Annotated in this window: 31 protein-coding genes, 1 other RNA gene, 4 pseudogenes and 1 CRISPR repeat array; of the genes and pseudogenes, 17 read left to right on the top strand and 19 right to left on the bottom strand. The window is 46.4% G+C overall.

The genetic code is table 11. The features are described 5' to 3' along the window. Positions 1–1,050: 1,050 nt before the first annotated feature. The 6 genes from QUA47_RS22200 to rpmI all read right to left on the bottom strand — a co-directional run bounded on the left by QUA47_RS22200 (position 1,051) and on the right by rpmI (position 5,836). A complete protein-coding gene (locus tag QUA47_RS22200; RefSeq protein WP_333432347.1) occupies positions 1,051–3,243 on the bottom strand; it encodes a diguanylate cyclase domain-containing protein in 2,193 nt (730 codons plus the stop codon). After that, the gene (locus QUA47_RS22195) at positions 3,240–3,848 is read right to left on the bottom strand and encodes a hypothetical protein (RefSeq protein ID WP_006634168.1); all 609 of its coding nucleotides are present in this window, start codon (positions 3,846–3,848) and stop codon (positions 3,240–3,242) included. The genes QUA47_RS22200 and QUA47_RS22195 overlap by 4 nt, the downstream gene beginning before the upstream one ends. Continuing rightward, positions 3,845–4,222, bottom strand: coding sequence for a response regulator (locus QUA47_RS22190; protein WP_190658171.1), 378 nt, complete (start codon positions 4,220–4,222; stop codon positions 3,845–3,847). Before QUA47_RS22190 ends, QUA47_RS22195 begins: the two co-directional genes overlap by 4 nt. 237 nt (positions 4,223–4,459) lie before the next feature. Further along, positions 4,460–4,990 (bottom strand): tetratricopeptide repeat protein, encoded by a 531-nt coding sequence (locus QUA47_RS22185; protein WP_190658173.1) that lies wholly within the window; start codon positions 4,988–4,990, stop codon positions 4,460–4,462. A gap of 272 nt (positions 4,991–5,262) precedes the next feature. Further along, entirely contained in the window at positions 5,263–5,619 is a 357-nt protein-coding gene (gene rplT, locus QUA47_RS22180) for a 50S ribosomal protein L20 (RefSeq protein ID WP_190658174.1), read from the bottom strand. 19 nt (positions 5,620–5,638) lie between these two features. Further along, positions 5,639–5,836, bottom strand: coding sequence for a 50S ribosomal protein L35 (gene rpmI / locus QUA47_RS22175; RefSeq protein ID WP_006634164.1), 198 nt, complete (start codon positions 5,834–5,836; stop codon positions 5,639–5,641). A 285-nt stretch (positions 5,837–6,121) separates the two neighbouring features. Between rpmI and QUA47_RS22170 the strand changes: the two genes are divergently transcribed. Then, entirely contained in the window at positions 6,122–7,120 is a 999-nt protein-coding gene (locus QUA47_RS22170; protein ID WP_333432346.1) for an MrcB family domain-containing protein, read from the top strand. 677 nt (positions 7,121–7,797) lie between these two features. Here the strand turns inward: QUA47_RS22170 and QUA47_RS22165 are convergent. The 3 genes from QUA47_RS22165 to pdhA all read right to left on the bottom strand — a co-directional run bounded on the left by QUA47_RS22165 (position 7,798) and on the right by pdhA (position 9,520). Then, positions 7,798–7,986, bottom strand: a complete 189-nt coding sequence (locus QUA47_RS22165) for a hypothetical protein (protein ID WP_333432345.1) — start codon at positions 7,984–7,986, stop codon at positions 7,798–7,800. A gap of 72 nt (positions 7,987–8,058) precedes the next feature. Further along, positions 8,059–8,250, bottom strand: a complete 192-nt coding sequence (locus tag QUA47_RS22160; RefSeq protein WP_333432344.1) for a hypothetical protein — start codon at positions 8,248–8,250, stop codon at positions 8,059–8,061. A 232-nt stretch (positions 8,251–8,482) separates the two neighbouring features. Further along, a complete protein-coding gene (gene pdhA / locus QUA47_RS22155) occupies positions 8,483–9,520 on the bottom strand; it encodes a pyruvate dehydrogenase (acetyl-transferring) E1 component subunit alpha (protein ID WP_333281956.1) in 1,038 nt (345 codons plus the stop codon). Positions 9,521–9,967: 447 nt separating this feature from the next. Between pdhA and QUA47_RS22150 the strand changes: the two genes are divergently transcribed. The 4 genes from QUA47_RS22150 to QUA47_RS22135 all read left to right on the top strand — a co-directional run bounded on the left by QUA47_RS22150 (position 9,968) and on the right by QUA47_RS22135 (position 18,750). After that, on the top strand, positions 9,968–12,289 hold the full coding sequence (locus QUA47_RS22150; protein WP_333432343.1) for an IMS domain-containing protein: 2,322 nt from the start codon (positions 9,968–9,970) through the stop codon (positions 12,287–12,289). Positions 12,290–12,397: 108 nt separating this feature from the next. Further along, positions 12,398–13,600, top strand: coding sequence for a glycosyltransferase family 4 protein (locus QUA47_RS22145; protein WP_333432342.1), 1,203 nt, complete (start codon positions 12,398–12,400; stop codon positions 13,598–13,600). An 80-nt stretch (positions 13,601–13,680) separates the two neighbouring features. Next, positions 13,681–15,923: a CRISPR direct-repeat array (repeat unit 37 nt; unit sequence GTTTCAATCCCTGATAGGGTTTTAGGTTTTTTCCGGC). A 1,081-nt stretch (positions 15,924–17,004) separates the two neighbouring features. Then, positions 17,005–17,751: a dienelactone hydrolase family protein gene (locus tag QUA47_RS22140; RefSeq protein WP_333432341.1), complete on the top strand. Its 747-nt coding sequence runs from the start codon at positions 17,005–17,007 to the stop codon at positions 17,749–17,751. A 99-nt stretch (positions 17,752–17,850) separates the two neighbouring features. Then, positions 17,851–18,750, top strand: a complete 900-nt coding sequence (locus QUA47_RS22135; RefSeq protein WP_333432340.1) for a S1 RNA-binding domain-containing protein — start codon at positions 17,851–17,853, stop codon at positions 18,748–18,750. 207 nt (positions 18,751–18,957) lie between these two features. Here QUA47_RS22135 and QUA47_RS22130 read toward each other — a convergent pair whose 3' ends face one another. Together QUA47_RS22130 and purD are read right to left on the bottom strand one after the other, a co-directional pair. Then, a complete protein-coding gene (locus QUA47_RS22130) occupies positions 18,958–21,144 on the bottom strand; it encodes an ATP-binding protein (protein WP_333432339.1) in 2,187 nt (728 codons plus the stop codon). Between the two features lie 170 nt (positions 21,145–21,314). Next, complete coding sequence (gene purD / locus QUA47_RS22125) at positions 21,315–22,595, bottom strand: phosphoribosylamine--glycine ligase (protein ID WP_333432338.1); 1,281 nt, start codon at positions 22,593–22,595, stop codon at positions 21,315–21,317. A gap of 338 nt (positions 22,596–22,933) precedes the next feature. Here purD and QUA47_RS22120 point away from each other — a divergent pair, with 338 nt between their 5' ends. Beyond that, the gene (locus QUA47_RS22120; RefSeq protein ID WP_333432337.1) at positions 22,934–24,196 is read left to right on the top strand and encodes a 5-(carboxyamino)imidazole ribonucleotide synthase; all 1,263 of its coding nucleotides are present in this window, start codon (positions 22,934–22,936) and stop codon (positions 24,194–24,196) included. Positions 24,197–24,246: 50 nt separating this feature from the next. Beyond that, positions 24,247–24,506, top strand: a non-coding RNA gene (gene ssrS / locus QUA47_RS22115) — 6S RNA. 313 nt (positions 24,507–24,819) lie between these two features. On the opposite strand, the gene QUA47_RS22110 is transcribed toward ssrS, so the two are convergent. The 5 genes from QUA47_RS22110 to QUA47_RS22090 all read right to left on the bottom strand — a co-directional run bounded on the left by QUA47_RS22110 (position 24,820) and on the right by QUA47_RS22090 (position 33,772). After that, positions 24,820–25,944 (bottom strand): M24 family metallopeptidase, encoded by a 1,125-nt coding sequence (locus tag QUA47_RS22110; protein ID WP_333432336.1) that lies wholly within the window; start codon positions 25,942–25,944, stop codon positions 24,820–24,822. A 29-nt stretch (positions 25,945–25,973) separates the two neighbouring features. Continuing rightward, complete coding sequence (gene galT, locus QUA47_RS22105; protein ID WP_333432335.1) at positions 25,974–27,059, bottom strand: galactose-1-phosphate uridylyltransferase; 1,086 nt, start codon at positions 27,057–27,059, stop codon at positions 25,974–25,976. 954 nt (positions 27,060–28,013) lie between these two features. Next, positions 28,014–29,693 (bottom strand): AarF/ABC1/UbiB kinase family protein, encoded by a 1,680-nt coding sequence (locus tag QUA47_RS22100; RefSeq protein ID WP_333432334.1) that lies wholly within the window; start codon positions 29,691–29,693, stop codon positions 28,014–28,016. Positions 29,694–30,138: 445 nt separating this feature from the next. Further along, positions 30,139–32,364: a GAF domain-containing sensor histidine kinase gene (locus QUA47_RS22095; RefSeq protein ID WP_333432348.1), complete on the bottom strand. Its 2,226-nt coding sequence runs from the start codon at positions 32,362–32,364 to the stop codon at positions 30,139–30,141. A 532-nt stretch (positions 32,365–32,896) separates the two neighbouring features. Continuing rightward, positions 32,897–33,772, bottom strand: coding sequence for a hypothetical protein (locus QUA47_RS22090; protein WP_333432333.1), 876 nt, complete (start codon positions 33,770–33,772; stop codon positions 32,897–32,899). Positions 33,773–33,950: 178 nt separating this feature from the next. Between QUA47_RS22090 and QUA47_RS22085 the strand changes: the two genes are divergently transcribed. Further along, positions 33,951–34,499: a LeuD/DmdB family oxidoreductase small subunit gene (locus tag QUA47_RS22085; RefSeq protein ID WP_190732517.1), complete on the top strand. Its 549-nt coding sequence runs from the start codon at positions 33,951–33,953 to the stop codon at positions 34,497–34,499. 96 nt (positions 34,500–34,595) lie between these two features. Here the strand turns inward: QUA47_RS22085 and QUA47_RS22080 are convergent, their stop codons facing one another. Together QUA47_RS22080 and QUA47_RS22075 are read right to left on the bottom strand one after the other, a co-directional pair. Further along, on the bottom strand, positions 34,596–35,018 hold the full coding sequence (locus tag QUA47_RS22080; protein WP_333213581.1) for an NUDIX hydrolase: 423 nt from the start codon (positions 35,016–35,018) through the stop codon (positions 34,596–34,598). Positions 35,019–35,239: 221 nt separating this feature from the next. Further along, positions 35,240–35,665 (bottom strand): DNA-binding protein, encoded by a 426-nt coding sequence (locus QUA47_RS22075; protein WP_242722186.1) that lies wholly within the window; start codon positions 35,663–35,665, stop codon positions 35,240–35,242. Between the two features lie 151 nt (positions 35,666–35,816). Between QUA47_RS22075 and folD the strand changes: the two genes are divergently transcribed. From folD to QUA47_RS22030, 9 genes and pseudogenes are all read left to right on the top strand, one after another. Further along, positions 35,817–36,695, top strand: a complete 879-nt coding sequence (gene folD, locus QUA47_RS22070; protein WP_333405710.1) for a bifunctional methylenetetrahydrofolate dehydrogenase/methenyltetrahydrofolate cyclohydrolase FolD — start codon at positions 35,817–35,819, stop codon at positions 36,693–36,695. Between the two features lie 73 nt (positions 36,696–36,768). Continuing rightward, positions 36,769–37,530 carry a calcium-binding protein gene (locus QUA47_RS22065; protein WP_333405709.1) on the top strand — a complete coding sequence of 254 codons (762 nt, stop codon included), beginning with the start codon at positions 36,769–36,771 and terminating at the stop codon, positions 37,528–37,530. Positions 37,531–37,829: 299 nt separating this feature from the next. Then, positions 37,830–37,952: pseudogene (locus QUA47_RS22060) on the top strand (bifunctional 5,10-methylene-tetrahydrofolate dehydrogenase/5,10-methylene-tetrahydrofolate cyclohydrolase); the annotation flags it as partial. Positions 37,953–38,064: 112 nt separating this feature from the next. Further along, positions 38,065–38,826: a calcium-binding protein gene (locus QUA47_RS22055; RefSeq protein WP_333432332.1), complete on the top strand. Its 762-nt coding sequence runs from the start codon at positions 38,065–38,067 to the stop codon at positions 38,824–38,826. A gap of 148 nt (positions 38,827–38,974) precedes the next feature. Then, a pseudogene (locus QUA47_RS22050) lies at positions 38,975–39,163 on the top strand (bifunctional 5,10-methylene-tetrahydrofolate dehydrogenase/5,10-methylene-tetrahydrofolate cyclohydrolase); the annotation flags it as partial. A gap of 73 nt (positions 39,164–39,236) precedes the next feature. Next, positions 39,237–39,998 (top strand): calcium-binding protein, encoded by a 762-nt coding sequence (locus QUA47_RS22045; RefSeq protein ID WP_333432331.1) that lies wholly within the window; start codon positions 39,237–39,239, stop codon positions 39,996–39,998. 124 nt (positions 39,999–40,122) lie between these two features. Continuing rightward, positions 40,123–40,233: pseudogene (locus QUA47_RS31060) on the top strand (hypothetical protein); the annotation flags it as partial. A gap of 17 nt (positions 40,234–40,250) precedes the next feature. Further along, a pseudogene (locus QUA47_RS22035) lies at positions 40,251–40,451 on the top strand (hypothetical protein); the annotation flags it as partial. 76 nt (positions 40,452–40,527) lie between these two features. Further along, complete coding sequence (locus QUA47_RS22030) at positions 40,528–41,325, top strand: calcium-binding protein (RefSeq protein WP_333432329.1); 798 nt, start codon at positions 40,528–40,530, stop codon at positions 41,323–41,325. A 42-nt stretch (positions 41,326–41,367) separates the two neighbouring features. Here QUA47_RS22030 and QUA47_RS22025 read toward each other — a convergent pair. After that, the coding region (locus tag QUA47_RS22025; RefSeq protein ID WP_333432328.1) for a hypothetical protein at positions 41,368–41,573 on the bottom strand (206 nt) is incomplete at its 5' end.

The following is a 41,573-nucleotide window of genomic DNA, read 5'->3' as shown; positions in this document are numbered from 1 at the left end:
TCTGATTTTTCGCTCATCTGACTACATTACCATATTTCTCGGCTCTCACTCTCACTATTTTTTACCTGAATCCTTACTTTTTTACGATTGAGTCCTAATTTTTGTCGCCTACCGACACACTGCCGTCCGACTCACCCAATTTCCCGTTCGCTGTAGCAATAATTCAGATAATTCAACCTGCATTAGCATCGGGATACTCGGCTAAAGCATACTCTGACTTCTGCTTCTGCATTAGTCAGTCAAATGGCTGAATCTGGATTTTCCCCTCTTTTTTGGAAGTAAGTTTCCCTCAGTTTGTTGTTGCTTGACCAGTTTTTGAACCCGACTTTTAGTAACACCAAACCGACTGGCTACTTTTCTCGCTTGACATCTTTTCTACTAAGTGTGCTGTCACTATTTTTAATCCCAGGTCGAGGGAATAGGATTTCCTACGCTTTGGCTATCAAATATTCCAATTATCAATTGTACCTCATAACATCGTCAAGTGCTGTATCGTCATTGAAGGTCTGTTTTCATAAGAAAGAAGAGTACCTCAAAAAAATTGACACAGAAATGCCTAATATTCATTGATAATTCCTTCCGTAATCTAGTCGCGACTATAACTTAATTGAATTGGTGCGACCTTCAACAAAAGAATACCTTGCTAATCGACTGTTTACATCAAGTGAAAAACGAGAGTATTTATTACATCGCCTCTTAAATGAAGGAGAGTTGATTATTAAATGGGGACGAAAAATCCCAAACAAGGGTAATTATTGTAGCACGGTTTAAATGCACAACAGCTTATCCAACCCATCCTTCTATTTGGGTGGATTTATCCTTGGTTACCAATATTTGCTTATCCTAATTTATTGCTTGGGTTCAACGATTTAATTGATACAATAAATCAATTCCCACCCTTTTATTCTTCTGTTTGATCGGGCTTATTTCTTACTTCTTTAATCCGGAAAGTGACAGAAGAGGGAGATCGGGGTTTGGATCGCGGGCTTACAGTGGCATTTTTTTGGCGGAGTGGTATAACTACTCGGAATCAACAAATATTGCAATTCGTCAAGCGCTAGTGGGAGAGGGTAAATTAGTGTTGGATATAGAAAAATCTACAGGAAGTATCGAAGTGCCTGTCCCATTCGCCTTGCCAGCAGGATCGGGCTGGTAAAGTTGGATACGAGCGCGCCCAAGTCGTTTAGCTTGATAAAGCGCTTGGTCGGCTGCGGCAATCAGAATTTCGGCTCCCGATTCAGATGCAGGAACAATACTCGCTACGCCCAGACTCATAGTGACGTACGGGCTCACTTGAGAACCAGCGTGAGGAAGCTGCAAAGCTGCGATTTTAAGCTGTATGTGTTCGGCTACCATCACGGCGCCTTGAATCGCGGTATTTGGCAAAATAACGGCAAATTCTTCGCCTCCGTACCGAGCTACTAAATCGGCGGGGCGACCGACTGCATTGCCGATCGCCGCGGCGACTTGCCGCAAACATTCGTCTCCCCCTGGGTGCCCGTAGGTATCGTTGTAACTTTTAAAAGAATCAATATCGCAGAGAATCAGGGACAGAGGCGTTTGTTCCCGGGCTTGTCTGCGCCACTCCATTTCTAAATACTGATCGAATCGGCGGCGGTTTGCTAGCTGCGTGAGTTCGTCTAAAGTTGCCAAGCGCTCTAACTTGAGGTTGGCCGCTTGCAACTGCTGGTAGAGTTCTGCTTGCTTGATGGCGATCGCCAACTGCGTGGCCAGAGAAGACAGCAACTCTACTTCCAACTGCATCCACTGCCGGGGACTGCACTGGTGGGCCATCAGCAGCCCCCACAACTCGTCTCCTTGCACTAAAGGCACTACCAAATAAGCTCTCACCGCGAATTGTGCGAGCAAGTCAATTTGATATTGCGGCATATCGGCGGCCAAAACATCAGCGATCGGTCGGATAGCTCGATGTTGGTACGCTTCGATATAGAACTGGTCAAAACAGAAATTTTCCAGGGTTTCCCCCAACATCGGCGGGCAGTTGGGAGCTACAGATTCCACTGTCACCGCCCCCGTCGCCGGGCCGGCGCAGAGACTGGCGGTACAGGGGTTGAAGCGGACGATCATCACTCGATCGGCCTGAAGGAAGTGACGCACTTCTGTCACTGTCGTGCTGAGCACTTCGCCCAAATCCAAAGACTGGCGGATGTGCTGAGTAATCGTCGCCATCAGCAGTTCTCGTTCGTTCTGCTGTCGCAGCGCCTCTTCTGCCCGCTTGTACTCGGTGATATCTTGAGCGGTGCCGAAAATTTGTTTGGGGCAGCCGTCGGCTGTGCGGGCGAAAACTTGGTCGCGGCAGCGAAACCAGCGCCATTCGCCCGATCGATGTTTGAGCCGATACTCCAATTCCAAAATATGCCCGTCTTGGGTCGAGGGAAATTTTTGCTGGTGGGCTTTGAGCTTGGGCAAATCTTCTGGGTACACCAAACTGGAATACAAAGCAGTTTGCATCTGTAAAATTTCTTGGGGAGTGTAACCCAGCAATTTAGAAGCTTGACCGTTGACGTAGACGTTTCGCTGTTCGGTCAAATCGTAGATGTACAGCAAATAAGGCGCCGCGTCAGCAATCTGCTGGATGAAATGCTGACTCGATCGCAATTCTTCCTCCACCCGCTGGCGCACTTGCACTTCTTCCAAAGCTTGATCCCGCATTGTGCGGTAAGCTTGGATGCGGTGGGTGAGGTCGGTCACGTCTTGAATCACCAGCAGCGCGTAAAACGATGGGGAATTGACCCCCGGCCATATTGATGACGAAGCTGAGGGTGCAGATTCCCTAGACAAAAAAGCACTTCTTGGCGATCCGACTCCGACAGTACCGTCTGATTCCAACTCAATACTACGGAGAATCCAGTCTCTGATTTCCTGTTCTTCTATGCCAGCCTCTTGGGCCGGCACAGCAGTCACAGTAGTTTGCTGAATTCGCTGCTGGCCGTCTTGCCAAGTTGCCGGAATCAGGTGTTTGTGAATTTGAGAAGAAAAAATTGTTGGCGGGCCTCCTGCAAAGATTTGCTTGAAGCGAGTGGCATACTTTAACTGACTCAGGTGAGGAAAATGGGTTGTGATCTTTGTTCCCAATATTTGGCTGCGGGGAATTTTAGTCCACTCTTCCAGACAAGTGTTCCAAAACAGCACCACAAAATCATCTTGCAGCAAGCAGGCGCCGACTGGTACGCTGTCGAGAACCCCAAACTTTTCCTTAATACTTTTGCTCTCCTCAATCATAGACCCCCGGCAAGTTGATTGATAGCAGTCAACAAGGTGTCAAAGGAATTAACATTGAAAATAAGAATGATATCTCCTTCAATGTGAAGCCTTTCAATCATGAAACTGGTCTGGGCTAATAAAACAACTGTATCAGTAGCTAAACCGCCAGATATCAGCAAATTAGCAATCGTCCCTTCGCTATAAGTGGGAATTGAGTAGTTCAGGCGCTGCTGAAGTACGTTGCTGATTGCACCCATGACCCCATTAATTACAATATTTCCCACTTCACTCAGCGTACCAATTTTGACTGAATCGAGATCGTGAGTTCCCACTTCTTCCCCTGTAAGCATTGTCACCAGCAGGGCAGCGCTGTTGGTGGGAAAGACTAGCTGGGCAATGCCTCCAAAGGAGCCTGTGAATTTGAGCTGGACAGCGGCGATTTGCTCGCCGTTGAGGTGTTGCTCTAACTCTTCTTCCACGTCGATGGGAGTCAGGATTTGAAGGTAGGGGATTTGCAAGCGAATCGGGGAGTCGATCATGTCGTTCAAAACCCCTGCGGCTTGACCGATACCGATGTTGACGAGTTCCTGCAAAGCATCGAGCTGTCGAGTGCTTAATTTCATTGGGTGCTCTCCTCGCTGACACTGAGAGCTTTTTTGATCCACCCGATTAGTTCGTCTGAGTTGGGCATTTTGTGAATGACTGCCATGGCTCCGAGTTCCATGCACTCGGAGCGCGTGCTTGCTTGGATGTCTGCGGTAATTACGATCACTGGAATTTTATATCCTCGATCGCGCATGGCTTGCAGGACTTCCCGACCTTCCATTTCTGGCATCAGCAGATCTAAGAGCATACAGTTTGGGGTTTTAGTGCCGAGCTGTTCTAGAGCTTCTGGGCCGCTGGATGCTTCCCAAGTCTCGTATCCTTCTGCTCGCAAGATTTTGCAGATCACCCTGCGAGTCAACCACGAATCTTCGACAACGAGAATTGATGTCACTACGTTCTCCTCCTTCTATTTTTTAGAACTGACCGGCGTTGCAGGTACTGCTTTTATCTTGACAGTAATTTAAAGTGCTGGGACGGTGTGCGATCGAGCTTCACTTGGAATTCCTGTTCTTAAAAACTAACGCATTAATGTGTGGGATAGTTTAGTATCTTGGACTATGTGAAGAAAAAACCCGGTTTCTGAATGAAACCAGGTTTGCGGGATCTCTATTGCTCCTAACATGGGCGCTCAATTATAGATTACCAAACGCTTGCGGAGCGATTCTACTCGCTGTTTGGCCGTGGTATTGTCTGGATCGCAGGCGAGAGCTTGTTCGTACATTTCCAAGGCTTGAGCTGTTAATTTCTTGCGCTCGTAGGCGTGACCCAGATTATTGAGAGATGTAACGTATCCTGGCTGTAACTTCAGGGCTTCTTTGTAGTGGCGGATTGCGATGTCGTACTGTTCTTGGCCAAAGTGTGCAAAACCGAGGGCGTTGTAAATAACAGCTTGATTTTCTTCGCCTTCTAAGTCTTTGGCTTTCAGGGCTTTTTGAAACAGTACGATCGCCTGGGAGTAAAGCTTCTTATCTAGATAGATACTTCCTAATTCGTAGTATTCCTGTGCTGTTCCTTTTTCTACTGTCAGCTTATTTTCTAAGCGTTCCAGAGACATTTCCAGCTTCCGAGTTTTAAGAATCTGGCGCACCACAAACCAGGAAGTGCTGCCGAGTATAGCCAGCAGGACTGACAGGTAAACAATGAGCAAATTACTATCCATGTTTTTCTTAAAATTAGGTAGGTCTGTGGAAGGTTTTATTTATTTTAAGGCGATAGCAATCTCTGATATCTGCCTCTGCAACTGTATAAAAAACAAGGAAATAGCGATCGAGCGGCCCGATCGCGATTTCTGAAAAAGCAAGATCCCAGAAGTAAGAACAAAGAAGGAAAGTTTGTCTCAACCTCCTAAATTTATCAGGAGTTTTCCTTCTCTGGCAGACAGTTAAATCTTTCTTACTTCTGCTTTCTGCCTTCTGAGAATCAAGCGAACTTTCAGCCTCCGGCTCGATTAGCCATTTCCACGACTTTACCGAATGTTGCGGGGTCAATGATCGCCATTTGTGCCAGCATTTTGCGGTTGATTTCGATGTTGGCTTTTTTCATGTTGCCGATCAGTCTGCTGTAGCTCGTGCCGTGCTGGCGCGATGCAGCATTGATCCGAGCAATCCACAGGCGGCGGAAATCGCGTTTGCGTTTTTTGCGATCGCGATAACCGTTACGCAGGGCCTGCATCACCCGTTGGTTAGCTGTGCGGAACTGTTTCGACTGTGCGCCTCGGAAACCCTTGGCTAATTTGAGAATTTTTTTGCGGCGCGCTCTGGCGACATTACCGCGTTTTACCCGTGTCATCTTTAATTTCCGTTAAACTTTACAAGTATGGAAGCATTAACCGCACGTTAGCATCGTTGGTCTCGTCGATGACGACCAGCTTAGATAGACGGCTTTTGCGAGCTGAACTTTTGTGCTGTAGCAAGTGGCTTTTGTAAGCTTTACGGCGCACAATTTTACCGCTGCCGGTCGCTCTAAAGCGCTTTGCGGCTGCTTTGCGAGTTTTGAGTTTTGGCATGAACTGGTGTTATTTGGACACAAGCTTATACCGTATCACGTTTGTGGTACTTTCTGCAAGGGAGATTTGCGGGTTGGGGGTGGCGCTGTATTTGCTGCGATATACAGGATGGGCGATCTGGTAATCTTACGGTTGTTTGCTGCAGTTAACGTCTGGTATAAAATGTTATACCGCAATTCCAGTATAATTAAGGGTTATACCTCTGGTTTATCACCAGGGTTAATATTTGAAAGCTGCTAGTGAGCCACGATAATTAAATTAAAGATGCAACATTAATTATGGGTTATGGCGCTTAGAAAGTCCCTTGAAAAAATCATTTTGGAATATCCATTGGTCAGTAAGGACAACTTCAAGGGACATTCGTTTGCTAGTTATGTCAGAAATGTAGTGCCAAAATCAATAAGTGCTTCTTTAGAATTACCAGAAATCTATAGCGTAAAAGCTTCAGCAGGTAATGGTTCTTGGGCTAAAGTTCCTTGGATAGCAATATTTAACAATCTTGTAACTGAGAGTGTCCAGTCGGGGTTTTACTGTGTTTATTTATTTCGCGCCGACTTCTCAGGCGTTTATCTTTCTCTCAATCAAGGAATAGCAGATAAAAGAAATAAGTTCGGACTTGGGAAGTCGAGGGACATGGTAAGGGATCAAGCACAACTATTTAAAGATAAGCTTGGTTCTGACCAGCTCAGGGAATTTTCAGAACCTCTCGATCTTCAGCTTGATTCGATCCCCAAGAAAACTACTTCTAGAAGGCTTGGACTTGCTTATGAAGCAGGAAACATAGCATCGAAGTTTTATTCAAGGGAATCACTTCCTGATGACAAGGAGTTGGTAGACGATGTTAGGAAAGTGCTTGAAATTTACTTCTCCCTGTTTGAAGAGGTTTCTTTGAAGGAGGATGCTGATTCTGATTTGTTCAAAAAGGTTTCTTTGAAGAAGGAGGCTAAGAACAATGAAGCAGAAAGAGAATGGTTTGAAGATCCGACAAAGTATAGACTTCATCGAGTAACAGAACGAAATCAGACGTTATCTAGAAAAGTTAAGGAGTTGCAAGGATATGAGTGCAAAGCTTGCGGTTTTGATTTTGAGTCTCGATACGGAGAAATAGGCAAAGGATACATCGAAGCTCATCATAATGTTCCAATTTCCAACTTGAGCGGGGCAAAGATTCAAGTAGATCCGCTTAATGATTTTACTGTGCTATGCTCAAATTGCCATAGTATGATTCATCGCATTAAACCAACGCCAACCGTAGAGGAGTTTAGGCAAAAGTTGAAGATATAGTATGAGTATTTGAAGGTTGATTGCGGGATATAACAAGGGCTGGCAATAGTTATATCAAAATAAACCCATGCAAGTTATAGCAGCTAAATCCTATATAGAGTATCGGAAGAATGTTTTCCTTTCAAAGCCGGGAGATACTGTTGGCGTATACATTAGACCTCTTGCAAAAGTCTGGGCGCAATTGCTTCTGTGCGCCTATGATTCTATTGATATTTAGGAATTTTTATGAAAAACTAAAAATTATGAAAGAGGGATACATAACTTACATTTTCCAAAATTTTGTGCGAGGTAAGTGGAAAATTTATGTACAATTATTAGAGACTTCTTGGCGATTTTTTAAGCTGAGCTACATCAAATTTTGGCGTTGCTGATTTACGGTATGAAAGGCTAAATATGCCAGTCATAGAAACCAGTATCCACAAAGCTTGGGAATTTTCAACTTATTTTTTTCATACCCTGATTAAGCAACGCCTAATTTTATTGTAAGTCTTGCGTTGGTTTTGGGAACCTTTTACCTGTTTTGATGCTTGGCGCTGTAAAGATGAGTATGAAGAATGGCTCTACGACTAAAAGCCTTCGTAAACCGTTGAATTTGTGCTGATTAAAAATGCTGCCATCATGCCGATCGCGGCACTCGAACAGAATAAATCAAGGAGGTATTTAAGCTGGATTGAGTATTAAACTCTCAATACAGGTCTTTCGGGATTTTCGGGATTGGAAACTAGACGCTGATTTTTGCAATCTACTAGCAAATCTAAAGTTTCTAACACAGTTTGACCGATTAGCACCATATCGCCTAAAACCATTGCCGCCTCAATCGTTTCGCGCCCTTCTATTTCAATGATAACAGGCCCTTTTAATCCCACTGTTTCTTGTCTGCCATCAGCATATTTTGCTATTTCCTGACTCCTAATTCTTAAACCCAGGTGTTCGCAGACTTATACAGGAATAGCTGTGCGTACTGCACCAGTATCTAGGAGTGCTTCTGCTTCGTACACGCGCAACAGATTTGGATTGAGCAATCCTCTCTTGACTAACTCTTCATCAATCGCATTCGTTAGCTTGACTTTGACTCGAACTGCACCAATATTTTTGCTGGCTTGAGTTAGAGCGCGATCGAGATTTATCATATCGCCTCTTGTCGTCTATAAAGTCTACCTTTGATTCTAGCCACAATTTATGGTAGTAAGGTTCGCAGTGCCAACCATACAAGTAGAGTTTGTACGTAAGTCTTACAGCGTATTCCAGGTTTAGGAAGTGCAGTAGGGACAAAGGCTTTCGCCATGTCCCTACACGGATCTATCACTCTTGTGGGGCGGGCATCCTGACCGCCCTAAACATACAAGTTAAATGCACAACAGCTTACTCATCTTCTGCATAGATAAACCGATACAATTCGCTAGGATCTGGCTCAGCGCTTTTCTCAGCAAAATCGACTGCATCATCAATTACTGCTTGAATTTTATTATCGATCTCTTTCAATTCTTCAGCAGTTGCCAAAGTTCGATCGATCAAATCAGCAGCCAACTTCTTAATTGGATCGCGGGGGAACCAAAATTCTTTCTCTTCCTTAGAACGCAACTCATCAGGATCGGCCAAAGAATGACCGCGAAAGCGATAAGTCAAAGCCTCGATTAAAGTCGGCCCCTCGCCGGCTCGCGCCCGCGCTACAGCTTCTTTCGCCACTTCCCGCACCGCCAAAACATCCATCCCGTCAACCTCAAAACCAGCCATGCCAAAAGCATGAGCTTTCTTGTAAATCAGCGGGTCAGATGTAGCTCGCTCGTGGGCCATCCCGATCGCCCATTTGTTGTTTTCCACAACATAAATAATCGGCAACTTCCACAAAGCCGCCATATTCAAGCACTCAAAAAACTGCCCGTTATTTGCAGCACCGTCGCCAAAAAAACAAGCAGTTACGCCATCGGAACTCTCATCCCCCAAAGCTTCGCGGCGGTACTTCGATTGAAAAGCCGCCCCCGTAGCTACAGGAATCCCCTCAGCCACAAAAGCATAACCTCCCAACAGTCGGTGTTCGGCCGAAAACATGTGCATCGAACCGCCGCGGCCCTTCGAGCAACCAGTTTCCTTCCCGAACAACTCCGCCATTACCTCCCGCGCCGGGACGCCCGCGCTCAAAGCGTGAACGTGATCGCGGTAGGTGCTGCTGACGTAATCAGTGTCATCCCGGCGCATCGATCGAATCACGCCAGTAGAGACAGCTTCCTGACCGTTGTACAAGTGGACAAAACCAAACATTTTGCCCCGGTAGTACATCTCAGCACACTTGTCCTCAAAATAGCGCCCCAAGACCATATCCTCGTAGAGCATCAAGCCCTCATCCCGAGAAATGTTTACGCTTTGCGCGTCAAAAACTGGTAAAGTCCGTTCCTGAACCATAAATAATTAATACCCGACGATCGGCTTCCTAGACATCTAAATTTAAACCCAGATGGGACACAACCGCAGCAGAAAACGATCGATCGTTTTCTGTGCAGCAGTTCACCAATTGTTAAAATGAGTTTGGCAGGCGGGGCGGATGGCCAGGAGTCCGAGAACCAAGTCCCATCTAAACCCGATGCCAACGAATGATATAATTCCATTACTCTCAAACCCGAAAATGCTCAAGAGTCAAACAACTCATTTAGCTGACGGGCAGTGGGGCAAGGCATTTTCCTCACTGTAAAACGCTGTAGAGGGAAAAAAGTCAGAGTATCTCTACGACAAGTCCAAGATACCGTGAATTGGGCGGTTGGAAGCCAACACCAGAATTTTTGATTTGGTTTGCGGGAGTATCTCACTTAAGATAGGCTAATTCAGTTGCTAGCGCTTTGGGGAAGTGGACGAGTGTTAATTCCACTAGATTACTACCGGATTTTGGGTCTACCGATTCAAGCTACTGCCGAACAGTTGCAGCAGGCTCACCGCGATCGAACTTTACAGCTTCCGCGCAGGGAGTATTCTGAAGTTGCGATCGTCGCCCGCAAACAACTGCTCGATGAAGCCTGCGCCGTTCTGTCAGACTCAGAGGGGCGCAAAGCTTACGATGCCAGTTTTTTAGCCAAAACTTACGATCGAGAGTCGGAAGCCGCACAGGAAGCCAAGCACCAGAGGTCAAAAACCTCAGCAGGCACGGCCACCTTCCTGCAAGACGCAGGAGAAAGTGATCCGCCAGAGTCCAAGGCTTTAGAGGCTGCTCCCGACCCCCACACTCCAAGTATTGAAATCGATGACAACCAATTCGTAGGAGCCCTGCTCATACTGCAAGAACTGGGGGAATACGAACTCGTACAGAAGCTGGGTCGCCCGTATCTTAACAATGGCAGCATCGCGATCGCAGAAGGTCGTTTCGGCGACCCCCAGCTCGTGAGGCCAGATATAGTTTTAACTGTCAGCCTTGCCTGTCTAGAACTCGGCCGCGAACAGTGGCAGCAAGGTCAGTACGAAAATGCCGCAAAATCATTAGAAGCAGGTCAAGAATTGCTGCTGCGCGAAAGCCTATTTGCAAGCGTGAGGGGTGAAATGCAAGCCGACATATACAAACTCCGTCCGTACAACATTTTAGAGCTATTATCACTCCCGGAAGAAAAAGTTGACGAGCGTCGCAAGGGACTGCAAATCCTGCGAGAAATGCTTCAAGAACGAGGCGGTATCGACGGTTCGGGAGACGATCGATCGGGTTTAGGAATAGAAGACTTCCTCCGGTTCGTGCAGCAAATGCGTAAACACCTAACCAGCAGCGAGCAGCAGGCGCTATTTGAAGCCGAAGCCGGCCGCCCCTCCGCAGTCGCCACTTACCTCTCGGTCTACACCCTGTTAGCCCAAGGATTTGCCGCCAGACAGCCATCGATGATCCGTCGCGCCAAGCTGATGCTGATGCAGCTAGGTCGCCGCCAAGACGTTCACCTGGAAAAAGCCGTCTGTTCCCTGCTGCTGGGCCAGACAGAAGAAGCCAGCAGAGCCCTCGAACTCAGTTCGGAAAAAGAACCCCTGGCCTTCATTCGCGAACATTCCCAAGATTCACCCGACCTGTTGCCCGGACTGTGCTTGTACGCCGAACACTGGCTACAAGAAGAAGTGTTTCCCCACTTCCGCGACTTGGCCAACGAGTCAGTGTCCTTGAAAGACTACTTTGCCGACCCGAAAGTACAAGCTTACCTAGAAGCTTTGCCGCAGGATGCAGAAACCGCCAACGAATGGGTCGTCGTGCAGCCCCGATCCGGCAAAGTCCCAGGGCGACTGCAACCGGCAGCAGGCCGATCGCCCGCTGCCATACCCGCACAGCCACCGGCAGCCAAGCAGGGAGCCAGTACCGTCACCTTGACCGCCGTACCGGGCGAGGCTTCCACCGCAGCCTCGGGCGCTAAATCCCAAGCAACGGTGGCCGCGCCGAGCCCCGCTGCTGCGGCCGTCTCTATCCCGATAGCTACAGTGCCACACCCTGCAGACTCGACTTCCAAACAACGCAGACGCCAACATTCAGGGCGCAGCGGAGCAAGCGGCAATGGGCTAAAGGGCGATTTGGTCGATCGGGCGCGCACCAAGGCAGCAGAACTTACCGCCCAAGTCAAGTCCATGCCTCCAAAAAGGCTGGCTTTGTTTCTAGCCGCAGGTCTCCTGAGTCTGTTACTCCTGTGGTTAATACTCAGTCTGTTGGCTAGCGCCATGCAAGCCCTATCGGGCCCCCTGCGAGGAGAGCAAGCCCTTGTCCGCCTGGAAGAACCGCCCCTAGAAATCCCTGCCTTGGCCGCGGCCCCAGAGCCGAGCGCTGCAGGCGCAGTGTCGGGAGAAATCACTGAGGAATCAGCCGGACAAATAGTTCAAAGCTGGCTGTCGGCGAAAGCAGCGGCTTTGGGCCCCAATCACGCTGTCGAAGAATTAAAGCAAGTTCTGACAGAACCGGCTTTGTCTCGCTGGCAATTGATGGCAGAAGCTCAACAGCGAAACAACGCGCACCAGCGTTACGTACACAAGCTGCAAGTTAATGGAGTTAAGACGAATCCGACTAATCCCGATCGCGCTCAAGTAGAAGCCCAAGTAGGGGAAAAAGCCGAGGTGTTCGATCGATCTCAGCTCGTTTCTTCCCGCAATGAAAACCTGCGGGTGCGCTACGACTTGATCCGTCAAGAGGGACAGTGGCGGATTATGGATTGGCAAGTGATTAAGTAAGGAATTGGTAATTAGTAATTGGTAATTGGTGATTTCTGCTGGCTAATTATTAATTACCAATTTCTGATTATTAGGTGAATTTTTAATTCCAAAAGCGGGAGTTTTGAATTGCAGATTATTGTTGAAGGCTGGCGTTTTATTTATCATTCCTATTGCGTAGCCAATCAATTTCAACTGCTGGAAATGCTCGCTCGCCCGCGAAGCCAAATTGAGCTTTTCCACCGCGATATGCCTTACATTGACGCAGCTTGGGAGACGAAAATTAGTTTGTTCGATCGCCCAAATGAAACTTTACTTCGCAGCATTAAGACCCCTGCGGTAAATCAGTCAGCCGATGTTACCCTGCGAATGTACTGCCCGTGGGACTTCTCGGCATCCAGCAGCGCTCAAACTTGGGTATTTGCAGCGACAGAATGGGGGATTGTTACCAGTACAGTATTACAGGCGATGGGTGTTAAGTCGATCGCCCAAACCCCCGTTAACTCAGAAACGAAAATTATTACACCTTCAGCTTGGTCAAAAGCCGGCTTAATTCGCAGCGGTGTGGAGGCCGATCGCATTGCGGTTGTACCTTTGGGAGTCGATCCTCAGATTTATTATCCTGCTGCGGGCGATCGGCGTCAATCGCTGCGCCAAAGTTTAGGCTGGTCAAACTATTTTATATTTTTAAACATCGGAGGGCAAACGGATCGCAAAGGTATTCGCCCTTTATTAAAAGCCTTCGCTGCGGTAGTTGACAAATATCCAGATGCGAGATTAGTTTTAAAAGGTTCAGAACTGCTTTATCCGTCGAGAGACGAGATTGCGGAAGCCTGCCGAGTTGTGCTCAACGATGCGGAAAGAGCGAGGGTTTTACCGAGATTAATTTATACGGGTAGCCAGCTATCTTTTGCTCAAATAGCAGAGTTTTACCAAGCAGCAGATGTTTATGTTTCTCCTTATTTGGCAGAAGGTTTTAATCTGCCGGTGTTGGAAGCTGCAGCTTGCGGTTTGCCGGTTATTTGCACGGAGGGCGGCCCTACGGATGATTTTACGCGATCGAACTTTGCACTGCGGATTGAGAGTAAATTTACGGCTGTGGCGAGTGACGGGGAAACCTTGTTTATCTTAGCTCCTGAGTGGGAACATTTGACTGATTTGATGCAAGGGGCGATCGAACAGCCTGGAATCGCTGCGAAAGCGAGGGTTGCGGGCCCGGCTTTTGTGGCTGAAAATTTTACTTGGAGGCGTGTAGTCGATCGATTGCTTGAGGTTATGGGAGGAGATAAAAAGAGAGAGGAGAGGTCTATTTTTGAGCCCATAATTTTGTAGTTTGGACGTTTCAAGCCGTAGATCGGGTTTTAGGTTTTTTCCGGCCGATAGCGCCGTTTTCATCAACAAAGTGGCTCCAAGTTTCAATCCCTGATAGGGTTTTAGGTTTTTTCCGGCGGGAGTTCCCATACTGGAAGGAGGTAAATGCTGTCGATGTTTCAATCCCTGATAGGGTTTTAGGTTTTTTCCGGCAGCTTTTGCTCCCCGTTTTGCGTTTAAAGGGTTTGTTTCAATCCCTGATAGGGTTTTAGGTTTTTTCCGGCCTACAGATTTTCTTTTCACTTTATTTCCTTTTTGAATGTTTCAATCCCTGATAGGGTTTTAGGTTTTTTCCGGCGGCCCTCGGTAATCAGTTGACCAATCCCGCGTCTCATGTTTCAATCCCTGATAGGGTTTTAGGTTTTTTCCGGCTTTTTTCCGGCGTTTGTGCGAGCGCACTCAGAGGAGCTAATACGTTTCAATCCCTGATAGGGTTTTAGGTTTTTTCCGGCGATTCCGGTAAATATCGCAGTAATTGAAGTGCCGTTTCAATCCCTGATAGGGTTTTAGGTTTTTTCCGGCGTTCTAGTCCGTTGACCTTTTGACATTGCTGGTGCGTTTCAATCCCTGATAGGGTTTTAGGTTTTTTCCGGCTTGACGCTCTCGCAATTTCTTTCGGTAGTATCTCCGTTTCAATCCCTGATAGGGTTTTAGGTTTTTTCCGGCGCTTTAGTATACTGTCGCACATATTCAGCGCGATCGTTTCAATCCCTGATAGGGTTTTAGGTTTTTTCCGGCTCGCCCATAAATTGAGTTCGCACTTTCCATTCCCAAGTTTCAATCCCTGATAGGGTTTTAGGTTTTTTTCGGCGCTCATCATCCAAGCGGCCAAAATCTAGGGAATAGTTTCAATCCCTGATAGGGTTTTAGGTTTTTTTCGGCAAGGTGATGAATCTGAACGGGAAAAAATGAGCCTTTTGTTTCAATCCCTGATAGGGTTTTAGGTTTTTTTCGGCTCGCTCAGGTCGCGAAGATCTGCATGATATATTGATGGGTTTCAATCCCTGATAGGGTTTTAGGTTTTTTTCGGCTTTTAACCCAATTGAGGGAAGCTGTTGCCAAACTTGTTTCAATCCCTGATAGGGTTTTAGGTTTTTTTCGGCAACTGGGATTTATCAAACTTACTCAGCGCCCATACCGTTTCAATCCCTGATAGGGTTTTAGGTTTTTTTGGGCATTTACGATCGCTCTGGTTCGTGCCTTGAGAAGCGGCGTTTCAATCCCTGATAGGGTTTTAGGTTTTTTTCGGCTATCCTCTCAGTACAGGAGGGCTGTAAGTGAGGGTGTCAGTTTCAATCCCTGATAGGGTTTTAGGTTTTTTTCGGCGTTCTAAGCAATGGTTTCTGATTAAATCTTTGGGTGCGTTTCAATCCCTGATAGGGTTTTAGGTTTTTTTTGGCAAATTTCTTTACACTAATGATTCACGAATTGTTCGATGTGTTTCAATCCCTGATAGGGTTTTAGGTTTTTTTCGGCGCTAGGCGACAACGTAGCAATCAAGAAAAAATTAATGTTTCAATCCCTGATAGGGTTTTAGGTTTTTTTCGGCTGGCAAGACTACCCAAGTCGGCATCCAATTTATCAGCGTTTCAATCCCTGATAGGGTTTTAGGTTTTTTCCGGCCAGCAAGCGGCAAGTCGCGGCCGGGGGGCGGGCCATAGTTTCAATCCCTGATAGGGTTTTAGGTTTTTTCCGGCGTTCCATACACTTTGCTTACAAACCGACTAGAATTAGTTTCAATCCCTGATAGGGTTTTAGGTTTTTTCCGGCCGCGGATTTTGATTTGAGATTTGGTGGCTTTCTTGGTTTCAATCCCTGATAGGGTTTTAGGTTTTTTCCGGCTTAGGGCTGACGCCGCAGCGGCTTTACACTGTCGGGGATTTTGTTTCAATCCCTGATAGGGTTTTAGGTTTTTTCCGGCGCGACCATCAAAAACAAAAGAGTGATGATGTGGGTTTCAATCCCTGATAGGGTTTTAGGTTTTTTCCGGCGATTAGAAAAGAAAGCCCTGGAGCGGTACAAACAAATCGTTTCAATCCCTGATAGGGTTTTAGGTTTTTTCCGGCCTCAAATTGCCCTGCAAGCTTCGCTGCTGCGGGCGTTTCAATCCCTGATAGGGTTTTAGGTTTTTTCCGGCGGCAGTACGCAAAGAAGAATTTCGGCTGGAATATTGAGTTTCAATCCCTGATAGGATTTTAGGTTTTTTCCGGCGGGGACAAAGAAGCCGTTATCAAGCATTGCTTGAATGTTTCAATCCCTGATAGGGTTTTAGGTTTTTTCCGGCCGCCCGTTCCAGAAGCCAGGGTGTATTTGGTTTTCAAGGTGCAGTTGCGTTCATCTAAAAGAAAAGTACCATTCCAGCCTTCGGCTTGTCAATACCCGAGTTTCCATACTCACTCCAAAACCTTATCCTGTAAAGCTTTCAGACTTTCCTTCAATTTTTTTTCACACGAGGGGCATCAAACTCTTGCTGCAGATGAGTTTGAGCCGACAAATTTGATACTCCGATTTTAACAGCTACCCATTGACGCAAACTAAGCAAAAAATATTCTGCGCTCAACGGGCTCTACGCCACCAATACGTTCGATCTTAGTCTGACAGCAAGCGCACAGCGGAAAAAACAAAATACAGTCTTCCTTGGGTTCGATGACTTTGTTCGGCAGGGCGATCGTAACTTAGACTTGAATCCTAGCCTGCATCCATCTCCTCAACTGGTTCGATGACTTGGTTCGGCGTGGCGATCGTAACTTAGATTTGAGTCCTAGCCGGAATCAATCTCCTCAAGTGGTTGGATAACTTTGTTCGGCGTGGCCATCGTAAATTACCATACTCAGTCTCACTCAATTCAGCACACTCAAACACACTGTACTACATCCACTGCCCATAAAGGGAAGCTCAAGGAAAAACCAACAACCTACCGCAATATAGCCCTAAAAGACTACTTAAAATTAGCCAAAAAAACACAACGATTCCGCCCACAAAAAAGCAAAGGGATTTAAAAACTACTCCGATAGAGTAAAAAAATAGCTCATATTTAACAGCTAATCGAGTTAGACACTTATCTGAAAAATCTCACGAACAAGCCAGATAAAATCTTCTCAACCCTAAGCTTATCAAAATCTATGTTAGAGCCAATCACAGACCAAAACTTATATTTTACCGATATTTTACCCCAATTAATTGCTGGGAGCGATCGAACCCGACCTATTCAGCAAAACCTAAACCTTCAATAAATAGCGAATTTTTACCTGCCATATTTGCGGTATTTGCGCTTTGCGGTTCCGAAAAATATTATTGGTGAATTGCCTAAAAATTCCCCAAATTAACTTAAAATCAGTAGAGTGGCATTTACCTTAAAACTACCTATGACAAAAGCCGAAATTAGCACCGAAAACATCACAGTTCCTAACGGGGATTTACAAATAGCTGCATACCTAGCCCAGCCAACCTCCCCAGGGCAATTTCCCGCAGTTATCGTAATTCAAGAAATCTTTGGCGTCAACTCGCACATCCGCGAAGTTACTGAAAGAATAGCAAAAGAAGGATACGTGGCGATCGCCCCAGCCATTTACCAGCGTCAAGCCCCCGGCTTTGAAACCGGCTACACACCCGAAGCCATTCAAATCGGCAGAGAATACAAAGAAAAAACCACAGCATCCGAACTTCTCAGCGATATCCAAGCCACCATCGATTACCTCAAAACTCTACCCTCTGTCAAACCAGAAGGTTTTGGCTGCATTGGTTTCTGCTTTGGAGGACACGTCGCCTACCTCGCCGCTACTTTGCCAGAAATCAAGGCTACAGCGTCGTTCTACGGCGCCGGTATCGCCACCCAAACCCCCGGGGGCGGAACCCCGACGATCGCCCGCACAGCAGACATTAAAGGCACTCTCTACGCCTTTTTTGGCACTCAAGACCCCAGCATTCCCTTAGAACAAGTTGACCAAATCGCCGCAGAATTGCAAAAACACAGTATTTCTCACCAAATTTTCCGCTACAATGCCGATCACGGCTTCTTCTGCGACCACCGCGGCAGTTACGACGCTACGGCAGCAGCCGACTCGTGGGTGCAGGTGAAGCAGCTATTTCATCAGCAACTTCAACCAGCTTAGAGAGTGGGAGATGGGGAGATAGGGAGATGGGGAGAGTGGGAAAATTTTTTCTACTGACGACTGGCAACTAAATTACTGACAACTGACAACTAAACTGACATGAATTCCAAATCTACAGGTTCTCAAAGCGCAAAAGCATCCTTTTCAATGGATGATTTTGCTAAAGCCCTCGAACAGCACAATTACGAGTTCCAGAAGGGACAAGTAGTGCGCGGCAAAGTGTTCGAGTACGACTCAAACGGCGCGTATGTTGATATCGGCGGCAAGTCTTCGGCTTTTTTGCCGATCGAAGAGGCTGCTTTGAGAACAGTAACGGATTTGTCGGAAGTGGTTCCGCTGGACGAGGAACGGGACTTTTTGATTATCCGCGAACAAGATGCAGATGGCCAAGTTACCTTGTCCCTGCGGCAGTTACAAATTCAGCAAGCTTGGGAAGATCTAATTGAATTGCAGGAAACCGGTAAAGTTCTTCAGGTGCGGGTTTCTGGGGCGAATAAAGGCGGCGTGACAGTAGATGTTCAGGGAATGCGCGGTTTTATTCCCCGATCGCACTTAGTGGAACGCGATAACCTAGAATCGCTGATCGGTCAATCTTTGAGCGTTAATTTTTTGGAGGTCGATCGCGAACGAGAAAAACTCGTACTTTCCCAGCGGATGGCCACTCAATCGAATGCCTTCAAGGATTTGCAAATTGGTCAGTTGGTGGAAGGAAAAGTCAGCAGCATCAAGCCTTTTGGCGTGTTTGTGGACTTGGAAGGAGTTAGCGGTTTGCTGCACATCAAGCAAGTTAGCCAAAAATATATTGATAACCTTGGAAAGGTGTTTGCTCCCGGTCAACCCCTGAAAGCGATCGTGCTTGACCTCGATGAAAGTCGTGGCCGGATTTCACTTTCTACTCGGGTACTGGAAAATTACCCAGGGGAAATGGTGGATAAAATGGCGGATGTTATGGATACCGCAGAAGAGCGCTCGGAACGCGCTCGAAAGACTATTTCTTAAGTCTTGAGGTAATTAGAACCCCATCTACCGGAAACAATAGGAATCTAGGTTTAACCGCAGATAAACGCCGATAAACACAGATAAAATCATCGGTCTTCATCTGTGTCCCTCGGCTAATATCTGCGGTTAAAAAATCCCAATCTAACTAATCTGCTTTCTTCTTGATTCCTAATCAACAGTCAACAGTCAACAGTCAACAGTCAACAATCATTCCGGTGCAACCGGAATCGATATAAGATGACTCGAACTTGTTTCACTCTCCACAGTTGCTTCCACGGGCCAAGAATTTTCCATCTCTAGTGTTTGTTTCGGCTGATAAACTGCCAAGTCGAACCAGAAAGTCGTACCAACATTAACTTCGCTAACTAAATTAATTTTAGTGTGGTGCTTGTCAATAATGTTTCTGACAATAGAAAGACCTAATCCGGTTCCTTCTAAAGTGTGTACTCGGTTTTCTACCCGGAAAAAGCGATCGAATATTGCTTGTTGGTCTTCAGGATCTATGCCAATTCCAGTATCAGAAATTTCGATCCGCACTACCGGAAAATGTTTGGCATCCGGTGACAAGTTGTGGTTGACGGATTGACCGTCTTTGTGGGTGGGCGCCTCCGGCTCTAGCAAATACGCTCGAATGGCCACCTTGCCGCCGGACTGAGTAAATTTTAAGGCATTTCCTACTAAATTTGCAAATACTTGCAGTAACAAATCGTAATGACCTAAAGCAGGCGGCAAATACGGGTCAACTTCTTGCTCTAATTCAATGCCTTTATCCTTAGCATTTAACTGATAAGTCCGCAGGGTTTGTTCCACAGCTTGCGGGAGGTCAACAGCCTCCAAGTGATAAACTCGGCAGGATTCCAGTCGCGACAAGTCTAACACGTCGTTAACTAAACGAGTTAGTCGATCGGTTTCTCGATTGGCAATTTCTAGGAATTCCCTGCGCTCGCTTTCTAGAAGGTCTTCTCCGTACTCGTGGAGAGTCTCGATAAAAGATTTGATATTAAATAAAGGCGTTCTCAATTCGTGAGAAACATTGCTGATAAAATTGCTTTTAGCCTCATTGAGTTCTACTTCCCGAGTGATGTCCTGCACGGTCATTGCAATGCCTTTGAGACTTTCTCGGTAATTTCCAGAACCTTGATGCTTGGAGGTTTGCTCGTAGAAAGTACACTCTACAGCTACCGGGCGTTGTGGCTCGGTACAGGTATCTTCCTCATGGCGGATGCAGCTTTTGCACAGCGGTTCGGCACCGGGCGCTTTGTGCAGAATGACTGTAGTTAAAACAATCCGAATTGTACGGTTAACGGGTTCGCTCATAGAGATGCGAAATTCGCCGCCTTCGCGATCGCCCGCAGCTATTTCCTGCAACGGTCTCGCCAACTCCTGCTGCACTTCCGAAGGCAAAATGTTCAGAACATTTACTCCGATCGCTTTTTTGCCTTGCCATCCAAAAATCCGCATCCCCGTCGGATTAACTAAAATAACCTGCAAATTTGCGTTTAATAAAAGCGCGCCATCAGCAATCGTTGAAACCAAAGTTTCTAACTTAGCTTTTTCCGCTGTCAGCTCTTCAATATTTTGTTCTTCATAACTTTCGAGTTTCTGGGCCATTTCATTAAAACTGCCGATCAACTCGCCCAATTCTCCCCCTAAAGGCAGGTCAACTCGCTGCTTAAAATTACCGCTGGCAATGTTTTTGACCCCGAAGACTAATTGTTTGATCGGCTGAGTAATTGTCAGGGCATTAAATACAGCCCCCAAAATTACCATCACCCAAATAGTGACAAATACTGCTAAAGTGACATCCCTAGTCAGATTTGAAGAGATCACTGCTGCGGGATTTGGGTTAATGCCGATCGCCAAAACTCCCAAATATTTGTCTTCATGAATTAACGGCACAAATACATCGGTAACTTCTCCATCTGGCGTCAAATGCTGGCGCACCAAAGGCAAAGAAGTTAAATTTCTCGCCTCAATATCGGCGATAAAATTATCGGGAAGTTTGATCTGGCGGCGCAGCGTCAGGGAAGTTTCCACCTCGGATTCCGAAAAGGGTATCCCCAGGAAAATATCCCCCGCTTCGTCTGCGTAAAGCATATAGCGGACACTGAAGGTGCTGCTGTAAAATTGGCGGGAAAAGCGGGCTACTTCGGAGCGATCGTTTTTGGCAATCAGCGGCGCCACATTTGCCGCCAACAGCAGGCCGAGGTCGCGGCCGTAGCGAGTATCGTTAAGTCGCGCGTCTTGCTGGATAGTATTCACGGCCCAGAAGGTGAGGCCACTCATAATTAACGACACTACGAGGGTAGCAGCGGCCATCAGGCGGGTCTGGAGGGTAAAATCCGACCACCAGCGGGCAATAATTTCTCCGATTTTGTTTAGTATGGCCAGCATTTCACCAGTTCACCCGTTCAATATTAAAAGCAAGATCAATTCCGTTGGCTCCCGATCGAATTTTCTGCAGCGACTTGTCCGCTACCGCCACCGCAGAGATACCAAACTTCATTGTTACATTTCTACATTGAGATTGCTTGGCTGTGGGATGGCGGCCGATGTCGCAGTTCCTAATTTTTATCGCCCAGAGCTCGGCGGCCGATGTCCCGGCGGCAGTAGACCCCTTCAAATTGGATGCAATCAACTGCTGCATAAGCTTTGGAAATAGCTTGTTCCAAAGTTTCTCCCGTCGCAGTGACGCCCAAAACCCGGCCGCCGTCGCTCACCAACTGCTGCTGCTTCAACTGAGTGCCGGCGTGAAACACTTCTGCTCCTTTGGCTTCAGCTTCCTCGATACCTGTAATAACTTTGCCTTTTTGATAAGTTCCAGGATAGCCCCCAGAAGCCAAAACTACGCAAACAGAGGCCCCCGACTTCCAGCGAATAGAATATTCACCGAGACGCTGCTGACAGCAGGCCAGTACCAAATCTTCTAAAGGGGTTTCCAGCAGTGACAAAACCGCTTGAGTTTCGGGATCTCCGAAACGGCAGTTGAATTCTAAGACTTTGGGTTCTCCCTCGGGGGTAATCATTAAACCTGCGTAGAGTACACCCCGGTAGTCGATTTTGCGTTTTTGCAGTGCTGCGAGGGTGGGTTCGAGAATTTCTTCTTGAATCCTTTCCATGAGTTCCGGGGTGACAATGGGCGCTGGGGCGTAGGCTCCCATACCGCCGGTGTTGGCTCCCTGGTCGCCTTCGCCGATAGCTTTGTGGTCTTGGGCCGGCAGCAACGGTTCCACTGTGATGCCGTCGGTGAGGGCGAGAATCGAGACTTCTTGACCTGTTAAGAATTCTTCGACGACGACTCGGAGGTTGTCGGTGCCGAATTCGCCTCGGAAAATGGTGTTGATGGCGCTGTGAGCCATTTTGACGGTGGTGGCAACGGTGACTCCTTTGCCTGATGCGAGTCCGTCTGCTTTGATGACTATTGGGGTTCCTTGTTCCAGAACGTATGCTTTTGCTGCTTCTGCGTCTGTAAATACGGCAGCTTTGGGTGTGGGGATGCCTGCTTGGAGCATCAATTCTTTGGCCCAGGATTTGCTGGATTCAATTTGGGCGCCGGCTTTGGTGGGCCCGAAAATCATGAGTTTTTTCTGTTGGAAATAGTCGGCGATGCCTAGCGATAGGGGCAATTCGGGGCCGACGATGACTAATCCGATGTTGTTGACCATCACAAAGCGTTCGATGCCTTGGAAGTCGTCGATGTTGAGCGACAGATTTTGACAGCCTGGGGTCGTAGCTGTGCCGCCGTTGCCCGGTACGCAGAATACTTGTTTAATCCGCGTAGATTCTAGCAGTTTTTTTGCGATGGCGTGTTCGCGCCCTCCGTTTCCCACAACTAAAACTTTCACAGTATCCTCACCTATAAATTTTGTTTCCTGAATGTCTGATTTTCAGTGTTGGCATCTGTCTATCTGCTTTTTGCAGTGCTGTCAATTATGCCATGCTTGGCGCTAGGGAATTGCTAGATGTGGCACTTTTCTGGAGGAGTGGGCTTCGACCGCTGTTTCTCAATGGCTGGGAGCGTGCAATAATTAAAGACTTTAGCTGCCCAATTTTTAGGGGTTCTGCCTCGATTTAATCCTGCAATTAAAACTCTTTTCTGGCTTTTAACTCTTCAATTACTGTAATAGAGCCAGGGCCAAATAGCGATAAGATAGGCAGGTTGACTTTGCGAAATTTTACTCACATGAAATCAAATCAAACCGCTGCGAGTTCGTCTGCCAAATTTAAGCGGGTGGGCGTTGTCGGCGGCGGCCAGCTAGCTTCGATGATGGGGGATGCTGCTAGGGCGCTAGGTATTGAATTGGTAGTACAAACTCCCCATGCTACTGACCCGGCAGTTTCTGTTGCTGCTGGTGTTGTTTTGGCTGCTGTTGATGATGTTTTGGCTACGGCTCAATTGGCGGCTGGCTGCGATGTTATTACTTTTGAAAATGAGTTTGTGGATTTGGATGGTTTGCGGCCGCTAGAACAGCAAGGTGTGTTATTTCAGCCGAGTTTGTCGTCGCTTTCTCCTTTGTTGGATAAGTACGTTCAGCGCTGTTATTTACAAGGTTTGGGTTTACCAACTCCGAGGTTTTGGGAATGGGATTGCAGCGCGGATTTGCCCCCAGAATTGTCTAAGGCGGTGGCGATCGACTTTCCGGCAATTTCGGTTTCCGACAGCGTGCAGATGGAAGGAGACTCGGATGCTGGATCGATCGACTTTCCCTTTGTCCTCAAAGTTCGCCGCCACGGTTATGACGGCCAAGGTACTTTTATTGTTAACGATCGGGGGAGTTTGGAGTCAATTCGTGCTAAACTCCAAGGTCAGTCTTTGCTAGTGGAAGAGTTTGTGCCGTTCGATCGCGAGTTGGCAGTGATTGCGGCTCGATCGGCAAATGGCGAAATTGCTATTTATCCGATAGTGGAAACTCAGCAGCAAAATCAGGTTTGTCATCTGGTGATTGCGCCCGCTGATATTAGTTTAGATGTGAAAACTGAAGCTTGTGCGCTCGCCCGCACTCTCCTCAACAGTTTGCAAGCTGTCGGCGTATTCGGCATTGAATTATTTTTAACCGCCGATAATAAGCTGTTAGTCAATGAAATTGCACCCCGCACTCACAACTCGGGACATTTTACCATTGATGCCTGCGAAACTTCACAATTTGAACAGCATTTGCGCGCAGTTTGTCAACTGCCTTTAGGCAATTCGGCTCTGAAATGTGCAGGCGCTGTCATGGTAAATTTGCTAGGCTACGAGTCTGCCCAGTCCGATTATTTAGCAAAAAGAAAACAACTGGCACAAATTAGCGGTGCTTTTGTACATTGGTATGGTAAGAAAGAATCGCGTCCCGGCCGCAAACTCGGTCACGTTACAGTTGTGCTCGACGCGGAATTGGTGGCTCAGGGGCGATCGTCAGCAGAGGATCTCGCTCAAACCGTAGAATCCATCTGGTATGCAAGTTAAATTGCTCGAAGGTTGCCAAAATCTGGTTAGTTGGTATATATTAAATAAAGGTTCTACTGCGACGTTGGTGACTGCCAATAATGTTTTTTTGATCTATAACTCTTAACTCTCGGGAATCAAGATGTTTGGACAGCAGTAAACTGGGCTTGTACCCATAAACTTTAAGTCCGTCTCCAGCTCTTACCAGAAGCCGGAGCAGACGAAGAAGTAAACTGGGCTTGTACCCAGAAACTTTAAGTCCGAGCCAACGGTACCCACCTGGTAAAATACCAGGTCAAAAGCTGAGGTAAGACGGCGTTGCGGGGAGCCATTAAAATTGTGATTGAGATAGGCGCTGTGAAATATGGCTAGCCTATTTTTTTTGAGATAAACGCCTTTAGTCATACTACATCTTCAAGTTGTGCCTAAACTCCTCTAGGCAGGGCTATTTCATTCTAAATCAGGCCTTAGCAAGGATATCGTTTCCGGTTGCATCGGAAGGAATAATAAAATCGAGTCAACAGTCAACACTTAACAATCATTCAGTTTTTCGACTGACAGTCACTCGTCAAGCAATCATGAGGAGTGCAACCGGAATTGATAAGACTTGTCGATCGCGCCTGAGATAAAAATAAAGCGATAAGTTAAATTGACGACGGTCGATCGTGCCATATTTCCAGCGGTACTGGCCGCAACCTTCCCGCTACTTCTACACTCGGCCAATTCGGATCAAAGGTCAAATTTTCCAACGTTCCATCGCTGTGAATTAAAAACGTATCCTCAATTTTTGCTCCCGACAAACTCGGATTCCAAGCCACAGCCACATTTTCTGCCAAAATATCTGAAGTAGCCGGATTCGCCACAATTTCCCGCGCCAAATATCCGGTAGTTCCGCCTTGATGGTGTTCCGCAATTGCTTGAGGATATCCGTGCTCTTCGTAAGCAGTTTTAAGCGTATCATAAACCGCATTCAGCGTTACTCCCGGCTGACACAAATTTAGCGCCGCTGCTTCAATTTCCCTGACTTGTCGGTGCAACTCTGAATACTTTTCCCCAAGAAAATCGAAACAGACAAATCTGGTTAAATTTGCATACAAACCCCATCCCCTCGCGCAAAATACTAACATTGCTTGTCGTCCAATTTGTTCGGCGGTAGCTGTGGCGTGGCGGTACATTGGTAAACGCCTTTCTCCAGCAACTAATGTCAGGGCTGGATGCAAACCTCTCGCCCACAAAGCCTCTGCACCGGCTCCCGCTAGCTGATATTCTGTCCATGTTGGTTTGGCTGCAGAAAGTACCTCTGTCATCGCTTCGCTAGCTAAACGCCCGACTCGCCGGTATCGCTCTAATTCGCTTGACATCATTGTCTGTTTGCGAGACTGTAAAGATGCGATTATTGGCGTTTCTTTGGGATAAATTGGCCGATCGCTCATGACGTTACCGTCACCAGTAATTTCTTTGACGAAAGCTTCGCGCTGTGCAACATCTGCCCAAGGATAGATGTGCATTTGAAAGTTGGCTGGCAATTCCTCGTCCTGCAAGCGTTGAGCTTCTATTTCATCGGTGAGAACCCAAGCGTTTTCCGCAGTAATTAATATTTCTGCAACCCCGGTTTCTGCAGTTAGCAATACTGTATGGGAACCGCCGGCTGTGGCCCAGGCAAACCAGTCAGTGCCTCGCAAGCGAAGGGCGATCGCTTTTGTTTCGGTTAAGGCTTTGCGGATGAATTCGAGTTTTATATCGACTTCTTTGTTGAATGAGTTTATCATATATTGACCCAAAATCTAAAATCTAAAATCTAAGATAGATTGACCGATACGGCTTGCAATTCTTTAGCTTTTTCTTCGGGTAAAGCGTCGTTGGCAAACATTCCGGCGGCGAGTTCGGTTCCTGCGAGGTATTTTAGCCGCTCGCTCGAGCGATAGGGCGGATAAAATTGGGCGTGCAAATGCGCTTCTGGATGGGGTTTACCGTCTGTTGGCCCTTGAAACCAAGCCATCAAATAAGGGAATGGGCGATGCCACAAACCGTCATATTTGAGGGTGACTGTTTTTAAGGCTTTAGCGAGTGATTGACGCTGTTTTTCCGTCAAATCGACAAATGTAGCAGCGGGGGCGATCGGGGCAATCCACACTTCGTAAGGGTAGCGGGCACAAGCGGGGACAAAGGCGATCGCCTCTTCGTCTAAATAAATAATTCGCTGTTTGTCGGAAATCTCTTTTTGAATCAAATCTTGCAGCAAACCGCTACTGTTTTTTTGATAATAAACCGATTGACATTCTAACATCCGTGCCGGCACCGGTGGTACGAACGGATAAGCGTAAATTTGACCGTGGGGATGGTGCAAAGTTACTCCGACTTCGACGCCGCGATTTTCAAAGGGCAAGACGTATTGAATTTCGGGATTGCTGCCAATAACTGAAGTGCGATCGGCCCATACTTCTAACAATAATTCCAAGTGAGATAACTCCAAAGAACCCAATGAAGCTAGCGGATCTTGAGTGAAAACAACGACTTCGCAAATGCCCTTGGCGGGCAAAGTTTCGACAATATTTGCAGCTGCATTTTTTGCTTGCAGAGTCAGCGAGGGAAAGCGGTTGTCAAACACTGCTACATCGTACTCTCCCGGCGGCAATTCTGTCGGAAACTTAGGGTTAATTGTAGCTGCCAGCGGGTTGTATTCCGGCGGCGGCATGAAAGTTCTTCCCTGACGGTGGCTGGCGTATGCTACCCATTCCCCCCGCAAAGGATGCCACCGAAAGTGGGGGTTTGCCTCTACTGGTTCATTGCTGGGACTTACGGCCGCGATACCTTCTGGGATTGGGTAGCGACTGTACAGTGTGAGTGGGCGGCCGTCTGGTTTTAGCAATGTTTGGGCGTACATTTTTTGTAGGGGCGGGCGATCGCGTTTAATATATTTTAGGAGTATAACTTCGTGCTTTGAGCATCCGCCCCTACCTAAAGTCGCAAATTATTTTAACAAGTTTACTTTGCAGTACCAACGTCAGCCGACCGTCCGCAAGTCCTCCAGGGGTGGAAACCCACGGGTTTTTTAGCTAAAGAGCTCGCTATGAGGACTAATGAGTTCTTGAGTCATATCTAAGAGGACTTTAGCTTTGACAGGACTTACGCAGGCCCACTATATATAGTGTGCCAAAAAAGGGATCTCCTTTTTCTCTCATCAAGAGTGAGCCTCACGAGATTAAAAACTTGATCACTCAAAAAATCACCAATCCTCCTGTTTAACAAGATATAGCAGTAGGAAAGGATAGTGGTCAGACTAACTAGAAAGATTTAATAATACTCTGATACAAAGAATATTTTGTAGGGGGAAATCACCACTTTAAAATACTCTCCAATATTATAGGCAGCTCTTTGGTATTTTATTGATGAGTAGAACGCCAGTTGACCTATCAAATAAAACCCTTAATTATTGACTGTGCAGGGCTACCTAATTTTTAACCTTTGATTCGCATAGGCTAAACTTAACGGATATTGCCACTTTAATTATCCGCGCTCCACACCTTCGCAATTGTATCGCTATTATTGCAGGTACTGCCACATTAGTGCAGCGAATTACAGCGTTATATAACAAGGTAATATTGCTGACTAAATAGCAGCAGAATTGGATCGTCTCTGCTTAGCGCAGGTTTATCCTGCACTGATTATCACGAAAATTGAGCAGAGATAGAAGCAGAGTTAGTGGCCCAAGAATCGGAATATGAGCGTTGGACAGCATTAAATAACCTACAAATGCAGGAGAAATGAGTCAGCATTAGTCTTTTTAATGAGGGCGAAAGTCCTGACTACGATCGCAATTCCCAATTAGCCAGTATATTTATCGATCGACCATTCGATCGAGCTTTTCCTTAACCAACAAGTCTAACAACGAACGCAACACAAACAAGCCACCGAATCCCGAAACCGCAAAAGCTGCGATCGCCCCCGTTTTGTATCCGCCTATCAACAGCACTGCACCCGACAAAAACACAAAACCAGTCAGACAAGCGAAAATTAGAGTTTTAAGGGCTAAATTAATGCGTTTCAAGGCTCTTTCGCTCTCGATATTTCGGACTCTAATTTGCAGTTCACCCTCTTCAATTCGCTGCTCCAAACGCTTGATAAAAACCTGCGATTTGCTCGGCTGCCGTAACTTATATGTAATAAAACTTCGCGCTTGCCTTGCCAATTCTCCGATCGCATTTCCCCGCCCCTTGCTCACCGCAATACTCTTGACAAAAGGCTGAGCGGATGCTATGAAATTGTAGTTAGGGTCGAGAGTTCTAGCTATGCCGTCGAGAGTCGTCACGGACTTGACAATAAACATCATTTCTGCAGGCAAGCGAAACGGTTGCTGCTCGAACATGATGTAAAGTTCGTTCTTAATTTCATTAAAAGCTTGAAGGTCGATCGGCTTATCAATAAACTTATCCAACAGAAAAGCAATCAGCCTGCGTACCGGCATCATATCCGGCATCGGCTCAACCAAGCCGATCGAAATTAAAGTATTGAGTACCTCGTCAGTATCCTTTCTCATCACAGCAAAAAAAGTCTTGACCATTTGGTCTTTAGCCAGAGACTTTATCTCAGCCATCATCCCAAAATCGTAAAAAATCAAGCTACCATCTTCTGTCACCGCCAAATTTCCCGGATGCGGGTCAGCTTGAAAAAAACCGTCTATTAACAACTGTTTTAAATAACAGCAAATTCCGAGTTGATTGAGCTTCACAATATCCACTCCAATCGCCTCTAAACTAATGCGGTCGTCCACCTTAATGCCGGGTGCGTATTCTAGAGTCAGCACTTTTTTAGTCGTGTATTGCCAGTAGACTTTCGGGACAATAACCTGAGGATATTCTCGAAAATTATGGCTAAACCGATCGGAATTTTTACCTTCTTGCACGTAGTCAATTTCTTGATATAAAATCTTAAAAAACTCGTGATAAATAGATTCCAGGTCATATTTGCGCGTTCCAGGCAAATAGCGATCGCAAAAACGCATCACTTGGCGCACCGCCTTCACATCCAAATCAAATAAACTTTCCAAACCCGGACGCTGCACCTTCACAATCACATCTTCCCCGGTGTGCAGCCTCGCTTTGTGTACCTGTCCCAGACTCGCAGCAGCGATCGGCGACGGGTCAAAATCGCGGTACAAAGCATAAATATCCTTGCCTAACTCTGATTCTACAAGAGCGATCGCCTCTTCGGAACTAAACTGAGGAACCCGATCCTGCAACTGTTCGAGTTCCTTCACATACTCAAGCGGCAGCAAATCCGCCCGAGTCGAGAGAGACTGCCCGATTTTAATAAAAGTCGGGCCTAAATTCAGCAAAGTATTGACCAACCAATGAGCCCGAATTCTTCTAGTTTGAGGCGAATTATTTTGCAGCAGTCCGTCCCACCACAAAAAAAACATAAACTTTCCCGCCGCTGCAAAAATGTCTATTTGCCGTGCCAGTGGCGAATATTTAGAACGTTGCCAACGCAGGGTTTTAGGTGCAGCTTTTGTGAGCATAATATTGGCTATCGAATTCCATGCACCGTGACAATTTTTAGGGGACAATCCAGGACGCAGAAACCGGCTTGTACGAAAAGACGGATGGCAGGCCTTTGAAACAGTTAAAAAACTCAGTTTCTTTGGTCTATACTGCGTAATGTCATCTCCGACTATACAATTATAATTAAGTTCCTAGTAAGTAATGCAAGTCCTCATTAATTATTCATAAATAGAGGACAGTCGTACTCACGACAAACACGCGCTAATTACAGCCCAATAACTAGACATAATATAAGTCTTGGGGAAAATCAGCAATTGAGAACCGGCAATTTAGACTGCAACCAGACCAATAATTCAAAACAGAGGACTTGGTAGGGTTTACGACATTTCCAAATCTCCCTCTTCTGGCAAGTTTTCTAGTTTCGCCTGTTCGCTGCCAATTCCCAGCAGCTTCTCAACCGAACTATTCTTCTACATTACAGAGTTCCGCTGCAAATTGCGGCAGAGTCAGAGTAAAAGATGTGCGCCACAAATTGTCAGATTCTGAACTTTCTGCCGGACAGCTAGATACATCAATAGTACCATTCAAGTGCTGCACTAAAGACTTTACCAGAGCCAGACCCAAACCCGTACCGGCGATAGCTTGGTCAGTAATGCCAGTGCCGCGGCGGAACTTGTCAAAGATGTGGGGTAAATCAGCAGCAGAAATGCCGCGCCCGAAATTAGAAATGCTCAGGACAATATAGCCGGCTGCCTCAGACGCCTCCAAAACTACCGCCGTTCCAGAAGCAGAGTATTTTCCAGCATTCGTCAGCAGTTCCAGCAGTACCCGATTGAGAATGTCCGGGTCGGTTTCCCAGCAAGGGGTTAACTTGGGCAAATCCACCTTCAGAGTCAATTGCTTATCCGCCCACTGTTTTTCAAAATCCTTAACTAAATCTTGCAATAAACGGTTGAGATCGATTTTGATTAGAGAAATCGGGACTTGCTGAGGCTCAAACTGTTTGAGGGCCAGCAAATCGTTAACCAGAGCAGTTTCCTTAGAACACTGCTGTTCGAGAATGTCGAGATACTTAGTCCGACTCGCGGACGGCAGTTCAGCTTGTTTGAGCATCAGAATCGCTAGCTTCATGATTGTTAAAGGGGTACGCAACTCGTGACTCAGAGTGCTGAGAAACTCGTCTTTAATCACCTTCAATTTCCGCATTTGCTCTAGCTGATTGGCAGATTGTTCGTACAGTTTCCCCTGCAGGTCGAGGCTTTGCTGCAACTGAGCGGTTCTGTCTAAGACTGCGGTTTGCAATTCCTTAAGCGTTTGAGTTTGGATAATCATCTTGCTCGCTTGAGCGCTGACTGATTCCAGAACTTCTAATTCTTCCGGGGTCCAAGTGCGCGGCTCGGAGTGCTGCAAAACCAAGAAACCCAAAACTGTTTCCTGGCAGCAACCGCCCGTGAGGGGAACCAGCAGCAAGCCGCGAATACCTTGGAGTTTCAAAATTTCTTTGGCTGCTTCTTGTTCTTTGCCGATTAATTGGCCTGCGTCAGCGAGGGCGAGGGGTTTGGGTGCGCCGTGGAATGCTTGGCGGCACAAATTAGATTCTGACAGCCAAAAAGCGGGAGAGTTATTTGGTTTTGAGTTGGGGATTTTGGATTGGGAATTAGCAGTTTTATCCTTGTTTTTTGTTTTGGATGTTGAGCTTTTTTTCCCAGTAGCGCTTTGTGTTATTGCCTGTTTGTTTGGAGCTTTTTTTACAACGGATTCGCAGAGGAATTCGACTTTCGCTTTGGGCGTTTGATTGGGGGAGCGATCTTTAAATAGAGGGTCTGTATATTTCAATAGCAGGATTTGACCTCTATCTACTTCCAGGGTATCGACGGTATTTTCAATAACTTGCTGCAATATTCGATCGACTTCTGAATTTGTGTCGATCGATGCAGCAACTGACATGAGTAGATTTTTGTATTTAGCTTGTCGCTGTAACTGTTCGTTTAAGCTGGCAATTTCTTGAGTTTTTTGAATGTGAGAAATCGCGATGCCGATCGCCTCTGATGCTGCTTCAAGGCGCTGCCGATCGGCTACCGACCACTCGTGAGGTTGCGACTTACCAACAATCACCATGCCATTTACAGCCCCTCCAAATCGGGCAGGCCCTGCCAAAATTGCCCGAAAAGGCAGCGCAGTCACAGGAGAATTGGGCGATGAAGCTGCCGGACGATCAAGATAATCGGATATCGCCACTATCTCGCCGTCTGCTAGGACGTTTGCCCAAGCGGGATGTTCGAGTGATATGCTAGGCGGTTTTAATCTTGGGGTTTGCGGGTTTTCCGGTGTTTCGGTGGAATCCGCAACACCGGCAACATAGGGGAAATCGCTGCTATTTTGCCAGTAAGCATTCGGATTTACTACTTTTTGGTCAACCACAGCAGTAACCCAACAGAAATCTGCCCCCCATGCAACCCCCAAAGTATTGGCTATTTGCAGCAGCAGGAGTTCTCGATCAAAGCTGGTGGCGAGAATTTGGCAAATTTGTCGCCCGAGAAGGGCAGGATCGACCTGGAAGTGCATAAGACGATCCAGAAATTTTTGGACTGATACTGGTTCTGCGATTTGCGGTAAATGCAAAGTGCAAGACTCGGACGGCGATCGGTCGATCGGACTAAAGTCTTGATTTCCCTGGCAATCGATCATGGCAACCAAGCCTTTATTCTAAGATGTTTGAGCCGGCTCCCGCTGCAACAAATATAGAACCTTTCCATAACTGTCGGCTTGACTGTTATGACCCTGCTTTCTGTGTTTGTGCAGCCTGTCGGCGGGTCACTAGATATCTGAAAATATACCCCAAGCTGACAGAGTTCTATTTTCCCGTTTTCTACCCTTCGATCTGTACGGGATGAACTTTACCATCCTTTACCGGATGATTATCAATCCATTCCCGCTAATTTTGACTGTTATTGTATAGTATGAAGCTTTTCTAGAGGCCGCTTAGTGACACCCTTCTCCTCACTCTGTGATGTTTCCTATTTAAGTTTGCGATCTTAACAAATTTTTATTTTGATACAAATCCGCCGATCGAGTGACAGCGAGCGCAAAAATTCCCATTCAAAAAATTATCACTCATAACATAGTTGAGAGTTTTCGAGTTTTTGCTCAAAAACTCATTTTTCACAACACCTAGAGCCGTGCAGCCAAGTCTCGGATTAAATTTCTCCCACTTACCTGCTTACTTATTTTGTGCTTCCTGTTGGGCTTTATCGCCATTTTGGCGGTAAAGTGCAGTCCGGTTCAGAGCCGTTGTGTAGCGGGGGTGCTTGGAAGGCACGGCGGCCATCAAATCGGAAGCTTGCTGCCACTTAGCAGCTACGACTAACCAATCCTCGCGAGATTGAGCGGTTTTGCCCTCGGTGGCTGCTTGTTCGGCTACTCGCACTGCTTGGGCAAAAGAGTCAACAGCAGAATTAACAGTCTCCTTAGAAATTTTCAAAGCAGGTTTTGCCTCAGAGGAAGGGGCAGTGGCAACTGCTTGGGTGGTGGCTTGTGTGCTGTTTGGCACTTGGGAATTGAGTCCTTTGTAGATGGCTGCCACTGCTGCAAGTAACAGCACGGTCAAGCTGATGCCGCCGACGATACCGCGCTGAAATTGCCGCGGTTGCTGCATCGATCGAGGTATAGCCATTCTCGGCAAAGCCCGCTTGCTGGAGAGAGCTTGGCGTTCGTGATGGGCGGTGGCTAAACGCTTGAACAAATTCGGCTTTCGGAGTTTAATTTCTTGAGACCACAACAGTTGATTATCGGGATCGCGGCTAATTTCTTCGAGCCACAGCAGTTGGTGTTCTCGGACAAGCCGACTGTTGATGTTGACTCGGCGAATATTGTGGGGCGAAATGCGTTCCAAAATTTCTCGGACTCGATCGACCAAACTAGACTCTTCGAGCATTTGGGGCGTTGCAGCTTCGCACAGCAGTTGCAGCACCCCCTCTGCAAACACAGCTCGGGCCCTGACCCCTACCTGTGCCAGTTCGTCATTAAGGATTTGAATAATCGATGCAACCGAGCCCTCGCGAGCTTGTCGAGCAATGTCATCTATTGGATTGGCCATAAAACTATCTTGACGCTTAGCAATCTGTTAATTGTTAACCCAAAGTCTCGGATCTAATTTTTACTCATACAGGTTATCACTGACACTGCCAGGTTAAAATGAACAGATGCAAATCTTGCATACCGATCCACTTAAAATTATCACCACAGCATCGAGCGAGGCTAACAGGAAATAAACTATGGGTAAAGTAATTAGCGGTCAAATTTTTGTTGTAGACGACAACATCGATACAGATCAAATTATCCCGGCCGAATACCTGACCCTGGTTCCCTCGAAGCCGGATGAGTACGAGAAACTAGGCAGTTACGCTATGATTGGGTTGCCCGATCGCTACGGTAAGTTTATCGAATCCGGTGAACAGAAAACCCGGTATCCGATTATCATAGCGGGCGAAAATTTTGGCTGCGGTTCTTCGCGGGAGCACGCTCCGATAGCTCTCGGGGCCGCCGGCGTCACAGCAGTGGTGGCTTTGTCTTACGCCCGCATTTTCTTTCGCAATTGCTCGGCTACTGGGGAATTGTACCCGATGGAATCAGTCGAGCGGCTCTGCGACTTGTTTGTAACCGGTCAAGAAGTGACGATCGACTTTACAGCAGAGGTAATTGTCAACCACACTCTCGATCGAACTTTCTCGCTCAAACCTTTAGGAGAAGTAGGGCCTGTAATAGATGCCGGAGGGCTGTTTGAGTACGCGCGCCAAACGGGAATGATTGCGGCTCGCTCTTAACTTTTAAAACCCTGCAATGTAGGGTGTACCACCGGGCGCACCTTACGAAGATCTCCCCGCTCAAACCGCTCCCATCTAGGGTGCGGGGAAATTTTCTCACATCGACTCAATAAAATTCAATAAAATGCGCTGGTGAGCAATGCCAAAAGGTCGCACATCTCCTGACTGCTCAGAATAGCATTTGCCAGCCCGAATCTGCTCCGGTGTCAACAACTTCATATCCCACCCCTCAAGCAAAACTAAATCCTTGACATCCGCACTAAGTTGTGCATGAAAAACGTGGCGAACGACATCTTTTTCGACATCACAACAGAAAAAAGAAACACTTGCAGGAGCATAGCCAATTTCCTCTGATAATTCCCGCACTACAGCAACTTCCGGCGTTTCCCCGGGTTCCAAGTGTCCGCCAAACAAAGCCCAATGTCCGGGATACCTGATATGAGGAATATCGTCCCGCAACTGACAGAGAAACTTGCCCTCTCGGTACAAAATCGCGATCGCAACGTGAATTTTAGTCATGTGTTAGAAAGAAAAAAGAAGGAAAAAAGTGCTGTAGGAGCGGGTTCACCAACATCTGTAAAATTAACCAAAAATATAGGTAAACCCGCCCAGACCATAATATTATGGTTGATGAACTTTGAAGATAAATAAACAGCTCCAAATCGCCCAAGCACAACTATAAACCTTTGATTTGTAGGAAATAGACTTACTTTTTGAAATAAATTAGCAGCTTCGTATTTTTATTTATTAGCCGCTGGAGTGCGCTTTAATTGCTCCATTTCCTCAACATAAACTTCACCTAAATCCTTTCCTGCCAATTCCTTCAGAGTAATACTCTTGTAGCGGACTTCTCCCTTCAGCAACACTTCATCGCCAAGCTGGGGCAAATCTTGCGTGGTTAAAATCCAAATACTGCCAGTACCATCCTCAAGTTGATAGGCCGCATTCCCCACAAACGGAGCGCGATTTTCCACCTTTCCCCGGAGATAAACTTCAGCATCCACTTGCCGCTTTTGTTGAACGTCGCCAATGCTAGCCACATTAAAACCAAGATTAAGTTGAGACAGAGGTAAATTGCCACAACTGAAAAAACCGCTGGCGAGGATTAGCGATAAAGAGCCGGTGCAGAATCTTTGAACCCAAACTTGCTTAATTGCAGTAGTCATTGGTCAACTGATTTGAGATTTGAGATGTGAGATACGACTTACTTTAACAGAATCCCAAGAATCGATCGCAAGTAATAAATTTCTCTAGTGTAGTCCTTGGCGGGGATTAAGCTAAAATCTAAAATCGTCCGCCCCTAACCCAGAGTCTACAATGGATGCCAAAACTGCTCAAATACTAGATGGCAAAGCTTTAGCGACAAAGATTCAAACCGAGCTGAGCGATCGAGTTCGCGCCCTACAACCCCAAAAGGGGCGTCCTCCCGGACTTGCGGTGCTGATGGTGGGCGACAACCCAGCTAGCGCAGCCTATGTTCGCAACAAAGAGCGAGCCTGCGCTAAGGTTGGCATAGCTTCCTTCGGCCAGCATTATCCCGCAAACGCTACTCAAGCCGAACTAGAACTTGCAATTCGTGCGCTCAACGAGGACGATCGAGTAGATGGCATTTTAGTTCAATTACCGCTACCAGAACACTTAGATGCAATTGGGCTGCTGTACCAAATTGCTCCCGACAAAGATGCTGACGGACTTCACCCTGTAAATTTAGGCCGTCTCGTGCGTGGGGAGCAAGGTTTGCGGAGTTGTACTCCCGCCGGAGTGATGCGGTTATTGCAGGAATACCAGATTGATTTAAAAGGAAAAAATGCCGTTGTTTTGGGACGGAGTATTTTGGTAGGTAAACCGATGGCGCTGATGCTGTTAGAAGCCGATTGTACTGTTACGGTAGCTCATTCGCGATCGCAAAACTTAGAATCGATTACCAATCAAGCCGATATTTTAATAGCCGCAGTCGGCCGCACAGAAATGATTACAGCTAATATGGTCAAACCGGGAGCAGTAGTAATTGATGTCGGTATTAACCGCGTCGTCAATCCAGATGGTACGAGTCGTTTGGCCGGAGATGTTGATTTTAATGCTGTTAAAACAGTAGCCGAATTTATCACGCCGGTGCCGGGAGGAATCGGGCCGATGACTGTTGCTATGCTTTTGGAAAATACCGTATCGAGTTATATTGAATACGGTTCTAATTGAATAGGGGCAAACTTGTGAGCCAGTATTGGCTCAATTAGGGTTAGTAATCTACCAACAGACAAAGATTTTAGCTATGGCTTTAAAACCGGATGCGTCAGGGACATTGCGCTTAATTGGCGACAACACCTCGGAATTCATTCTACTTTCTCCTGAAGCTCTAACCAATTTCCCTTTAGGAGCTTGGTTACTCGATGGGGACGATACAGTATATGGCTTAGGGGGTAGCGAGTTAATCCTGGGAAATGAAGGGGAAGATATTCTCGCAGGTTTTGACGGCAATGATTCTTTATTTGGGGGAAAAGGAAGAGATGGCCTGTATGGAACTTTTGGAAATGACTGCCTCAGTGGTGGTCTAGATGCTGATTACCTTGGTGGACAAGCTGGCGATGATATTTTATTTGGGGGTAGAGGCAATGATCTTTTAAGCGGCGCAGGGGGGGATAACACTCTGGTTGGCGGCTTGGGCAGAGACTTCTTAATTTGTGGGTTTGGCAATAATTTATGCGTTCTGGGAATAGATCCTGCCACTACAGATATCAATTCTAGTGATCTGATCGGAGGTTTTGATCTTGATTTAGATCGCATTGGATTAGCGAGTGACTTAACGGTCAATGATATAGTGTTGGAGCAGGTACAGGATGTGACACTAACCTTGAGGCGAGAGTTGCCACAAGTTATACTACAATCCCTCCCTCCAAATGAGGTCAGCGAATTCAGCGGCTCTGCTTCAGGAACTCTAATCAGAGTCAGGAATTCTAACGCGATTTTAGGTTTTGTAGAGGCTGTAACGCCTAATGAACTACAAAGCAGGATAGTTTCCGTTCAGGGTTTCTAATCTCAGGACAATCACTGGTGGCATGAAAAAATTATCATTTTGTTAGCCACAAATTAACTCCTGATATTTACAGGACTTACGCAGAAACGCTAGTAGGGTGCGTATTTCGCACCTTACTACTATGGGTCGTGTAAAATTTGACTGTGCAGCGTAAGTCCTGTAAAATTATTTACTCTTTGATCCCGCATCGGCGGACGAAAGTTGGTGGAGTAGCGATTTCAAGCTGCGAGCGAAATCACTAATCACTAAGATTTAGCGTGAGAAATTATTGATAGCAACAACGCGAAGTCGGCGTTGTCAATACAGACGGTGCGAGTCGTTTGGCCCCAGATGTTGATTTTAATTCTGTTAAAACAGTAGCCGAATTTATAACGCCGGTGCCGGGAGGAATCGGGCCGATGACTGTTGCCATGCTTTTGTAAAATACCGTTTCGAGTTATATTGCATAGGGTTCTAATTGAATTAGTGCCAACTTGTGAGCCAGTATTGGTTCAATGAGGGTTAGTAATCTACCAACACACAGAGATTTTAGCTATGGCTTTAAAACCGGATGCGTCAGGAACATGGCGCTTAATTGGCGACAACACCTCGGAATTGATTCAACTTTTTCCTGGAGCTCTAAACAACTTCCCTTTAGGAGCTTGGGCGCTCGATGGCAACGATACAGTAGAGGGCTCAGGGGCTAGCGAGTTAATTCTGGGAAATGAAGGGGAAGATATTCTCCGAGGTTTGGCAGGCAACGATTCTTTATTTGGGGGAAAAGGAAGAGATGCCCTGTATGGAAATGAGGGAAATGACTGCCTCAGTGGTGGTCTAGATGCTGATTTCCTTACTGGAGACGCTGGCGATGATATTTTATTTGGGGGGAGAGGCAATGATCTTTTAGGCGGCGGAGATGGGAATAACACTCTGGTTGGCGGCTTGGGCAGAGACTTATTAAATTGTGAGTTGGGCAATAATTTATGCGTTATAGGAATAGATCCTGCCACTACAGATATCAATTCTAGTGATAGAATCGCACGTTTTGATCCTGATTTTGATCGCATTGGATTAGCGAGTGACTTAACGGTCAATGATATAGTGTTGGAGCCGCTACAGAATGTGACACTAACAGTTAGGTTCGATTTCCCGCAAGCTTTACAAGCATTCTTCCCTCCAGCTTTTCTCAGCGAATTTAGCGGACCTGTTTCAGGGACTCTAATCAGAGTCAGGAATTCTAACGCGATTTTAGGTTTTGTAGACGATGTAACGCCTAATGAACTACAAAGCAGCATTGTTTCTGTTCAGGGTTTCTAATTTCAGGACAATCACTGGTAAGCTGACAAACTTATCATATTGTTAGCCACAAATTAACTCCTGATATTTACAGGACTTACGCAGAAACGCTAGTAGTAGGGTCCGTATTTCGCACCTTACTACTATGGGTCGTGTAAAAAGTGACTATATTGATGTCGGTATCAACCGCATTGTCAATCCAGACGGTACGAGTCGTTTAGCCGGAGATGTTGATTTTAATGCTGTTAAAACAGTAGCCGAATTTATCACGCCGGTGCCGGGAGGAATTGGGCCGATGACTGTTGCTATGCTTTTGGAAAATACCGTTTCGAGTTATATTGAATACGGTTCTAATTGAATTATGACCCACTTGTGAGCCAGTATTGGCTCAAGTAGGGTTAGTAATCTACCAACAGACAAAGATTTTAGCTATGGCTTTAAAACCCGATCCATCAGGGACATTGCGCTTAATTGGCGACAACACCTCGGAATTCATTGAACTTTCTCCGGGAGCTCTAACCAACTTCCCTTTAGGAGCTTGGGCCCTCGATGGCGACGATACGGTAAATGGCTCAGGGGCTAGCGAGTTAATCCTGGGAAATGAAGGGGAAGATATTCTCAGAGGTTTTGCAGGCAACGATTCTGTATTTGGGGGAAAAGGAAGAGATGGCCTGTCTGGATCTGATGGAAATGACTGCCTCAGTGGTGGTCTAGATGCTGATTACCTTATTGGAGAAGCTGGCGATGATATTTTATTTGGCGGTAGAGGCAATGATTTTTTAGACGGCCAAGAGGGGAATAACACTCTGGTTGGCGGCTTGGGCAGAGACTTCTTAGAGTGTCGGTTGGGCAATAATTTATGCGTTCTGGGAATAGATCCTGCCACTACAGATATCAATTCTAGTGATCTGATCGTAAATTTTGATCCTGATTTTGATCGCATTGGATTAGCGAGTGGCTTAACGGTGAATGATATAGTGTTGGAGCCGATACAGAATGTGACAGTAACACTTAGGTTCGATGGGCCGCAAGCTTTACAACCATTGCTCGATCCAGATCTGGTCAGTGGAATTAGCGAACTTTCTTCAGGAACTCTAATCAGAGTCAGGAATTCTAACGCGATTTTAGGTTATGTAGAGAATGTAACCCCTAATGAACTACAAAGCAGCATTGTTTCCGTTCAGGGTTTCTAAATTCAGGACAATCACTGGTGGCATGACAAACTTATCATATTGTTAGCCACAAATTAACTCCTGATGTTTACAGGTCTTACGCAGAAATGCTAGTAGTAAGGTGCGAATTTCGCACCTTACTACTATGGATTGTTTAAAAACTGACTATTATATTGATGTCGGTATCAACCGTGTCGTCAATCCAGACGGTACGAGTCGTTTGGCCCCAGATGTGGATTTTAATGCTGTTAAAACAGTAGCCGAATTTATCACGTCGGTGCCGGGAGGAATCGGGCAGAGGACTGTTGCTATAATCCAGACGGTACGAGTCGTTTGGCCCCAGATGTGGACTTTGATGCTGTTAAAACAGTAGCCGAATTTATCACGCCAGTGCCGGGAGGAATCGGGCCGATGACTGTTGCTATGCTTTTGGAAAATACCGTTCCGAGTTATATTGAATACGGTTCTAATTGAATTATGACCCACTTGTGAGCCAGTATTGGCTCAATTAGTAGGGTTAGTAATCTACCAACACACAAAGATTTTAGCTATGGCTTTAAAACCGGATGCGTCAGGGGCATTGCGCTTAATTGGCGACAACACCTCGGAATTGATTCAACTTTCTCCTGGAGATCTAACCAACTTCCCTTTAGGAGCTTGGGCGCTCGATGGCGACGATACAGTAAATGGCTCCGGGGCTAGCGAGTTAATCCTGGGAAATGAAGGGGAAGATATTCTCACAGGTTTTGCAGGCAACGATTCTTTATTTGGGGGAAAAGGAAGAGATGCCTTGTTTGGACAGGAGGGGAATAACTCCTTCAGTGGTGGTCTAGATGCTGATTTTCTTCTTGGAGAGGCTGGCGATGATATTTTATTTGGGGGTAGAGGCAATGATGCTTTAGACGGCGGAGAGGGGAATAACACTCTGGTTGGCGGCTTGGGCAGAGACTTATTAAGTTGTGGGTTTGGCAATAATTTATGCGTTCTAGGAATAGACCCTGCCACTACAGATATCAATTCTAGTGATATAATCGAAAGTTTTGATCCTGATTTAGCTCGCATTGGATTAGCGAGTGACTTAACGGTCAATGATATAGTGTTGGAGCCGGTACAGAATGTGGCATTAACATATACGATCGATTTCCCACAAGCTTTACAACCATTACTCCCTCCAGATCCGGCCGGCGCAAGTGGATCTGCTTCAGCAACTCAACCCAGAAGCGGAATTACCGGAGTTTATTCAGGAACTCTAATCAGAGTCAGGAATTCTAACGCGATTTTAGGTTTTGTAGATGCTGTAACGCCTAATGAACTAGAAAGCAGGATTGTTTCCGTTCAGGGTTTCTAAGTTCAGGACAATCACTGGTGGCTTGAAAAACTTATCATATTGTTAGCCACAAATTAACTCCTGATGTTTACAGGACTTACGCAGAAACGCTAGTAGTAGGGTGCGAATTTCGCACCTTACTACTATCGTTGTGTAAAAATTGACTATTGTATTGATGTCGGTATCAACCGCGTCGTCAATCCAGACGGTACGAGTCGTTTGGCCCCAGATGTGGATTTTAATGCTGTTAAAACAGTAGCCGAATTTAT

This window comes from Microcoleus sp. MON2_D5, from assembly GCF_036701905.1.
Taxonomy (GTDB): Bacteria; Cyanobacteriota; Cyanobacteriia; order Cyanobacteriales; family Microcoleaceae; genus Microcoleus.
This window is presented reverse-complemented; position numbering and strand designations above follow the sequence as displayed.

Bases quoted from the DNA above. Each gene is read 5' to 3' on its own strand.
- QUA47_RS22200 (WP_333432347.1), bottom strand. From the start codon at position 3,243: ATGATTGAGGAGAGCAAAAGTATTAAGGAAAAGTTTGGGGTTCTCGAC.
- QUA47_RS22195 (WP_006634168.1), bottom strand. From the start codon at position 3,848: ATGAAATTAAGCACTCGACAGCTCGATGCTTTGCAGGAACTCGTCAAC.
- QUA47_RS22185 (WP_190658173.1), bottom strand. From the start codon at position 4,990: ATGGATAGTAATTTGCTCATTGTTTACCTGTCAGTCCTGCTGGCTATA.
- rplT (WP_190658174.1), bottom strand. From the start codon at position 5,619: ATGACACGGGTAAAACGCGGTAATGTCGCCAGAGCGCGCCGCAAAAAA.
- rpmI (WP_006634164.1), bottom strand. From the start codon at position 5,836: ATGCCAAAACTCAAAACTCGCAAAGCAGCCGCAAAGCGCTTTAGAGCG.
- QUA47_RS22170 (WP_333432346.1), top strand. From the start codon at position 6,122: ATGGCGCTTAGAAAGTCCCTTGAAAAAATCATTTTGGAATATCCATTG.
- QUA47_RS22160 (WP_333432344.1), bottom strand. From the start codon at position 8,250: ATGATAAATCTCGATCGCGCTCTAACTCAAGCCAGCAAAAATATTGGT.
- pdhA (WP_333281956.1), bottom strand. From the start codon at position 9,520: ATGGTTCAGGAACGGACTTTACCAGTTTTTGACGCGCAAAGCGTAAAC.
- QUA47_RS22140 (WP_333432341.1), top strand. From the start codon at position 17,005: ATGACAAAAGCCGAAATTAGCACCGAAAACATCACAGTTCCTAACGGG.
- QUA47_RS22135 (WP_333432340.1), top strand. From the start codon at position 17,851: ATGAATTCCAAATCTACAGGTTCTCAAAGCGCAAAAGCATCCTTTTCA.
- QUA47_RS22130 (WP_333432339.1), bottom strand. From the start codon at position 21,144: ATGCTGGCCATACTAAACAAAATCGGAGAAATTATTGCCCGCTGGTGG.
- QUA47_RS22120 (WP_333432337.1), top strand. From the start codon at position 22,934: ATGAAATCAAATCAAACCGCTGCGAGTTCGTCTGCCAAATTTAAGCGG.
- QUA47_RS22110 (WP_333432336.1), bottom strand. From the start codon at position 25,944: ATGATAAACTCATTCAACAAAGAAGTCGATATAAAACTCGAATTCATC.
- galT (WP_333432335.1), bottom strand. From the start codon at position 27,059: ATGTACGCCCAAACATTGCTAAAACCAGACGGCCGCCCACTCACACTG.
- QUA47_RS22100 (WP_333432334.1), bottom strand. From the start codon at position 29,693: ATGCTCACAAAAGCTGCACCTAAAACCCTGCGTTGGCAACGTTCTAAA.
- QUA47_RS22095 (WP_333432348.1), bottom strand. From the start codon at position 32,364: ATGATCGATTGCCAGGGAAATCAAGACTTTAGTCCGATCGACCGATCG.
- QUA47_RS22090 (WP_333432333.1), bottom strand. From the start codon at position 33,772: ATGGCCAATCCAATAGATGACATTGCTCGACAAGCTCGCGAGGGCTCG.
- QUA47_RS22085 (WP_190732517.1), top strand. From the start codon at position 33,951: ATGGGTAAAGTAATTAGCGGTCAAATTTTTGTTGTAGACGACAACATC.
- QUA47_RS22080 (WP_333213581.1), bottom strand. From the start codon at position 35,018: ATGACTAAAATTCACGTTGCGATCGCGATTTTGTACCGAGAGGGCAAG.
- QUA47_RS22075 (WP_242722186.1), bottom strand. From the start codon at position 35,665: ATGACTACTGCAATTAAGCAAGTTTGGGTTCAAAGATTCTGCACCGGC.
- folD (WP_333405710.1), top strand. From the start codon at position 35,817: ATGGATGCCAAAACTGCTCAAATACTAGATGGCAAAGCTTTAGCGACA.
- QUA47_RS22065 (WP_333405709.1), top strand. From the start codon at position 36,769: ATGGCTTTAAAACCGGATGCGTCAGGGACATTGCGCTTAATTGGCGAC.
- QUA47_RS22055 (WP_333432332.1), top strand. From the start codon at position 38,065: ATGGCTTTAAAACCGGATGCGTCAGGAACATGGCGCTTAATTGGCGAC.
- QUA47_RS22045 (WP_333432331.1), top strand. From the start codon at position 39,237: ATGGCTTTAAAACCCGATCCATCAGGGACATTGCGCTTAATTGGCGAC.
- QUA47_RS22030 (WP_333432329.1), top strand. From the start codon at position 40,528: ATGGCTTTAAAACCGGATGCGTCAGGGGCATTGCGCTTAATTGGCGAC.